The sequence below is a fragment of the Ensifer sp. ENS03 genome (assembly GCF_014852035.1).
In the GTDB taxonomy this organism is placed as follows: domain Bacteria; phylum Pseudomonadota; class Alphaproteobacteria; order Rhizobiales; family Rhizobiaceae; genus Ensifer; species Ensifer adhaerens.
In genome coordinates this window covers 1-56306 of record NZ_JACVAV010000006.1, presented here as the reverse complement: position 1 = coordinate 56306, position 56306 = coordinate 1, and the positions used below count along the sequence as shown (strand labels likewise).

Sequence of the window (56306 nt, the reverse complement as noted above, 5' to 3'; positions counted from 1 at the left end):
TCCGAACCATAGCGACTGCGATAGGATCGACCGTCGTCGATCAGCGGGCGTCGATAGATCTGCCCGCCAGCGCGCAGACCTTCGTCAAGCACGATCGGCCTGAGACCTGCGCGCACGAGGCGCTCGGCGGCGCGTATGCCCGCCGGTCCGGCGCCAACGATGACGGGCTGCAACGGCTCAATCATGGGCCGTCTCCGACACCGCGCCGAGATCGGTGATGAAAGCCATGCCCGCGAGCAAGGCGGTGCTGCAGGCGCGGACGCGGCTGCCTTGCGCCGTCATCACATAACAATCCTGACAGGCGCCGATCAGGCAGAAGCCGGCCCGGTTCTCCCCGGTGAATTCGCTCTGTCTCAGGCGACCGCTGACCGAGAGTATCGCCGTCAGTACCGTGTCGCCGCGGCGCCCGGTTTGGGCCGTCCCGTTCAATGTGAAGGGCACGAGTGTCTCGTCCAGGCGGTAGCGCCGCCGGAGTAACGGGTTCATCGACATCGGATATCAGCCCTTGCCCACAAGCAGCCGGTCGAGACCGAACAGGCGATCGAGGATGATCATCGTAACGGTGGCAAGTGCGATCATGAGCGTCGAAACGGCCGCCATCATCGGATCGATGGATTCGCTCGCGTACATGTACATGCGGACCGGCAGCGTTACCGTCGACGGCGAGGTCACGAAGATCGACATGGTCAGCTCGTCAAAACTATTGATGAAGGCGAGCAACCAGCCGCCGCTGACACCTGGCAGCATGAGCGGCATGGTGATCCGGCGAAACACCGTCCACTCCGCAGCCCCCAGCGTGCGCGCCGCATTTTCGGCGTTGCGGTCCATGCTGGTGAGTGACGCCAGGATCAGCCGCAGCGTATAGGGGGTGACGACGATCGCATGGGTGGCGACAAGCCAACCGAAGGACCCGCCCATGCCCATCAGCGAGAAGAGACGCAGGAAAGCGACGCCGAGGACCAGGTGCGGAATGATCAGTGGCGACAGGAAAAGCGCGTTCAGCGCCTCACGGCCGCGGAAATCGTAGCGGGTAATCGCCAGCGCCGCCGGAACCGCAAAAACGGTGGAGATGGTGGCTGATAGCAGGGCGAGCCTTACGCTGTTGCCGAAGGACGACATAAAGTCGGCATGATGGAAAACCGCCTTGAACCACCGTAGCGACAGCCCATTCCAGGGCATCGCCAGGGTGTTTTCCGGCGTGAAGGCCACGAGGCAGACGACCACCATCGGCGCCAGCATGAAGACGACGACAAGGCTATGGAATGCGAGAGCGATGGGTCCGTTTCTCTGCATGGCTTCAACCCAGCTTGCGCTTCGCCTGCCGCTCGATGAGGCGGTTATAGGCGAGCATGATGACGAGATTGGCGACAAGCACGATGATCGCGATGGTCGCACCGAGCGGCCAGTTCAGCTCGATCAGGAACTCGTCGTAGACAAGTGTTGCCGCCATTTTCAGCCGCCGGCCGCCAAGCAGGCCGGGGATGGCAAACGAGCTTGCCGAGAGTGCAAAGACGATGAGGCTGCCGGAGAGGATGCCGAGAGCCGCCTGCGGAAAGACGACGCGACGAAGGGCGGTGAAGCGCGAGGCGCCGAGGGTGAGCGCTGCCGCCTCGACCGTCGGGTCGAGTTTCTGCAGAACGGTCCAGACGGGGATGACCATGAACGGCAGCATGATATGGACGAGACCGATGACGATCGCCGTCTCGGTGTAGAGAAGCTGCACCGGGTCAAGGCCGACAATGGCAAGCGCGCTGTTTACAAAGCCGTTCTTGCCGAGCAGCATGCTCCAGCCGAAGGTGCGCACCACCACAGAAACAAGCAGCGGGCCGATGATCACGAGCAAGAAGATCGACCGCCAGGGCTTGCGCATGTTCGAGAGCACGTAGGCCTCCGGCACACCGATCGCCACCGTGATGACCGTCGTCAGAAGCGCAAGCCGCAATGTCCGCCAGAAGGTCGAGAGATAATATTCGTCCTGCAACACCGTGAGGTAGTTGGCGAAGGTGAAGTCGCTCTGGATCCCGCCGGTATAGTCATAGCTGTTGAAGGAGAGGATCACCGTCAACAGAAGCGGCAAGAGCACGAGGCCGATGAAGAACAGGGTGGTCGGCCCGGAAAGAGCCAAGGGCGCGAGCTGGCGCGGCTTGATGGCGGAGGTAGCGGCGCTCATCACTTGGCCGCTCCCGCCAGCACACGACAATCGGCACTCTGCCAGGCAAGCCCAACGGTTTCGCCTTCCATCGGCGGCGGCGCACCGAGATTGGGAACCGCAACGGCAAGAACGCCCGCCGGTGTCTCGGCGCTGACCAGCCATTGGCTCCCCATGAAATAGCGTGTCGTCACTTTGCCCTGGATCTGGCCCTCGCCCGGCTCGGTCAATCGGAGCTTTTCTGGGCGGATGAAGATCGAGACTTTGCCATCCGGCTCGCGGCGGTCGGTGTTGAAGCGGATCGGCGTGTTGTCGATGCAGATCGACGCACCCTTGCCGTTGAAGGACGAGGTCGCACACATGAAGTTGGACTTGCCGACGAAGGACGAGATGAAGTCGTTGCGGGGATGCTCATAGAGTTCGTAAGGCGTATCGACCTGGGTGATGCGCCCCTTCTCCATGACGACGACGCGATCGCTGATCGACAGCGCTTCAGCCTGATCATGGGTCACCATGATCGTCGTGATGCCGACGGTCTGCTGGATGCGGCGCAATTCGAACTGCATCTCTTCGCGAAGCTGCGCATCGAGGTTCGATAGCGGCTCGTCAAGCAAAAGCACCGGCGGATTGATGACAAGCGCCCGGGCAATCGCCACGCGCTGGCGCTGCCCGCCCGACATCTCGCGCGGGTAGCGATCGGCAAGCGCCGAGAGATGGACCAGCGACAGGATCTCCTTGATCCGTTTGTCGCGCTCCGGTTTTGCGACCTTGCGCATTTCGAGGCCGAAGGAGACATTCTGCGCCACGGTCATATGGGGGAAGAGCGCATAGCTCTGGAAGACTACGCCCAGTTCGCGTTGCGGCGGCGGCAAATGAGTGATGTCGCGCCCGCCCATGGTTATCGTGCCCGAGGAGGGACGCACGAGCCCGGTGATCATCTGCAGGGTCGTCGTCTTGCCGCAGCCCGAGGGCCCGAGCAGCGAGATAAACTCGCCCTTTTCGACCGCCAGATCGAAATCATGAACGGCCGCGACCGATCCATAAAACTTGGAGACCTTCTCAAGGTTCAGGAAACTCATGCTCATTCTCCCGTGGGTCGCTACCCCTGGGATCGCCTGCCCCATTTTTCTTGTCGGCGATCCCGGCGGCTGCGACACGTCGTCAACCATCGAACCTTCCTTCAGGCGTTGAGATCTCCGGCGTACGCGAGTGCACCGATAAAGGCACGGTTTCGCGCTCGGAATAGCCTCTCGGCTATTCACGTCTGGCACATCCACCCCTTGAAGAAGGCTTGCGTGAATTAACTCCAGGAAATTGACGAAAAACACAAATGCAATTTTCTATTTCGGAATTTTTTGTTAGAAAAATCCGATATACGGAATTACGCCACGCAGATTTTGAAAGATTTTCGCAAATGTCGGAATCAGAGAACGCCGGAAGCTCCAGCCTCACCAAGGCGATCCACATCCTGAAAGACCTCGCAGATAACGCGAGCGAGGGTGTGCGGGTCATCGATCTCGCGCGGAGGCTGAATCTCAGCCAGCCATCGGCGCATCGGCTATTGAAGACCCTGATTGCCGAAGGCCTCGTGGAGCAAATGCCAGAGGGGAAATCCTACCGCCTGTCGCTGGAGTTCTTCTCGATCGCCTCGCAGGCGCGCAGGCGAGAAGGCATCCTCGACATCGCCCGGCCGTCACTCTTGAGGCTGTCCGCCACCTTCAACGACACGGTCTTTCTGCTGGTGCGCAGCAATTTTGACGCAATCTGCCTCGACCGCGTCGAGGGTCCCTTCCCGATCCGCTCCTTTACCGGCGACATCGGTGGCAAGGTGCCGCTCGGCATCGGCCAGGGCAGCATCGCCATCCTCGCCCACCTGCCAGAGGAAGAACGCGAGGCGATCATCAAGTTTAATATGCCTCGCATCATGGACCGGGCGGCGATCGACGAGGTGGACCTGCGCATCAAGATCGAGGAGGTCAGGCGGATCGGCGCAGCCCAGATGAATTTCGAGATGATCGAGGGCATGGCTGGGCTCGGCGTGCCGGTTCTTGACCGCAACGGCATCGCCGTCGCCTCCTTGAGCATCGGCACGCTGGCATCGCGCCTGACGGAAACGCGAAGCGGCACGATCACCGATCTCTTGAAGGCAGAGGCGCAAGCGATCAGCAGTAAGCTCAATCCCTTCGACCCGACCCTACGTTATCCGGCCTCCGCCTTGCGGGCCGCGCAGAAGGGCTGAACCTTTAGGAACATGCGACTGAACTACGGGCGGTACCTGCTTTCCGGGGGCTCGCTGACTGTGATGGAAATTGCAAATATCACAGGCTTCGCGGACACAGCGCACTTCTCGCGTGAGTTTCGCAAAGCGTTCGGAGACACGCCGAGCGCGTTCCGCGCATCAGAACGCACCAACGAGCATCAACTGGTAGCTGAAACGGTTGGGCGCCGAGCTAATGCTTCAGGATCTGACCGAGAAACAGCTTGGTCCGCTCGTGTTTTGGATTGTCGAAGAAATCATCGGGCCTAGCCTCCTCGAGAATCTGTCCCGAGTTCATGAAGATTACGCGATCTGCGACGGCCCTGGCGAACCCCATCTCGTGCGTGACGCAGACCATCGTCATGCCGTCCTTTGCCAGGCTCGTCATGGTATCAAGGACTTCGGACACCATCTCGGGGTCGAGCGCGGATGTCGGTTCGTCAAACAGCATCACGGCCGGCTGCATGCAGAGCGAGCGCGCGATCGCGACGCGCTGCTGTTGGCCGCCGGAAAGCTGGATTGGAAACTTGTGGGCCTGTTCCGGGATGCGTACCCGATCGAGGAATGTGAGCGCCCTTGCCCGCGCCTCCGCTTCCGGCACGCCGTTGATCCACATCGGTCCGACCATGCAGTTCATCAGTACGGTCATGTGCGGGAAAAGGTTGAAGTGCTGGAACACCATGCCGACGTTGCGGCGCACATCCGAGACATTGCGCATCTTCGGATGCAGGTTGATCCCGTTGACGACGATCTCACCTTCCTGGTGCGCTTCCAAGCGGTTGAAGCACCGGATCAAGGTAGATTTGCCGGATCCGGACGGACCGCAAATCACGATGCGTTCGCCCTTGCGGACCGTCAGGTTGATGTCGGTCAGCACCTGGAAGGCGCCGTACCACTTGGAAACATTTTTGACGTCGATGATGGTCTCGGCGCTCATCTGACCTTGCTCCTGGCATAGTGACGTTCGATGCGGGACTGGATCAGCTCGAGAACGATAGACATCGTCCAATAGAGCATGGCGGCTGATATGAGCATTTCCATATGCTGGAAGGTCTTCTGGCCAAGAGTTCGTGCGAGAAACATGAGTTCCCAGACACCGATGACGGAGACCAGCGAGCTGTCCTTCAGCATGGAAATGAACTGGTTACCGGTCGGAGGGATGATGACCGGCAGCGCCTGAGGCAGGATGACCTTGCGCATCGTCAGCCCGAAGCCGAAGCCGATAGAGCGCGACGCCTCCCACTGGCCACGGTCGATGCTCTGGATGCCGGAGCGGAAGATTTCCGTCATGTATGCGCCGTAGCAGAGCGAAAGTGCCAGAATACCGGCCGGCACCGCGTCGATGATGAAGCCGAGCTGCGGCAGCCCGAGATAGATCAGATAAACCTGCATCAACAGCGGCAGGCCGCGAAAGAAGGACGTGTAGAAGCTCGCAATCGCATAGGCGAAGCCGTTGGTCGAGAGCTTGGCCACGGCGCCGAGGATGGCGATCGCCGAGGCAATCACAATCGAGATCGCCGAAACATAGACCGTCGTCACCAGCCCTTGCGTGATGAGGAACGGCAACTTTTCCTCTATGAAGGGCAGGCTGAGATCGAAGGTCTGGAAGAAGGCGAGGAACAGCGCCAGCAATTCGAGCCAGACGACGACGATCTGGACCCTGAGGCTCGCAAAGCCGATCAGGACGATGTTGAGGCAGAAGAGCACCGCCACGACGAAGGCGGTCGCAAAGCGGCCGTAGAATCCGCTTTCGAGCGGCTCGCCGATCACTGGCCGCATCAGTTCGCCCATCGTTGTGCCGGTCAGACCGAAGGCCGTGAAGGCAATGAGGACGGCAGCGAACATGCTGGCCACGAACCATGGCTTGTGGACGAGTATTTCGGACTCGACAGTATCCGGATAAAGCATCTTTGGTCCCTTTGGACAACGTGCGGTCCGGCTGCCCGGACCGCCAGACATGGCTGCCTTACTTCACGACGGTGTAGTCGACGCCGTACCATTTCTCCGACAGCTTGCTCAGCGTGCCATCGTCCTGCATCGCCTTGATCGCTTCGGCGATCTTGTCGCTCAGCTCCTTGTCGCCGTGTTCGACAGCGACTGCGAGCGGTTCGTAAAAGACCGGGTCGCCAACCTGCTTGATCGGATAGCCGGCCTTGATTGCGTCGCGAATGCTGGGCAGCGACGATACGACTGCGTCGAGCCGCACACCGTCACCGAGGCGCAAATCATCGAATGCGGTCGTCGAATTGGCGTAGGACTTCACCTCCTTCGGCTTGAAGGTGTATTCGAAGGCAGGTGCGCCAGCAGCGTCGAGGGTCAGATCCTGTTTGGCATAGGCTTCGAAGGTGGACGTCGCCGTCGCACCAACGACCTTGTCGTCCAGATCGATCAGGCCGACCACAGGGCTGTCCTTGTGCACGGCCACGGCGGCCGGGGTGTAGTAGTAGACGGCCGGGAAATCGAAGACCTTGGCACGCTCCTTTGTCGGCGTCATCGAGCCGACATGCATGTCCCAGCGCCCCTGCCAGTTGCCGGCCGTGATGATGTCCCAGCCGGGAGTTACGAACTCGACACCGACACCCAACCGCTTGGCGAGTTCCTTGGCGACATCGACATCGAAGCCGTCCATCTCGTTCTTTTCGTTCATGAAGGACTGCGGCGCCCAGTTGGCGTCGGTCGCTACCTTCAGTGTCTTTGCATCGAGCGCGTGGTCGAGTACGGCACCGGCGTGGGCCGGAACGATCGCGAGCGACAAGGCAAACGATGCCGCCGCGGTGAGTTTTGCGAATGTGTTCATGTTGTCGTTCCCTTTGTCGTTCTGGTTTTTGACAGGGTCCTCTTCCTGCCATCGGGTTGATCTTGAGTTCTGAGCCCGCCATCCGTCTTCCGGCGATACGAGGTAGCGCGGCGCTGCCCCTTCCTAGAAAACGTGGAAGTCAGCGCTCTCCTTTTTCAGCCATCTCGTCGCGGACGCGCCGGGCCACGCGGAACGCTTCGACGCCTGCGGGAATGCCGCAGTAGATCGCGATCTGCACGAGTGCTGCGCGAAGCTCTTCGTCGGTCAAACCGTTGCGGATCGCCCCGCGAAAGTGGATGCCGAATTCGTGCATGCGGTTGAGCGCCGCAAGCATTCCGAGGTTCAGTAGGCTGCGGCTCCTCAGGTCGAGGCTTTCGTCCGTCCAGACGGTGCCCCAGCAATGTTCGTTCAACAGATCCTGAAACGGCCGCGAGAAGGCATCGCTGCTGCCGATTGCCCCATCGACATAGTCATCGCCAAGCACCTGGCGCCGGATGGCCTCTCCCCTTGCTCGCAGTGCTTCATCCATCGACCGTCTCCCCCTGGCTCATGAACTCGCCCATCAGCGTTGCCACGACGTCGGGCGCCTCGATCAAGATGGAATGGCGAAGGCCCGGCAGGATACGAAGCTCGGACCCGGGAATGCGCTCGTGCATGTAGCGCGCCATGCGCGGGTTGGAGCCGGCATCGTCTTCGCCGGTAGCAATCAGCGTTGGGCATCGGATCTGATCGAGAAAGCCGCCGAAATCCGTTTCCGCCAACACACGATAGGCTGCCGCGTAGCAGTCGGGATCGTTTTCGGCATCCCGCGCCCTTAGCCGTTGGATCACCTGCGGGTTGTTCTCCTGGAACTCTTCCGTCAGCCAGCGCGACAGCGAGGCATTGTGATGGTCGGCAGGCGTTCCGTCTCTGAGGGCGGCGAGGCGGTCGAGAACCCGCTCACGCTCGGCCGGCGTGCGGCCGGCGACGGTCGACAAGAGCGCCAGCCTGCGCAGACGTCCAAGGTGGGTCAGAGCGAGACGCTGGGCGATCAGGCCGCCCAGCGAAAAGCCTGCAAGATTGAAGGTCGGGAAGCCCGCTGCGTCGGCAAGCCCCAGCGTCTCGTTGACGAAGTCGTCGATCTCGTAGCGGCCCTTGACCCGGCTGGAGCGGCCATGACCACGAAGGTCGAATGTCAGGATCGTGAACCGGTCCTTCAAACGTTCGACCACGCCCGACCACGCTTCGAGATAGGAGCCGACGCCGTGGATGCAGACGAGCGGTTCGCCTTCTCCCTCGATGCGGTAGTTGAGCGTCACCTCTCCGACGGTATGGCGCTGAGCTCCTGCCATGTTCAGGCACCCACCGCGATACGCTTCTGTTCCTTCTCACGGGCCGCGAAGAAGGGCATGATTTCGCTGGCAAATAGCTCCAGCGTCCGCTTCTGCAGCTCGAACGGCAGATTGAAGGTCAGGCCCAAGCAATACTGGTCCACACCGGCGGCCTCATAGACCAACAGCTTCTCGATCGCTTCGTCCGGCGTGCCGAACATCAGGTTCTTGCGGATGTTGTCCGGATTGTAGTTGTCCTTGCCCTTGACCGCTTCGTAGGGCACTGCCTCGGGGAAGCCGTTGTGCACCGTGCCGATATTCTGCATGAGGTTTTCGAAGGCGCGGCCGTAGTCCATGCTGTGCTTGACGGCACGTTCCCACCCATCCGGCCGGTCATAGACGCAGGTGCGGCGCTGCATCATAAAGCGCGGGCGCGGCACCTCCGGATGATCGGCGACCGCCTTGCGAAATTTCTCGGAGAGCACGTGGATTTCGGCTTCCGGCGCGGAGAGCGGCGTCGATAGGATACTGGCGCCGTTTGCGATCGCCCAGTCGAAGGTTCCGGGATCGCGCGCCGCCACCCAGATGGGCGGGTGGGGTTGCTGCAGCGGCTTCGGCACTGCCGCCGTGACCGGAAACTTCCAGTATTGTCCCTCATGGGCATAGTCGCCGGACCAGAGCTTCTTCACGGCCGGCACGATCTCCTTCATGTAGGCCACCCCCTCCTGCTGCGGAATACCACCCGCCATACGGTCGAACTCGTACTGGTAGGAACCGCGCGCGATCCCGAACTCCAGGCGGCCATTGGTCAGGTGATCGCAGAGCGCCGACTCGCCGGCGAGCCGGATGGGATTCCAATAGGGCGCGACCAGAGTGGAGGTGCCGAGCCGGATGCGATCCGTGTGCTGCGCGAGCCAGACCAGCGTCTGGAACGGATTGGGGGAGATCGTGCATTCCAGCGTATGGTGTTCTGCAGTCCACAGCGTTTCGAAGCCGCCTTCGTCGGCAAGCCGTGCGAGTTGCAGCAAGTTGCTCTTGACCTGCTCCATCGGAATATCGGGGGAGAAGCGTTCCATCGTGAGGGAGACTGCGAACTTCATGTTTTCTGCCTTTCCTGTGCCCGTGCTTTTGCTGTCACTTCAGACGGATGACGAAGGGGTCCTGCATCGCGCCGGAGTAGTCGACGATGACGTTCTTCAACCGCGAGAACTCGTGCATGACCTCGAACCCGCCGCGCCGGCCGTAGCCGCTTTCTTTGAAGCCGCCGTTGGCAGACATGAAAGACGCGGAGCGGTAGGTGTTAATCCAGACGGTCCCGGCATCGATCCGGTTGGCGAACCGCAGCGCCCGGTCGATGTCCTTTGTCCAGATGCCGGAAGCCAAGCCGTATCGCGTATCGTTGGCGAGCCGGATCATCTCTTCCTCGTCGCGGAACGGCATGACGCCGACCACCGGACCGAAGAGTTCGTCGCGCATGAAGGTCATGTCGTTTTGCGCATCAACCATCACTGTCGGCTCGAAATACCAGCCCCCTGACGAAAGCCCTTGCCGCTGCGGACGCCGCCCGCCGGCGGCAACGCGCGCCCCTTCCTTGACGCCGGAGGCCACGTAGGATTCAACCTTGGAGAGCTGATCGGCGAGCGCGAGCGGACCGATGTCGGTGTCCTCGACCGCCGGGAGACCGACCCGTATGCGTTGCGTTCGGGCGACGAGCGCCTCAACGAAGCGATCGTAGATGCGCTCCTCGACGAAGCAGCGGGAGCCGGCAACGCAAGTCTGGCCAGCGGCTGCGAAGACCCCGGAGACGACGCCGTTGACCGCATGTTCGATGTCGACATCACCAAAGACGACGTGAGGCGACTTGCCGCCAAGCTCCATCGAGCACGGAACAAGGTTCTGCGCGGCGTTGCCGGCGATGCGCCGGCCGGTGGCCGTGCTGCCTGTGAAGACGTATTTCGCAACGCCAGGATGACGCGTCAGCGCCTCACCGGCGCTCTGGCCCGTACCCGTCACGACATTGACGACGCCGGCGGGAAAGCCCGCCTCGTGGATCAGTTCCGCAAGCGCCAAGGTCGAGGCGGTCGCGTGTTCCGAGGGCTTGATGACGACCGTATTGCCGATTGCAAGGCACGGTGCCAGCGTGCCGGTCAGAAGCATCAACGGCGAATTCCACGGCGTGATCATGCCGACGACGCCCAAGGGCTCGCGCAGGTTGAAGTTCAGCGTATCGAGACGATTGATTGGAATGGTCTCGCCCTGCAGCTTGTCGGCCATGCCCGCGAAATAGTGATAGCTGTCTGGCATCGAGCGCATCTGCGCCCGGGTTTCCTTGAGAAGCTTGCCGTTGTCGCGCGTCTCGATCTCCGCCAGCCTATCGGCATTGGCGCGAACAAGTTCGGCGAGACGGCGCATCAGCGCGCCGCGATCGGTCTGCGTCATCCGGCGCCAGGCCGGGTCGCGGAAGGCGGCGGCGGCAGCAACGACGGCTGCCCCGACATCGTCCGCACCTGCTTCAGCAAAATGATACCAGGGCTCGCCCGTCGTCGGGTCAAAACTGGCGATGTAGTTGCCGTTCTTCGGTGCCACGAACTGCCCGCCGATGAACAGCAACTGGCGCGAACCCTCGATGGAACTGACCGTCGTCTTCATTTCAATGTCCTTGGTCTTGGGAGGTCTGAAGCCAGGTGCGAGCTTCGCCGTCGATCATCGCCACACGGCCGCCGTCGTCGGAATCCATGTAGATGCCGAAGCGGCCGGCTTGCCGCTCGCGCACGTAGCGGCGCAACATGGATCGCAGTTCGTGCGTCGCGATCGCATCATCAGGAAGATCGTGGAGCGGGAAGAAGCGCAGATCGGATGGCAGGCTCGTGCCGGCGCCGCCCTCACCCGCCAGCCGGGCGCGATAGACCAGGTAGCCCGGGTCGCTGTCGGCGACATCGAAGACGGAGTAAAGGAAGGTCTCGTCCGGGACGAGGCTGAGCGCGTCGCCACCGTCGATGACGAGCTGGCTGTCGGCTTTGCGGCGCCGTGCTGACGGCAGAACCCAGCCGCCCTTGCCATCCGAACGCAGCAGCAAGCCTTCACCGGCCTCGATCAGATAGCCGATGATCATCCCATGCGACGCAAGCCAGCCGTTTGGCAGCGGGTCCTTCACACTGGCATAGCGGCCGCGGCAAAAGCCGAGCGGTGCGGTGGGACTGGTGCCGAATGCGCGAACCTGGCCGATCAGGATTGCATGGTCGCCGGCGTCCACGGTGTTGTAAGTCGTGCAATCGAACCAGGTCAGGCTGTCAGTCAGGACCGGCGCGCCCGTATGGATATGATCGTGGGTCACCGACTGGAATTTGTCGGGGGATTTCGAGGCAAAGTTTCCCGAGACGTCGACCTGTCCTTCATGGAGGATATTGACCGCAAAACATCCCGCATTCGTGAAGGCAGGATAGCTCGACGCGGATTTCGCGACGCAGACCAATAGCAGCGGCGGATCGAGCGAAACCGACGTGAAGGAATTCGCCGTCATTCCACGCGGCGTGCCGTCTTCGTCGCGGGTGGTGATGACGGTGACACCGGTTACAAACGTGCCGAAGGCGCGACGAAGCGCAATCGGATCAATCGGCACGTCCGTCGATGCTGCTGTCTCAACCATGCGCTTCTCGCCTCCTCACCATCAAGTTGGTTGGAGGCTAACGCCGTGATGGCGACCATGCTTCCATGGCTTCAAAGGAGGAGCGAAGGAACTTCTCCATCGATCCCGAGGAGACGATCAAGGGCGCAGAAGATCGGTGGCGACGAGGTCACAAGGCGATACTTGGCCGATGAAGATAAGCTAACTGCTGACGGTAGAGCGGTTGTCGATGACGCCGTGCAGGCGGATCGCGAGCTCGACGGCAAAGCGCTTTTCCGGCGTCTCGACATCGACGCCGAACAGTTCCTGGATGCGCGCCAGCCGATAGCGCAGCGTCGTCACATGCAGGCCCATAGCATCGGCACAGGCCTGATTTCGGCAACCTTCCTGCAGATACACCGACAGGGTTTCGAGGTAAGGAGTACCGTTGTCACGGTCGTGATCGGCAATGGCGCCCACGCTCTCCTGCACGAAGCCGCGCACGTCGCCCGCCTCGCAGGCGGCGACCAGCATCGGCAGCGGGCCAAAATCCTGGGCGGAGACCGCCCCGGTCAGGCCGAATGAACGCCCGATGCGGATCATCCGGGCGCAGCGCTCCCAGGCTGGCGGATAGTCCGAAAGGGCCGCACATCGATTGCTGGCGACGACGATAGGTGCCTCGTCGAAATAGCGGCCGAGTTCCTCGGCGATACGCCGCGCGAGCTTTGTCGTGCGCTCTTGCCGCTTACCCGTATCATGAGGGACGAGGCAGACGACACCGCCCTCGACCGCGATCAGGTTTGCCTGGACGGATGCCTGCTGCATGACACGCGAGAGCGTGTGCTCCACATCGACAGAAGCGCCGCCAAATGCCTTCGTCTTATCCGGAAAATCGACGACGATCATCTGCTGAGGCGTTGAGAAGCTGAGCCCGAGCCGTTGAGCCCGCTGGGCGACATCACCGGCATTACGCCACCGCGCCTCCACGATCTCGAAAAAGAGTTCGGTCTGCGTCCGCGTCTCGAAGCGAAACCGGATGAAGCTTCGCATCATCTGCACGCTCAATGCAAACTTGGCGCTGTCGAGCATCAGGAGATCGAGATCGCTGAATTCGCGGGTCGTCGGGAAAATGATGAGCGCCCCAACCAGTTGATTGTCGACCATCAGCGCTTCGATGCGGGCCGTTATTTTGAACCGTTGCGTGCCGTCGTCGAGGTAGAGGCTCACGGCGTCGGCCGTCCCGCGCTCGACGGCATCACGGGCCGCCTTCATCATCGGCCGGCTAAGAACGGTAGCGGCCGCCTGCTGCCAACCAGCCTCGTCGTAAAGCGCATTCGGCGACCGGCCAGCAACGACCTGATTGGCCGTGAAATCAACGACGACGGCCGGGTTCGGCAACATCTTCCCAACCATGCTGGAAAGCGATGCGACCGACCCGTCGCTCAACACATGTTCGAGCAGCGACGTATGCGCCTCCAGCGCGCGTTCCAGCCGCTGGGCGGATCGCTTCTCGGCTTCGAGACGGTGTTCCCGTTGGACGGCGATGGCGCCGAGGTGGATGATCGTGCCGAGAAAAGCAAGGTCGTCCTCCGACACTTCAGTCACCTCGCGGGCGATGACGCTGAGCACCATCGGGCGGCCCTCAGCATCCCTGCAGTTCATCGGCATGACGAGCACCGTTCGATAGTCGCGCTCGAAGGCCTCTTTTCTGTAGCCCGGAAACTCGCCCGACGCACGCGCGTCCCTGATATAGACGGGCTCATTGCGCTGCAAGGCGATCAGGGAGGGGCTGGTCGCCAGCTCCCACTTGTCGGGCAGCTGCCGCTCGATCAGCGTTGGATCATGGCGCACGATGACATAGGCGTACCCATGCGCAGCGTCGATCCCCATGATTGAGCCTAGGGCCCAGTTCGCATGGCGGCATGCAGCGGCGATGAGCTGCTGCAATGCCGTCTGAAGATCGCTACCGCTGTTAATCTGGCTCGCGATGTCGCGGAGCGACAATATCCGGGACTTCTGATCCAACTGCCTCGCCTCTTGATTTCTATCAATCAACATGCGCGCCGGTAGTGGACAAGTCTACTTCGTTCCGATGGATATCTTCGGCCAAACTTTCTATGAAAGGTAGTATCTTCAACGCCGAGTTCGCGGGCATCGAACTGGCGATGACCTCGAAGCCGCTATCCCATTAGGCTTCAGTCAACGCCGGCTTTTTCGAGCACTGAGATCGCCAGAACCTTCGCCCCCGTCTTGATGGAAGTCTCCGGGGCCGGAGCGAAAAATGGCGAATGATTGGAGGGAACGGGCCTGTTCTCTTGGCGGGCTTTTTCAACCTGTTCGGGTGAGGTCCCGCCAACCCAATAGAAAATGGAAGGCACGCCCGCTTCTATGAACTCGGGATAGGTCTCGACGCCCAACGTCGGCTGGACCGCGGTCGGGACGTAGACGACGCCGTCAAAGGACGCATCCAATGCCGGCCTGACGTCGCCGATCAGCTCTGACGAGTTCGTGCCGGCCACAGCGCCGCCGCCGATGCGCAGCAGTTCCGGTTCCGGCGCCATGGCGATTGCGCCGTCGTTTTGGCGACGCGCTGCATCGCCTCCAGCAGCAGCTTGCGCGTCTCCGGCGTGGTCGAACGCATGGTCAACTTCAGCTTGGCCTGATCGGGGATGATGTTGCCCGCAGGGCCCGCCTGAAAACTTCCGACCGTAATCACGCCCGGTCCGCGCGGATCCTTCTCACGGCTCACAACAGCCTGGATATCGGTGACGAAACGCGCGCCCTGGACAATCGGATCGATCGAGAGATGCGGAGCGCTGCCATGCGCCCCGCGACCCTTGAAGGTCAGGTCGAACGTATCGGAGTTTCCGCTGAAGGCACCGTCCTTCACGGTTATTTTGCCGGCGGGATCACCGTTCACGTGCATGGCGAAGCCAAAATCTGGCTTCGGAAACTTCTCGAACAGGCCGGCCTTGAGCATGGCCGTTGCGCCGCCCCCGATTTCTTCGGCCGGCTCACCGACGAGGAGCAGCGTTCCATGCCAATTATCCTTCATCTCGACCAGCAATTGGGCCGCCCCAAGCCATGACGCCATATGGATATCATGGCCGCAGCTATGGGCGACAAAGACCTTTGCCGTCTCATCTGTGTTTCCAGGCCATTGGGTTGCCGGAACCTGTACGCGGCTGGCGCAATCGAGCCCGGTCTTTTCCTCCATCGGCAGCGCATCGAGTTCTGTTCGCAGCATGATCGTCGGGCCGTCGCCATTCCTAAAGACACCGACGAGAGCGGTACCCGCACCGAAGCCGACGGTCACCTCGAAGCCAAGCTTCTCCAATTCTGCCGCCAGACGCTTTGCCGTCCGTGTCTCATGAAAGCCGAGTTCAGGATTGGCATGGAGTTCCTTGTAGACCTTCTCGAGTTCCGGATACTTCTGGTCGATGAGCCTATCGAGCCGTGCGCTCGCAGCGTAAGCTGTGCCCGCGGAAAGCTGCAGGACAGCATCAAAGCGGTCGGGTTCGCCAGTAACGTCTTCATTTGGTTCCCTTCCATCTGGTGGTCGCCTGTTGGCGGAGCCATGATGGGCGGGCGCAGAGACGGGCGCATTCTCACGGACGGAGGAAGACCGATGCCATTTTTTCTCCACTCGGAACAAAGGGCCGAAATTTCCTCCAAAAAGAAGACGATCTAGATTTCGCTCATTGAGCGGAGTCGTTCAACGCGGGGATCTCCTTGTCTTTGCAGCAACGACCGGTGCCCACTTCCTCGAAACAGAGGAAGAAATGCCCAGGCGAGCCGGTAAGTTGTCGCAAGTTTCCACTATCAGCGGCGTCCCAATGACACTCGGCATCCGAAAAATTTGCACCTTCCTGGAAGAAACCCTTATCGAAGGCGGCAAGATAGCGCCGCGCCCGGTCAACGTCGTCTTGGTGGCTGCAGTGATCCAGAACCCCTGGGCAGGGCGAGGCTTTGTCGAAGATCTGCGGCCGGAAATCACTCGCATCGCCGGTGAACTTAGCCAGGAGATGACGGGCCGGCTGCTCCGCCAGATGCCTGCGGATAAGGTCGAGGCTTGCGGCAAGGCCGCGGCCGTCGGCATCGCCGGTGAGATCGAACATGCCTCGGCGATGATCCACACGCTGCGCTTCGGCAACCCCTTCCGCGAAGCGATCGGCGGCACGAACTACCTCGAATTTGCCAACACTCGTAATGCGCCGGGCGCTCTGTTGTCGCTGCCGATGATGCACAAGAGTGAAAACGGCAAACGATCGCACTTCCTTACCGCCAACTTCCAGATCGCCGACGCCCCCGGCCCCGACGAGATCATCGTTGCTATCGGCGCTGCCGATAGCGGTCGCGCGCACGCGCGCATCGCCGACCGTTTTCAAGACATCGCGGAAATGGAAGCAGAAAAGGCGGCATTGCTCGGAAGCGCTTGACGCAGACCAGAGCGCGATACCGCCTCAGGAGTTTGCCATGAGACTTGACGCGATCGACCTACGCATCCTCGACGCCATCCAACGGGATGGCCGCATCACCAAGCTTGCACTCGCAGAAAAGGCGGGCCTTTCTGCCACGCCCTGCTGGATGCGGCTACGCAGATTGGAAAAGGCCGGCATCATCAGCGGATATCACGCGCGCCTATCTCTTCGACGGGTAGCCCCCGTCGCAAGCGCCATGGTCGAATTGACACTTGCCAGCCACCGCCAAGTCGACTTCGACAGATTCGAGCGGGTTGTTCGCGACATTCCCGAAATCGTCTGCTGCTGGTCAGTCGGCGGTGGCGTTGACTATGTCCTGAAGATCGTCGCTGCCGACATCGACGCCTACCAGCGCCTGATCGACACGCTTCTCGACTGGGAACTCGGAATCGCCCGCTACTTCACCTACGTCGTCACGAGGACCGTCAAGGAAGACCCAGTTGTGCCAGTGTCGCTTCTCGTGGCGACTTGACCCTTTTGCGAATTGACTTCGCCTTTGCGCCGGCGCCTTCACCTTTTCGGAACAAGACGTTTCCTGCACCTCGCTCGAGGCCATCTTTTCTTGCTGAGATCCCGGAACGATTTCGCGATGCGGGCGTTTCCACGTTGTCTTGATTCTGTTTCCCCAATCAGGGTCAGGCACAAGGCTTCACCAATGTCCCCCAGTGAAGTCTCTTCGATAAGAGCCTCTGGCCTCGTCGTGCCCCCGACGGGGCCATACTTTTTAAGACAGCTCTTTATCGGAAAGCGCTTTGATAGGGCGAGTGCGGCTTCCAGGCTTTGCGACGAAAATTGCAGAAAACGCGCATGGAAACGTAGGGTGCGGGAAAATGTTCCGCCATGGGACTTCAGTCTGATAATCCCTCCGCAATGGTCCTAATACCGTAGCTGCCAGCGCCAGCCGCCCTAGATTTTCTTTTAGCCCATGGCCAGCTCCCCTGCGCGCTGCGGGCGAACAACGACACCAGGGCGGCCTATCGTCCCTTCGGTTCGCCCTGGTGTCGCTGATGATCGAAGGAACTCAGGATGTACGAGCAATACCGCTATAACCAACCAGAGCGAAAATTCTCGACAGGGCTTCCGATCGGAGTGATGCTCCTGGCGATGGTCGTCATCGGCGGCTACCTGTTCGTGGGCAGCGCGCTCTCGAACACCCCTCGCCAGCAAGTCGCCACTGTCCTTCCAACGTCGGTCGCACCCTCGAATTAGGCTCTGGCGGAAACGGGGGACCAGCCATGAGACTCATGCACCTGGGACGAGCCCGCCTGGAGATGGCTTTACCCCGCCATCGCCCCCAGCTGCGCCTTGCGAAAGACCCTGATCTGCTCGATCTCTTCGAGGCTTACGCGCTCGCCGCCTCGGCTCTCGACGATCTTTTGCAGGAGTACCCGGCTCGCATCCAGCTGATCACCGAATATCAACAGATCTGCGCCGACTTGCAGACAGAGGTCGTGGTCCTGCTCACTCTCACGGATGAGCGACTGTTTCCATGATCGACCGCGGCCCAAGCCCATGCCTTTACGAAGGGACAGGGTTCTCCCTGTCGCACAAAGGGATCGAACCCTGACAAACGAGTACAGCGGAGGGTCGAGCCATGACCGAACGACGCCAGATGGACGCCAGCGAAATACCGGCATTTGTGTTCGACGTCCTCGAAGTAGGCTGCGACATTTGCGCTGTCGGCCACGACAGCTACGTAATTGGCGAAATCGACGAGCAGACCCAAGCGAGCAGAACCCTTGATCGGATACTAGAGAAATACGGAAACCGCGACCCTCTGAGATGGCAAATTGTTGCCTATCTTTGGTCAATCGGCCGCTTCGTGGAGCTTACGTCGGAGCCCACACGGCATTGATTGCACGTAGAGCCAACCACGCTGCCGGCATGTCCCAATGAAAACATGTATCGCCGCGGTCGGCTGGTCCGACCACAGCCCGGGGATAGCCGAGAGGGCGGCGTCCAAGCCGTATCCGTCAGGCAATCTCTTAGAACCACGTGCCGACAGCCGGTTCTTGCGCGAGAAGCTTCTCTTCGAATGGTTACCGCCGACGGATGCCGTCAATTGCTTCGCACCGACAAGAGTTCCGCTGTCGGGTAAATGAGCCGTTGGAGCAATTGTTCAACTCGCTGGGAACAGGCGCCATGAAAGCTCGTTATATCGGTGAGATACAGAGGAGTCTTTCATGTCCGGTTTCGCAGACCTGCCTCCCCTTGCTGATGACATCGAAGCCGGGCTCGCGGCCTACATGACCGACCCGGAGCTTTCACCGTCCCCTGCCGGTCGAGCCGCCGCAATTGAGACTATTTTGCGCGACTGGCTTGTCGCACATAGTTACATGGGCGCCCCCCCGGATCCCGCCCCCATTCGGTTAGATTCCGAAGGTGTGAATCGAGAAGAAGTCCAGTATCCAGGTTTTATCAAATAGCACCCTGACGCAGGTTCGCCTCCCGCCGGCCCAAGTCAAGCAATCGAGCCTAGTCCCGAGCAGGTCCAACTCGCTGGATGCATGCTCCTTACCAGGCGCTATCGAGGCGTTTGCGCACGCGCCAGCGATCGGGCAATGTCGACGATGTCTTTTCCACCACGCGAGGCGTCACATCCGGATCGCCCTTCTCGATAAGCGCGCCGATCTCATCAAGCACTGCAGAGCCCTGACCAGCGGATAGGCTCCCCACTCATGATTGACGGGCAGACTTGACTTCCTTCCGACAACGTCGCCACATCTTCGTCGCTGGCAAACTTGCCTCGGTCGGCCTCGCGCAATGTAGCACTGATATCGTTGATGTCTCGACCGCGGGTGGTGTGGCTGTCATATTTCGCGCGTCGGACAAATGCTTTCGATCCGCAGAGAGGAAATAGACTTATGGCAGATGAGGTCAAATTGGACGACAACCAGGTTACTGCGACCGCTCCGGCGGAAGTGGCAGCGCCTAAGAAGCGCGGACCACGAGCAAAAAAAGTGGACGCTGCCACGGCAGAGTCAAGCCCCGCACCGAGCGCCGGGAAAGGCCGGAAGCGCAAGGAAACTTCGGCCGAGGCGAAAACTGCAAGTCAACCGAAGCGCGCCGCAAGGGCAAACGCCGCAAGGAAGAACGACGACAAGAGGACGGCCGCGCAATCGCAAGTACATGACGAGATCGCGGATCTTCTTCAGCTGGAGAAAGAGAATTCGCGGCTTCGCCGGGAGCTCGGCGATAAGTTGCGGGCCGAGAATGCTGAGTTGCGCAAGCGGCTCGGGCTCAGCTGAGTGTTAATGAAAGACCGATCGTCTACGCGATCGGTCTTCGTCAAAGCATCCTTCGGAGATGGCATGGCGCAATCCTGGATGACGAGATATCATGAAATCACCATGGAAGTTCTTACTTGATCTGACCTCAAGAGGCAGAGCTGTCGAGCCCCGGGAATCTATATCGGAGCCCGTGAGCGAAAGCTCGGATGCGCCCTTGGCAGGAATGGATCCTCCTGCAAGTACTCAAACGACGGATGCGGTCACAAACGCTGCCGACCCGGAGCCGAGCGAAGTCAAAAACAATGTCCGGACCGGCGGAGCAAATGCGGTTGATTTCGAGACCGCCAGCCACAGCACAAACCTTTTGGGCGGTCAGGCGCCCGAGCAGGCGGATCGACCCGCACGCAAACCACACCGACGGCAAACAAGAGACAAGAGATCAAGCGCCTCCGTTGCGGTGGATCCTCGGGTCGAGTATGGCTCACCGAGCCTCCGTGCTCCCAAGCAGCCGATCTCTTTAGCCGATGACGTGGCCGCCCTGGATGAGGAAATAAGAATGCTAAGGCGTCAGCTTTCGGAGAAGCTGGTGCTACAGAACGCCCAACTCAAGAAGATGCTAGAGCGATTTTGACGCTTTACGCGCTGAACCAGCTTTGGTCCCTGGATATCGATGAAGCCACAACAGCGAAAGTTCATTGTCGAAGTGAAATCGGCGCGCCGACGTTCGACAGGTCGACCAGCCTCTATTTGGGGCGACACCGATCTGAAGGCATTTGTGCGTGAGGCGGAGGCCGAAGTCCCACATCTGTTTCTTGCTGAAGCTCGAATTGGTGACCAGCCACCGGAGGTTACGGAACCGCTCAATTCAGTGGCTGCGGCGGTCGATGATGCCCCAACAACCGCTAGTCAACCAGAAGTGCCAGAAGAGAGTGTCGTCCCCAAGACAAGCTCGGCAGATGCGTCAGCCAACGCCACCTTCCCGGTAAAGCCGCCCGAGCGTTCGAAGCGTCCTCGTTCGACGGGTTTGGCGCGGCGCGTGCCAACAAAGTCAGTGCACATTGCAATTGCAGTCACTGTTGACGAGCTGGCGTCACTCCAGGATGCAAACCTCCGGCTGAAAAAGCGTCTGGTTCGGAAGCTTCGACAGGAAAATGCGGTACTTCAGAGTATGCTGGATCGGTTTGAGGCGCATTAAATGCGAGCTGGATCGCCCCCATCTTGGTCCCGCTTTAAGGAGCGTCGCGATCGACATCTTGCGTCGGTTTAACGGCTTCCTATCTCTGTGGCGTCTTCGACATGGAGCCCCGAGATGAATCGACAGACAACCCGTGCCAGTTCTGACCGACAGATCGAAATTCTTCCGCCTGAACGCGAGCCACGAAACACGTCCGATACCGTAGTGTGCCTCTGTTGCCAACAGAAGCACCTCGCCTCACTGATGGATGTCGACGGTTGCGGCATTTGTGAGGACTGCCTCGCACCTCGTTAATCCTGAACCCCACTCGGCGACCTTCTGTGCAAGTGGCTGGGAGGCAGGAAGTACTTCGCAGCGCTATTGGACGCGGCCCGTCAGAGGGCGACGTCCGCGGGCAGACTGCTCCAACTTCGATGTTGCAGTAATCCGGTGGAACGATGACGGCTTGCGAAGGGTCCAAAAGCTGATGGCGCCGATGCACCCTCAGCAACTGTTCCCGCGAAATGGCCGATGGGAAGCCATCGGCTCCTACTGCTGCTTGGCGAGCGCGTCGATCAACCCGATCTGAGAACGAACGCCTCTTCGATACTCGTTGATGAGGATTTTCGCTTCCGCTGTGGCGTCTTTTCGGCTGATCTTTTGATGACGGCACCATGCGTCAAGCACGCTCTGGAGCAGCGCAACGTCGTTCGGTGCGATGCTCGAATTCTCCAGGTTCATTTGTTGCTCTCCCAAGACGACAAATTGCCCCGAATGACGCCGCCCCCGGCATCAAGGCGATGATACTCATGGAGCAGCCGTTAGGAAGTAAACGATTGGTGAGGAGCAAACTAAATTCAGTGGCATCGGATCGCGGGTTTCCCGCAAGTCGATTTCCTGTGACTGAGCAGTGCTGCAGGTGCCCGCATGCGTTGTGTTCCGCCATACCGAGACCTAGCTGCGATCCAAATTGAACGACGTTGACCATGGATCCTGAAATGGTCAACGTCGCACCTTGGAACCACAGAAGGGCGCCAGCTAAAAGCAGCCAGCAAACCTGGCAAACTTGCCAGGCCCGTATTTCTACCTGCTTTGACGGCCGGGCGGCTCAGAACTCCTGCCAGTCGCTGCTGACATCGAGTGCTGCATTGCCGTGGTAGGCTGCCGTCCTACGCGTCGACCGATGCGGCTGAGAGCTGTCGTTTCTTGTGGTCGTTCGCCCGTTCGCCAAGGGACTCTGAGTTGCGCCTTGGAGTTTGAATTGGCTGACAAGTCCTCTGAGGCGCACCGCCTCATTCGCAAGTGTGTTGGAAGCCGCATTGGACTGCTCCACCATTGCCGCATTCTGCTGCGTCGTCTGATCCATCGCGTTAACTGCGGTGTTGACTTCGGCAAGCCCGGCGGACTGCTCTTTCGCAGATGTGGCGATCGATTCCATGTGGGTGTTGATTTCAACAATGAAGCCACTGATCGTTTTCAACGCAGAGCCTGCGTCACGGACGAGTTTCACACCGTTGTCCACCTCTGCGGAAGAGTTGTCGATCAGGCCTTTGATTTCCTTGGCAGCCTGTGCAGAACGCTGGGCGAGTTCTCGAACTTCCTGGGCAACGACCGCAAAGCCCTTGCCGGCTTCTCCCGCCCGGGCCGCCTCAACGCCGGCGTTGAGAGCGAGGAGGTTCGTCTGAAAAGCGATCTCGTCGATAACGCCGATGATGTTGGAAATCTGCTGTGAGCTTTCCTCGATCTTTCGCATGGCCTCTTCGGCGTGGGATACGACCTGGGCGGATTCGGCTGCCGAACGGTTGGCGCGGCTTGCAACCCCCTTTGCCTCCTCAGTTCGCTTAGAGGAATTGGCGACGTTGACTGTAATCTGGTCAAGCGCCGCCGCGGTCTCTTCGAGCGACGCAGCCTGTTGCTCGGTCCGTTTCGAAAGGTCGTCGGTTCCGACCGCGATCTCGCGCGTGCCGGTATCGAGGGTCGAAATTGACCCGGAAATCTGCACAAGGGTCGTGCCGAGTTGAGCAACGGACTGATTGAAATCGTGGCGAAGTGTCTCAAAATCCTGCGCGAAGGCATCGTTAATCTGGAAGGCCAGATCGCCTGATGCCAGTCTCTTGAGGCCGGCTGCAAGGCCCGACGTTGCGACGCGCAAGCGTTCAGCGGCATCATTTTCGGCCTTTTCCTGCATCGCAATGCGCTCGACTTCGGCGCGTTTGCGGCTTTCCTGAGCTTCCTGCTCAAGCCGCCGGTTGGTGATCGCGCCCTGGCGGAAGACTTCGAGGGCCTTGCCCATGTCGCCGATTTCGTCGGCATTGCGAGCAAGTTCGATCTGCGCGTCCAGTTGACCCTCAGCAACGAGGCCCATGGAAGTCCCAAGCTTGTACATGCCCCCGATAATTCGTTTGAAGGTGACGAATCCGACGATGAAAAGCATGAGCGCCAAAGCGGACATGGCGATGGTGATGAGCATCCAATAGAACGATGCCTTGACACTGGCCTCGTCGACGGCCGCTTGCGTGCGATGCTCCAGTTTCACATAGAAGGCATCCACCGGCTTCATGATCTCGGCCTTGAATCGGTGATAGTCCGGCGAGTTCAGCATTTTCGTCGCCTTGCTCTTGGCTTCGGGGCCAAGTTTGGCGGCGTTGTCAACGAGCGCCATCGCCTCGGTTTCAAGCTTGATCAGCGCATCAGAGCGCTTTCCCGCCTCGCCGAGGAGGGCGAATTCCTCTTTGGTGAAACCAGCCTGCTGCATCAGATCTTGCATAGAAACAGCCGTTGCGTCAGGACGCGGCTTTGCGTCCCCGCCTGCGACGAAATCCCAATAGATGCGGTGATAGTCTTCGGGCCGCGGTCGCGTTCCATTGCGGATTTCAACGACCGCATTGTATTGGTCCTTGAAGGAAGGGTCCCCCGTCTCGGCGTAGGTACGCACGAGGCGAGTCAAATCATCCGACGATTGCCGGAAGTTGTCAGCCAGCATGTACGAGTGATATTTCTGGTCGTAAGCCCGCGTAACATCAGCTGCTGCACCCGCGTAGCCCCAAAGACTGGTGATGAGGCCAGCCATGGTCATACCGGTGACCGATGCCAGAACGATAAATTGGCTCTTAATTCTCATGAAGACGATTCCTGATGTGGATATCGCTGCTGGCGTGCCGAACTCATTTCTATCGCCAGTGGCCATACCTCACATGAAAGCAGGTGGACCGGGCTGCATTGCCCGAAGCAAGTATCCTATAGAATAAATTGGCTATTGAACGGATAATGGGGTCACTGATACGAGACGGCATCAGCATAGTCAGCAACCTCACCTTTGAGTTGCAATAATTATCAAGTGAGTTTGTAGTTTATTCGATTGTGTTAACCGGGACAATTTCCACCCACAAACGGCGAGGAACGCAGATTTTGGTTTCACCGATGGAAAATACAATTTTCGGGCGAGACCTTGTTCTTATGCCCCCCGCAAATATAAACTTGCGCAGCACCGCTCCCCTGGGGCGCCCGCAGGTCGTGGCGCCCATCTTCAAATCGCTCAATTCGAGCGCAAGCGAAGCCGAACGCTTACGCAACCGGCGGCACGCTCATTGCGAGGATAGGAACTGGCGGCGGTTCCAACTGTTTAGTGGAGCGAGCGAGAAACGTTCGCCTTTCGAAGACTGCGTCGTTCTCCCCCTCCCCTAGATTTGATACCGACCCTGCCGCCTTCGTGTAGAGATGAAGTGGGCGTCGCGCCAAACACTCGCCTACCTCGCTATGAGGATCGATGGTCGATGTTGCGCCCGTTGAAGAAAGGAGGTTCCATAACAACCGTGAAAGGTGGCAGGCACAAAGCGCGCTCGCGGATGAGGCACCGCTGGGAGAGCAAGCGCATCATTGAGGAGGTTGGCTGTACATGAAGGCCGCAACGCGAGATCTGAAGGTGTTGGCGGTGTGCATTGGCAAACCCGAAGAAAGACCCGGCAAGAAGATGAAAACCGGGATCAACAAGCACCCAACAGGCGAAACGGTCTTCGTTGGGTTCGAGGGTCTTGCAGACGACGCCGTTTGTAATGGAAAATACCACGGCGGTCCCGAGCAGGCGGTTTACGTTGAAGGAAACCTAACCCGCCTTTGGTGGCAAAGGGCGCTCAACAAGCCTATCAATCACGGGCTATTTGGCGAAAATCTGTGTATTGCAGGTTTGGACAACCAGATCGTGTCGGTCGGCGACCGTCTCCTAATAGGCGATCTCGTGATGGAAGTAACAGCGCCCCGGATGCCGTGCCGAGTACTTGCGGATAGAATGGGAGATCATGGCTTTCCCAAACTATACAAAAAGGTCGCTCGCCCCGGCTTTTACTGCCGTGTTATTCACCCCGGCTACGTCACCGCAGGAGCGCTCGTGCGGTACGTGCCTTACGCCGGAGAGCGCGTCTCGATGACAGAGATGGCAAGACACCATGGCAAGAGGGGGTCGCCAGAACTAATTGCCCTCTATCAGTCCGTGCCGGTGCACGCCAAGCTGCGGGCCTTTCTTTCGAACGGCCTGATCAAGTTTTAGGATGGTACGCAGTGTGGCCTGGTATCCGTCTCTTGGTCGCCCATAGTGCCGCCGGAGGCTCATCCACACTTGCCTCCGACCCCATCCCCCTCCGCTTAACGAGCGCCGGCGCGGTTGAGTCGTTCAGACGGAGCACTTGCTGATCGCGGTCGTCACACCGAACGATCGAGGACGTGGGCGACTTTTGACTACTTCTGGGCCTGAACGCGAAGCTCATTCATGTATGCGTCGAGCTTCGTCCGTGAGGGGCCTATGCGTTCCAGGATCTCGCGGGCTTCCAAAGGTTGTAACTTGTAGATGGCAATAAATTCCGTGAGATCGTAGTGGCCGTTGTAGACTGTCTCGAAAGGTTCGACTGAGCGCGCGCGAGTGGGTTTTGGAGTGACGCATGTTTTCCCAGCGATTGCCTCTTGATTGCCGTGTGTCATCGTTAACTACCGTCCTGCATGTGCTGGTCGCCTCACGCGTCCTATAAGGCCGTGGAAGCCGACGAATGTCGCTCAACGTCGAACAGGCAGCACTTGTTCCGAGAAAATGGCAACGTTGATCCGACAGATTTTTGAACACACCTGCCGCAGTCACGGCGTCTATCGATCCCGTGTTTATTTGGTCGTATTTCCACGGGTGGGGCAATGCGTGAGATGGAAACGGCCACCATCCGATCGCCTGACGAAAGGGGTGATCTGGTGCGGGCTCGCCGACGCAGAAAGACTGGCCGCCCATGTCCATCTGGCACTGTACAAGGGTCGTCGACCCTCATAATGCCGACGCGGGCGTTTTTTTTACAGCGCTGAACGTGCTGAAGATTGCGCCCCAGTCCGGACGAGTACAGGAAAAAGAGTGGGGTACGCTGAGCCGCTGGAAGGGCCCAAGCAAATCCAGCTGTCGTACTACCTTTTGGACGGCTTCGGACATGGTTTGCCCGTGCGGTGGGACAGACCAAAAGGAACTCGGCCGACCCATCCGTCCGCAACGCCGGCATTTCAGGGCCGAATGAACTCATGCGTATCTGGGGGCTCAAGCGGGCGGCCAACTGACAGTGATGTCTCCGTGGAGGCCCCAGACGCCATAACTCTTTGTCCATCGATTTTGAGACGACGAAGGTGGCGCTTTGAAGGGCCCTTGGCCGGTAGCTGATACCTCCAGAACGGAGTTCTCGCCACCCCGTACGGCGAACGTACTAGGTTGCCGCCCGAGATGACTAGTGCATGGACGTTGAAGAACGAAGCCCCTACCTGTATAGTGTCATCTATAGTTTATTTCTATTTTATCAAACTGTTAGGATACGGAAGGGGGACATCATGCGCCTTCCTGAGGTACTTTGGGCGGTTCCATTATCTGTTCGCTTACAGTCAGGAACGAACCGCCTATTCGCATCAGTTTACGACGCGCTGGATTTTCTAGAGCATGAATGGCCGATAAGGCACGGACAGGGCTATGAACGAGCCGTGACGACATGCCGGGGCGCGCTGAACCGTTCGGTTCCCTCTGCAGTCGCGCGCGAGGCCTTCATTGGTGCGTGCATGGAGGCTAATATGCAAACGTCAGGCGTCGCTGCCCACTATCATGCGCGTTCGGGACCTCACGGCAAGCCACTGGCCTGACCAGGAGTACCGCTTCGGAACTAGTTCCGCGAATCTCCGTAGGCGAGGTCCCGGACGATATCCCAGGTGAAAATCCCGGAGTCCACGGCATCCGTACCGGCGAGATCGACCACGAACGTGCGCTCTCCGCTTGCTTCATTGTGGGTCTTCGCCTCTACCCCTTGCAATCGCCCTCCCGAACTTGTCGCTCGTTTTTCTTCTCCGCGCAACTGTCGCTGAACGGGCCGACGCGGCCATTTGTTCGCCGGCTTGTCGCAAGAACACGCGATCAATAGGTGCAGCACATCCCTCCTCTGCGTCTTTGTCACGTGTTGCGGCTTGAAGAAGCCGGGCACGTCAGCATGCGCCTGTCGTGCCGATTGCAACAGGCGTATGCTTCCAAACGGGGCCATCGTGGCCGAAAATCTCAGGCCGCAAAGATAACCGCGTTGCACTTTGCAACTAGTGAGGAACCTTCTGCTCAATGGCCGAAAAACACATTCATCGCCGCCTCGCCGCTATCGTCGTCGCGGACGTTGTTGGCTACTCCCGATTGATGGAGGAGGATGAAATCGCCACGCTCGCAGCGCTGAAGGAGCGTCGGACGACAATCCTCCAGCCTATCGTAGGTGCGCATGGCGGCCGCATCGTCAAATTGATGGGTGACGGTGTTCTCATTGAGTTTCCAAGCGCGGTCAATGCCTTGGCCGGAGCGATTGAGTTGCAGCGGAAGATGCAGGCCGCCAATGCTGCCTTGCCCGAGACGCGCCATGTCGTCTTGCGCATCGGAATCAATCTCGGCGATGTCCTGATAGATGGCAGCGACCTTTATGGCGATGGCGTCAACATCGCCGCCCGGCTACAAAGCCTTGCCGACCCAGGCGCCATCTACCTGTCCGCGGCGATCCACGACCAAGTCAAGCGGAAGCTCGCGCTCAGCTTCGATGATCTCGGCCCGAAATCCCTGAAAAATATCGCCGAGGAAGTTCATGTATATCGTGTGCTCTACGACCCCGCAGCCTTGAAGGTCTACGGACAAGATACAGAGTTGTCTCTGCCTGCGCGGCCGTCCCTCGCCGTGCTACCGTTCACCAACTTCAGCGGTCAGCCCGAACAGGACGTATTCACGGATGGTTTGACAGAAGACCTGATCACCGACCTTTCCAGAAATCCCGGCTTGTTCGTCATTGCCCGGCATTCGACGTTTGCTTACAAGGGAAAATCACCTGACGTTCGAGCAGTCGCACGCGAACTGGGTGTTCGCTACATCTTGGAAGGCAGCGCTCGTCGCGCCGGCGGTCGCGTGCGCATCAACGTCCAACTCATCGATGCCGCTTGCGGCGATCACATCTGGGCCGAACGTTTCGACCGAAATCTCGAAGACATTTTCGGTCTCCAGGACGAAGTCACAGACAAGATTGTCGAGGCCCTCGTTGGACGCTTGGCGCGACCACCGTCACGCAAACGTCCGAAGAGCTTGGAAGCATATGATCTTTGTGTCAGGGGGCGAATTCTGATCTCAGCGTTCAACAGTTCCCCAGAAGCGCTGCGCGAGGCCAAGATACTCTTGAACCACGCAGTCTCCATCGATGCCGAGTATGGAGAGGCATTTCGTTGTCTGGCTTTTGTTTATTGGCAATTATGGGCGCAAGGCATCGAACCCACCCAAGAGAACCGCTCAAGGGCCTTTGAGCTAGCTCACAAAGCAGTTGCGTTGGACGAAGGCGATGCTGCCAGTCACTGGTTCGTCGGATATCTATGGGCTTACGAAAAACGCTGGTCCGAATCTGATCAAGCCTTCGCAACCACCTTTACGCTGGAACCAAACAATGCAGATGCCCTAGCCATCCGTTCAGAACTTGTGGCCTTCGCTGGGCGCGGATCGGAAGCGGTCGAACTGGCCCAAAGGGCGCTTCGGCTCAACCCGCACCCGCCAGGCTGGTACTATTGGCAACTTGGATTCGCCCATTACGCTGCTTGCCAATATGAAGAAGCCGTCAAGATCTTGCGCATGGAGGCGATTTACCGCAGCCCCTCACGCCGCATACTGGCGGCCAGCCTTGCCCAACTCGGTCGCACAGACGAGGCAATGCGGGAAGCAGCACTTTTCATGGCAATGGCTCCGAAATTCACCATCTCCCACTGGGCCGCGGCCCAACCTGCTCGCGATCCACAAACAGTCCAGCGCTTTATCGAAGGCTATCGCATGGCCGGATTGCCAGAGTGAAGAAAGCCGAGGTTTCGCGGCGGATCGAGCGGCAAACACCGAACGTCGAGCATTACCAGGAGGAAGACCGGTGCGCGCGAGATTTGCGGTCGCCTGATCGAACGTGCGCCGCCTAGGCACAACGCTCTCGAGCCATGAGAGCGCGTCCGCAGCAGGTAACGTTAGTCAGACTATCTTGGCCGGTGCCAATAGCTTGGCTTGCTCCGGCCGCGCTGAGGTGGTCCAGCATTGCTTGCACGAGAGGTTGGGACGCGGGACGGTTGGATCGACCGTCCTAAACGCTTGCTCGTAGCCGCAGGAAATTCAGCCTCGCGCCGGTGGTAAGCTGGGAATCCGGACATGCGATGATTAGGGCTGGATCTCTCGTGCCATATGACAATGGCGCTAACTCAATCCTTTTCCCGCGGTGCCAGGGCTTCGTTTCTCGGTGACTTGAAATTTGTCATAACTTTCAACGTTGCGAACGTGACGATCGATAGAACGATGGCGGTATCGTAGGATCCGAGCCCCACGGCGACGCCGATTGCGCCGGTCGCCCAGATGCTCGCCGCCGTGGCGGTCCCGCGAGTGCCGAGCTTGCCGACAAGGATTGCGCCGCCACCGATGAAACCGACACCGTTGATCAGACCTTCAACCACGCGCGCGGTGGCCTCGGCGTTGCCAAGTATGACCGTCTCTGCAGCCTGTATAAACCCACATGCGGCGATGGCGACCAACGGAAATGTGCGAAGACCAGCGCTTCGTTCGTTTTGTTCGCGATCCCAGCCGATCGGCAGAGCAAGGATGTAGGCCACCATCAAAGCTGCCAGATGCGGAAAAATGTCGAGTTTCACACCAACAGATAAAAGCCAATCCGTCACACGTACTTCCCCTTAAATGTCGCAGCCGATCAATTGAAGCGCCGACGAGAATGGCCTGCGCAACGGCTGTTTTCGCCAGGTCTCGACCTGAGGTTCAATTGCCGTGGCGGCGGATAACGCCAGCAGCGCGTCTGGAATTATGAGGCGATCAGCGGAAAGACGTTTTCCTGCCCGTTGAAAAGATGAGCGATCGCGCCAAGCCGCCGCATCACCGATTTCATGAGGTAATCTCAGGCGACAAAGATGACAGGCCACGTCGGCCCGCCAATACCTACATCCGCACTTTGGCGTTTTCGCCCATGTCCGGTTTGGCGCTGGTGACGGCTGCCGCTACCATCTTGATGTAGCTGATCACAGTGCCGGGACTGTCCCAGTATTCTGCCGAGCTTGGCGTAACTTTGAGAATGCGAATGGAGGGATCGTCGGGGCTGTCCCACCATGCCTTGGCAGGAGTTGACCAGAGATCCCGGATCTTCTCGCGGTCATTCTGTACCTCGGCTACGCCCGAAATCGACACATACTTTTGCTTCTTCGTGTCGGCGAAAGCCAGGCAGACATTTGGATGGCGCGCGACCTCGTCATCTTTGTGGCTCTTGACGTCGGTCAAGAAATACAGGGCGTTCTCAACCCGCTCGATGTAGGCCGACATTGGCCTGGCCTTAAGGTCCGCGCCGGATTGAGTGGTGAGCATGCAGAACCCGATCTTTTCGGCAAGGTCCCAGACCTCGCCGTTGTCGTCCTCGATGTAAGTCATACGCTTTTCTCCTTTGAGCCAAAGAAAACGACGGCTCTGGAATGACAATCCACGAAACCGGCTCACCTTGCCGGAGCGACAACTGCAGAGGTTGCGCCGCGGCCAGCCGCGCCATTTTAAAGGGCGCGGCCGCCCCTTGGCGATTAGGCCGCCTTGGATCGCTTCGATGTTTTGTTGATCGACGTCACGGCGAGGTTGGTGAGCTTGTTGTTCGTAGCCTTCTCCTGGTCGAGAATCTCGCTCAGAAGTTTGTGCGCCTCATCATGACCAAGATCCTTGGCCCACTCACGAAGAGAGCCATAGCGCGCGATCTCGTAGTGCTCGACAGCTTGGCAAGCGGCCAGTAGTCCGGCATCGAGAGCTGTTCCTTCGGCCTCTTTCATCAAACCGTCGGCCTCCTTGATCAGCCCTTCGATGGCATCGCATTTTTCACCAGACGCCGTCTTGCCGATCGACTTGAAAACCTGCTCCAATTTCTTGATTTGGTCTTTGGTTTCCGAGAGGTGTTCTTCGGCCGCTTTTTTCAGTTCAGCGCTGTTGGCTGCCTTAGCAACCTTTGGAAGTGCCTTGGTGATGGCGTTCTCAGCGAAATAGATATCCTGCAGTGTATGCTCGAAAATTTCAGCCAGCGATTTCAATGGTTCTCTCCTTGGCAGGTGAATGCAGGAGAGAAAGCATTTTACGGAGGAATCGTTCCACTTCTCGTCGCCAAACCATACCATCCGTACGATCGGCACATTTAATCGCGGCGGGCGATCAGACGCCTCAACACCTACAAACTTGAAAAGAAGCACTGATGATGAGGGCTCACGCACGACCCTTTCAGAGCGCAAACCGCCGGGATCGTTCATGAGACGATGGGGTAGCGCAATTCGCTCACCTGGTCGGTAGGATAAATTCATGCCTTGGAGAACACTACGAACTCGGCGTGAAGAGTTCAGTTGTTCGCACCCGCAAAGACCAGAACACTGGAAGCAATTAAGAACATCTCAAATCTTCGCAGCATCGGGAACAAGCATGGCTGTGCCCCGTTTTGTCGTAAACCCGCTGTAGGCCAACGACATCGCACGCAGGCCTGACCATGGATCGTTTCTTTGCAAGGTTCGCCACCGCAACCGCACACGCAACAGGCAGCCCGCTTGCCTTCATCGTCTGTGTGATCACGGTTCTTGCTTGGGCACTGTCGGGCCCCTTCTTTGGCTTCTCCGAGACGTGGCAACTAGTGATAAACACGGGAACAACGATCGTCACGTTCCTCATGGTGTTTCTCATTCAAAATACCCAAAATCGAGATGGGGCGGCGCTGCAGGCCAAACTCGACGAAATCATATTGTTTACGGATGCCGAAAACGAATTCGTCGGTATCGAGAAACTGACGGACAAGGAGCTACAGGAGCTGCATGCTCGATGCGAGAAGGCTGCCCAGCGCTCGCATGCAATGCTTCAGAGCGCCCATGCCGAACGAAACGCAAGAGAAAATCGGTCGAAGCCGGCCTTCAATCGAGAGGATATCGAGAATCCGTCTCAAGCAAGCACCTCGGGTCGTTGATAAATGTGGCCCAGTGTCGGACGCCGACAGGCGCGAGTTGTTCTCCATGATCCATGGCGGTCGTAGATGTTCATCCAAGCGACCATTGCGAACGCGATAGCTATCGTGCGGAGGGCAGTAAATTCGGCTTGTTGATCATTATCCCGAAGCCGCCATCATCGTCTGAAAGGAACTCTAAGGAATACCGATCACGACTATCTCGTTCGTTGTCAAAGGGGCAGAGGACGGCTTCTCAGTCCCGCAATATGCAGCCGTCTTCAGCTGCGAGCTAGACGGCCTCAAGGCCACCGAACCGGAACGAACGAAAATCTACTACCTGAATTGAGCAATCAGATGAAAACGTTAGCGATCACCACGGCCGCCATCCTGATGAGCGCTGCATCCAGCTTTGCGCAGTGCAAAGCGAAAGTCGGCACCACAGTCAGCATCGTCAGTGCTCGAAACAGAACACAACGTGCATCACTCTAACCCCGGTCTTCCGGGGTTTTTTCGTAGCAGCCAACCCGTTATAAGGTTTTGGCAAAGACTTATAAAATTGACAAGGCCGCGCATCGTTATAAGGTCTTGGCAGCGACTTATAACAGCGGTGAGATGAGCCAAGATGACTTGATCAGCAGAAGGAAACGGAGCTTCGACCAAGTGATGGCCGAACTTGTCGCCGAGAGGGCCGGCGCACTCGATAAGGAAACACCAATGATGAAAGAGATCGACATCAGCTATCGGACGATGTTCGCGGAGCTGGCGCAACGGACGCTCGATGCTCAATTCGTGGCGGACTTCCCCTTGGAGGGATGGTTCGTGAGCGTGACCGTCAAAGATCGCAATTACTGGTATTTTGATCTCCCTACCCCCGAGGGCAAAGACAAGCGAAGCTACGTCGGTCCCGCGAGCGACGAAGCGATCACGGAGCGGGTGAAGGCCCACAAGGAAATCAAGGACAAAATCCGGGAGCGGAGGCGCATGGTGAGCACGCTGCGCCGCGCTGGCCTCCCCGGCCCCGATCAGTTTGCGGGCGACGTCACGAAAGCCCTAGCCGACGCCGGATTGTTTCGGTTGCGGGCCGTGCTTATCGGGTCAGTCGCATTCAGCACCTATGCGGGGATGCTAGGCGTCCGCCTTCCCTCGGCGGTTATGCAGACAGGCGACGCGGACTTCGCGCAGGACTTCGCAATCTCGGCTGGGGTCCAAGACAGCCTGCCGCCTATCCTCGAAATCCTCAAGTCGGTCGATCCCGACTTCCGAGCGGTTCCGCACCAGGCTGACAAAGCCAAGGTGGTGGCCTTCCAGAACGCCAAGGGTTATCGGGTGGAGTTCCCGACTGGAAACCGAGGATCGGACGAATATACTGGCAAGCCGTCGCCCATGCCCGCCCTCGGCGGCGCGTCGGCGGAAAACCTCCGGTTCTTGGACTATCTCATCTACGAGCCCGTCCGGACGGTGCTTCTCTTCCGCGAGGGCGTGAACGTCCTTGTCCCCGCTCCCGAGAGGTATGCCGTCCACAAGCTGATCGTGTCTTCGCGTAGGCTGACGGACACGCTAGGACGCGTGAAGGCGGACAAAGACCTGTCGCAGGCCGCCTTGCTCTTCGAAGCGCTTGTGGAGACGCGCCACGGGGACGAACTGGCCGATGCGTGGGAGGAAGCATGGGAACGTGGAGATGCGTGGAAAGAGGGCATTGTCAGCGGCCTATCGAGACTGCCCAAGAACGGAGTGAAAGCCCTCGAAAAGGTTCTCGGTCCCGAGGTGGTGGAAAGCCTGCTGAAAAGGTGATCGACAGATGAACGCGAACCTTAGCCCTTACGACCCCGGCCCTCGCCAGCGTTGCGGCAAGCCGTCGGAAGTCGTCCTGAAGGTCAGCCAGCAAGTCGTGAACGGCGAGGACAAGCATCTGCCGGATCGCCGGCTGTGCCTCGGTCTGCTGCGAGATCGAGAGGAAAGAGCTTTGGGAAGCGGGAGTAGGGCCTCGAGAACCTCTCAAGGCCGCCGACGCATGCGGGCGCGGTTTCGTACGACAGACAAAAGCACGGTCGATTGCCGGCGATGGTTCAGACCGCCTCATCATCCCTTGCCGTCAGAGTTTATCCCTTTTCAAGCAAGCGAGCTGTGCGGTTACGAGCAAAGACATTAGCGATCGGATGTGAGTTATCGGGATGGGCGAGAGTTGCTTGAGTTGCGAGATTACGTCGGGAAGACGAACAGTCCCTGGAGGCGCGGTCCAAGAAACACGCTTTTTCCATGCTCACCAGGACGTCGCCTATCCAATCCCCGGGCAAATCGTCGTCACCGCAAAGAGGCATTTTTGCTTTTTGACGGAAATGAGCCAAGCCGAAACATCGGAATTTCTGCCACTGGTCCAACGCATTAGACGTGAGCAGGAGCGCCAACTGGGTATCGAGCACGTGTATTACATCTACAATGAAGACACGACACACCACTTCCATCTTTGGATGGTGCCGCGCTACCCATGGATGGCACGTTTTGGAAAATCGATCGAGGCGGTGCGACCCGCCTTGCGCCACGCGCGTGAGCAAATGAGTTCTGAACACCACTTGGCCGCAGTAGCAGAAGCGGCCGCAAAGCTGAGGGAAAGCTTGGCCCGAGAGGTGGAAGGTGACTGACAAAGCGAACGACGCGCAGTTAGCCCCAACCGACGTGCGCCGTCCTTGGGCGGTCGTCAAGTTAGTCCCTTGGGATCAGAAACAGACGCCGACCTCACTCAACCAATCCCGATGGACACTGTGACCGGTATTTAAGGCCTGAAACGACCGCTTCGGTCGCACGCGAAGCCCTTCCGCCACGTCATCGCTCCCAACCAAAATCCCGCACGTTTCCTAGATCGTCCGCAATCCAAGGATGTTTCTAATTCAGATATAGACAACCCCAGGTGCAGATGATTATATCTTTGAAGGTTGTATTCTTCGTTTTCTCTACTAATAGGAGCATTCTTTGGAACATGCAAGTTTAATCATCAAGATCATATTGGGGTTCAGCGTGATAATAGCGGCGGTTCTGGTTCTCTTGATGCTAGCCCCTGCTTAAGCCCCTTCCCCAACGAATAGCGGCGTCGAAACCAAAATCCGACAACTTAAAAGCCGAGTTTCAGGTCAGGGTCCGCCGTTCCGCGGATTTTGCGAAAGGCAGACCCGAAATCGTCGTCGAGTGCGGAGACCTCGCATCGCGCTGCAGACAACGCGAACAACCGATTGACGCCTAGGTGAAGATATCGATAAAACGCCCCATCGAATTTGCTCGCTAGCTTTGGTTATAGCGCAATTGGCTTCGCGCTCTGAACGAACCTTCCTTTCAAAATCGCTATCAGGCCTCAAGTTTCGCGCGGAGGCTCCCAGTATCCTACGGAAGGGCTCGTCATGATTGCCGGCACAGTCAAATGCTCCAGATAAGGCCTTGGCGTCATCCAACATGCAACGGTGGCGTCGGCCGGTCTGCCGCTATTCCGCCGGCGAACGCGCTGCTATGAGCGATCACGTCGAAGGCCGAAACATGATTTCGAAGGCGAGCGAGATCTCGGCCCAAAATCCCAGTTTGCCTGTTGCGTCCATAGCAATGTCTCAAGGCGACTATGTCACACAATCAACTAGGAAGACGCCTTGAAGAATACCAGAGTCAGCCCGCTTTCCGGCCACGGCGCGGCAGCAACCGTCGACCGTGAAAAAGCCTGGCTAAAGATCCTGTCCACCTATCGACAGCCGCATATCGGCCGCAGCACCTTCGAGCTGACGGCGACCCTTGTGCCATTTGTTCTGCTGTGGGCAGGAGCTTGGGCCTGTTTGCACTTCGGGTACTGGCTCGGCGTGGTCCTTATCGTCCCTGTTGCGGCGGGATTTCTCCTGCGCTTGTTCATGCTGCAACATGACTGCGGACATGGTTCGTTTTTCGGGCGGCGCAGCCTGGATGACTGGACGGGCCGAATGATCAGCGTTTTGACACTAACGCCTTATGACTACTGGCGCCGCGCCCATGCCGTACACCATGCTTCGGCAGGCAACCTCGACGAGCGAGGTGTCGGTGACATCACCACGCTTACCGTTGCCGAATACGACGCCCTCACGCCAGGAGGACGGCTTCGTTACCGCCTCTACCGGCATCCGCTCGTGATGTTCGGCATCGGTCCCGCCTGGCTCTTTCTGTTCAAGCAAAGGTTGCCGTTCGGAATGATGCGCTCTGGCGCTCTTCCGTGGGTTTCCACCATGGCAACGAATGTGGCGATTGCCGCACTCTCGGGCATTCTTATCTGGGCAGTGGGTGTCGCACCGTTCCTCCTGATCCATCTGCCGATCGTCCTTCTTGCTGGGGCTGCAGGTGTCTGGTTGTTTTATGTCCAGCACCAGTTCGAAGACACGCACTGGTCAAGGCCACCCGAGTGGACGTTCCAATACGCGGCCATGCATGGCGCCTCGCACTACGATCTGCCGCAGCCCTTGCGCTGGATCACCGGCAATATCGGCATGCACCATCTCCATCACCTGTCGAGCCGCGTTCCCTTCTACAGGCTTCCTGAGGTCATACGTGATCATCCTGAACTGGGAGATATGGGCCGCATCACCATCAGGCAAAGCCTGGGCTTGGTGAAGCTCGTCCTTTGGGACGAGGCCTCCCACCGACTGATATCATTTCGAGAAGCAGACGCGCGCGAAACTGTGGCACGATCGGCTTTGCCGACACCTGCTTGAGCGCACCAGGCGCCGGCCGCGGCACGCGGCCAGCCCCCGTTCTCCCCCGGCTTGACCCGTCAAAAGAGCCGCTCGCCAAGAGGTTCAGCGTAGCGCCCGCCAGCGTCCAGGAACGTTATCCAACTAGCCGCTCCGGTCGCTTTCATCGCACCATCGTCGCGCCCAGGCTCCATCGCCTGCTTGCAACGGGTCGACCTCACGGTTTTTTTGCTGATCGACAAAGCAAGACCGCTCGAAATGTTAATTTGGACAGCTCCGTCTAGCTGCACAGCGTATTGCGGCAGCACGCCTGCAGTTTGGAGAAGCGTTTTCACCGAGCGCGGATCACTTTAACAATCGCACAATGCTCCTCGGCGCCGTACCCCGCGTCTGTAGCGTTGCGAAAGAGATCAGAGGCAAAGGCGGGAAACGCGGTGTTGATGTTCAAATCATCCGCTATCTCGACGAGCCTCGTGATATCCACGCCGACCGACCTGATGGTGCTTTGGGGATCAGCAAATCGGTTTCCTTCGATGGCTCGACCCATGTGGCGCAGGTCGTCCGCAAACATCGGTGACAGGCTAGCTATTGTTTCGCCAAATTCCGCGACATCCATTCCTTCCGCAGCACACATCGCCGCCCCGTGGCTGAAGCCAATCCAGTGCCCGGCAAAATAGGCAAGAGCCGCATTAAAGAGAACCTTTGCGCGGCTTATATCGTTTCCGACGTGAGTAAGATTTGGAGCGAGCAGCCTTAAGCTCGCTTCGAGCGAGGTGAAGACACTTTCTCGTCCGGCGATAACGATCGAGGCCTCAGGTCCACCGATCTGACTTGGCCAGGCAGAAATCGCGCCGTCAAGATAGCTTCCTCCGCGGTTCGCCACCCATTCTTCAAGCTGACGCGCTTGCTTCGGCGTGCCCGACGTGAGTTGCACGACGGTCTTTCTTTGGAGCAAGTCTGTCGCGGATGCGTCATCGAGGACCATCGAGGTTGCCGCGTAGTCTGACAGGCAGACGATGAGTGTGCTGCTGGCGGCAATAGCAGCGGACGGCGTTTCCGCCCTCGACGCGCCGAGGTGCTCCAAGGCCTCTGCCTTGCCTGGAGTTCGGTTCCAGACTGTAACGCTCCTTCCCGAAGTTATAAGCGCTTTGGCGAGCGCGCTGCCCATGCGCCCCAGCCCGATGACAGCTACTTCACTCATCACTTCACCCTTGACCGGTTAGTTACACTATGTAACTTACATATTGTAACTTTAGGTGCAAGGGGAAACCGTGAAGCTCAAGAAAGATATGCGTCGCGAACAAATGCTTGATGTCGCGATGCAAATTGTCCGGGGTCAGGGCGCGGATGAACTGACGCTCCGGACCTTGGCTGCAAAAGCAGGGGTCAGTCGTCCGATCGCTTACGGACACTTTTCTACCCGGTCCGGACTTTTGCTGGCACTGTTCAAGCGGCTGGAGGAAAACTATGTCCACCGACTCCGCTCCGCGCTTTGCGAAGCGCCAAAGGAGCTCACCGCCGTAGCTGACATTATCAGCAAAGCATACTTCAATTGCCTTGCCGATTTTGGCCCAGAAGGTCTCGCAATATCCGCGGCGCTCAAAGGGACAGAAGAGATGGCCGCGCAGCAACGGCTCATGATTCGCGCATACATAGATTTGATGTGTAATGCCCTTCGGCCATTCTCAGAGCTGGAAGTTGGCCATATCCATCCTGTGTGCGTCGGTCTGTTAGGTGCAGCGGAGGCGCTTGCTTCCGAAACGCAAACCGGCGCGATATCTGAGCGGGTCGCCACGGCCGTTCTGGCGGCGCTCATCATCAAAGGGGTCGCAAGTGAGCCGAGCAAGGTTGGGTGAATTTTACCCATGAGGCTTGAAGCCTCAATATCCTAAACCGGCTGGCCGACGCAGGATGCATCGTCAGGCGTCAGCAGTCTTTCGCAGCCGCTACGGTCATACGGCCGATTGATGCACGACGGCTCGTATCATCCACCGAACCACCCGCGATTGCCCTCTACAGAAACGCTGCTTCGTCTATCAGCGAGCGGGTGCTGCGGCACAACAATCGACGCGGAAAGGCCAGCGTCAATAACGACTAAGCGAAGCCCCGCGCGACAGGTCGGCTGTGCACTTTTACGATGGAGCGCATGGCCCGTTGTGCATTTCCAAGGAAACCGCCCTCGCGACAGTACCCACCTTGTCCCTTGGTGTTTCCTTGGCCGTTGGTCCGAGGAGCATATTTCAGGTTTCACGCCAAGCACCCGGGAGTATGCTGACAACAGACAATTCGTACTTGCCAATCAGCAAGCAACCTCTCGGCGTTTTCGAAGGGCTGCCTCCAAGGAGGTGCACAATGAGAGCCGCGCCATCATCCATTTATCTGATTATTCTTGCGACAATCTCAGTCGGAGTCGTCCGAACGGACGCTCACCAGGCAAAGACCGGCTGGACCTATCCTCTGGCGTGCTGCAAGGCCCATGAGGCAGGTGGCGATTGTGCTGCCATCCCCGCGCCCGACATTTTGCGAGGGGCTCGTGGTTTTTCCGTTTTCTTGCATGCTGGCGACCACCACATGGCAAGACGACCGCACGTGTTCTTTATCCCCTATGGCGATGAGATCCCCTCGGGCGATGGGCAGTATCATATTTGCCTTCATCCGACGGAAGACGACGTGAACTGTTTCTTTGCCCCACCTGACAGCAGCTAATGCGAATACGCCACCCCGGAGTTCAACCGCTCGAGGTCGCCCGCGTCCGTCATTCGCGGGCGCGATATCGAGGCGGTCCTCGCTGCCGTGACCGTAACCGAAACATCGATCCGAGGTTTCGGCAAATAAAGCGCGAGTCTCGCAACCTCATAGCTCGTGCGACGATCAAGGTAGCTGCTGAAGTTGACTTCGTACCAGCAAGACCCAGGCTCATCACACGACGCGAACAATTCCACCTGAAGTCACGCAACGGGATCTTTGATTGCGGTCCTTGCTAGTGATTCTTGATTAATTGCACCCCATCGCAGAACGCAATATTTTATTGCGTCGATGAGACGGGACGTCCACGGCCAGCGCTGCCGAACAGTTTCGGGTTCCGCACCAATCCCAGATGCCGTTCGACGACACGATCCACGAGGAGACGAGCGATGGGCACAACGACACCGAACAACATCATGCAGGTCGGCATGGGGTTCTGGGCGTCCAAGGCCCTGCTCAGTGCGGTTGAACTCGGCGTCTTCACCGAGCTTGCGACTGGCCCGGCCGAACTGCCGGATCTGCAGGCCAGGCTGAAACTGCATCCCCGCTCGGCCCGCGACTTTCTCGACACCCTGGTCGCGCTGAAGCTGCTCGAACGCGAGGACGGCCGCTATCGTAATGCCCCTGACACGGACCTCTTCCTCGATAAGGCGAAGCCATCCTATATCGGCGGCATCCTCGAAATGGCCAATGCCCGGCTCTACGGTTTCTGGGGTTCGCTGACCGAAGCCCTGCACACCGGAGAACCACAGAACGAAGCCAAGCACAGCGAAGATTTCTTCGCCGCGATCTATGCGGAACCGGCACGGCTGCGCGGGTTCCTCGAGGCGATGAGCGGGATCAGCGCCGGCGCGGCGCAGGCGATCGCCGCCAGGTTCGACTGGTCGAAATACACGACCTTCGCCGATGTGGGCGCGGCGCAGGGGATGGTGCCGGTGGTGATCGCGCGAGCGCATCCGCATCTCAAGGCCATCGGCTTCGATCTGCCCGCCGTGCAGCCGATATTCGACGACTTCGTCGCCCGGCAGGGCCTTACCGACCGCATCACCTTCCAAAGCGGCAACTTCTTCGACGGCCCAATGCCCAATGCGGACGTGATCGTGATGGGGCACATCCTGCACGACTGGGATCTTGCCGAAAAAAGGAAGCTCTTGGAAAAAGCGTTCGCTGCGCTGCCGAAAGGCGGAGCCGTGATCGTCTACGACGCCGTCATTGACGACGAGCGCCGCTTGAACGCCTTCGGCCTGTTGATGAGCCTGAACATGCTGATCGAGACCCGCGGCGGTTTCGATTATACCGGCGCCGACTGCCAAGCCTGGATGCGCGACGCCGGTTTTGTGTCCACGCGCGTCGAGCCGTTGCTGGGGCCGGACTCGATGGTGATCGGCTTCAAGCCCGGTTGATCGGAAACCAAACCCCGACCGTTGTTCCGCAAGACCGACCACTGGAGCAATTTCGATTGCCGGCAGCTGACAACGCCGTTGCTCAATCTGACTTTTGAACAGTCGCCGCAAAAGCGCCGCTACCAGCAGCCGACGTTTCTTGAAGTGCCGTCGGGAAAACCGAACCGCCTGCGCAATTCCCCAAGCAGCTAAACATGCAAACCCTCACCCGAGGGGGCCGCTTGACTCCCTCAGGCCGCGCCAGTATCAAGTTGTAGGCCTAACCCTACAATTGGATGCCATGCACCAGTCTCAGTCAAAACCAAGTCCCGCACTGTCGTTGTCGGATCTTCCCGCTCCCGATGTCGTCATTCGCCGGCTGAAACACCCCGGACGCTGGATCAGCGGCGGTCTCGTCATCCTGCTTCTGGCGGTGATCGGACGCGCCTTCGCCGTCGGGCAGATCCAGTGGACGGTGGTCGGCGAGTTTCTGACGGCCGGTGTCATCATCACCGGTTTCGGCTGGACGCTGCTCATTTCGGCCTGCGCGCTGGTGCTCGGCGTGCTGCTCGGCTTTGCCTTCGGCATCATGCGGCTCTCGGAAAACCCGATCCTGCGTTTTGCCGCCTGGCTCTATGTCTGGATCTTCCGCGGTACACCGGTGCTGCTCCAGCTTCTCATCTGGTTCAACATCGCGCTGATCTTTCCGAAGCTCTACATCCCAGGTCTTATTGACGCCCGCATGGTCGATGTGGTGACACCCTTCGTCGCCGCGGTTCTCGGTCTCGGCGTCAATGAAGGGTCGTACCTCACGGAAGTCGTGCGCGGCGGTATCGGTTCGGTCGACAAGGGTCAGAAGGAGGCGGCCCACACTCTCGGCATGACGCCCGGGCAGACGATGCGGCGCATCATCCTGCCGCAGACCCTTCGGCTGATCCTGCCCGTGCTCGGCAACAGCGCGATCGGCATGCTGAAGTTCTCTTCGCTCGCCGCCACCATCGCCATGGGCGAGATGCTGAACGCGGCCCAGCGCATCTACTTCATCAACGGCGCCGTCATCGAACTGCTGTTTGTCTGCGCCGTCTGGTATCTGGCCGGAACCACGGTTCTGTCCATCGGCCAGTATTATCTCGAACGCCACTTCGGCCGCGATGCCGCAACGACAACCACCGAACGCCGCTGGTTCAAAGCCTGGGCGCGTCGTCCGGCCGTCACGGGTGAAGCATGACACTTGCAGTTAAAGCGGTCGGTATCCGCAAGAGTTTTGGCAATCACGAGGTGCTGAAGGGTCTCGACCTGGACGTCGCCTATGGCGAGGTTCTCTGCATCCTCGGACCCTCGGGCAGCGGCAAGAGCACGTTCCTGCGCTGCATCAATCACCTCGAAACACCGAATGGCGGCTACGTGTGGGTGGACGGCGCGATCATGGGCTACGAGCTCAACCGCGGCGCGCTGCAGGAATTGCCGGTCAAGCGACTGCGCGCCCAGCAGAGCCAGCTCGGCATGGTGTTCCAGCACTTCAATCTGTTTGCGCACCGCACCGTGCTCGGCAACGTCACCGAGGGACCGATGGTGGTGCGCGGTCTCAGCCGCGCCGAGGCCGAAGCCCGCGCCATGGCCCTGCTCGAGCAGGTCGGCATGGCGGCCAAGGCATCGAGCTACCCGTCGCAGCTTTCCGGTGGCCAAAAACAGCGCGTGGCAATCGCGCGGGCGCTCGCCATGGAACCGCGCGTCATGCTCTTCGACGAGCCGACCAGCGCGCTCGATCCGGAGCTCGTCGGTGAGGTGCTGGAGGTGATGCGCAATCTGGCGCGCGGCGGCACGACGATGATCGTCGTCACCCACGAAATCGGCTTCGCAAGAGAAGTCGCCGACCGCGTCGTGGTGATGATCGACGGCGAAATCCGCGAGAACGGCGCACCTCAACAGGTCCTTAGCAACCCCGGTGATGCGCGTGTGCGCAGTTTTCTGAGCCGCGTGCTTGCCTGACGACAAGAGTTCAAAAAAGGGAGAACAGGAAATGAAACGATTGCTGCCGATGGCTCTGGCGCTTGCCTCCGCCACCTTCATCAGCCTTGCCGCAGGGGCTGCTGCCCATGCCGCCGACGAGAAGCTGGCCGCCGCCCTGCCGGATGCCGTGCGCGACACCGGCAAGCTGAACGTCACGATCAGCCTTGCCTATCCGCCGATGGAATACAGCGACGCCGGCTCGACCGAACTGAAAGGCTTCGACATCGATCTTGCCAAGGCGATCGCCGAGCGCCTCGGCCTGACGGCGGAATTCCAAAACGTCGAGTTCCCGCAATTGATCCCGCAGGTGGTCACCGGCCGCTCCGACCTGATTATGACCGCCTTCTCCGACAAGGTGGAACGCCAGACGCAACTGGACTTCATCGACTACTTCAAGACCGGCAACGTCTTCTATTCGACCGCCGACCACCAGGGTGAGATCAAGGCCGAGGCCGACCTCTGCGGCAAGACGGTTGCGGTCGCGACCGGAACCAGCTGGGTCACCTGGGCGGAAAACCTTGGCAAATCCATCTGCCCGGCCGACAAGCTGATCACCGTCATTCAGATCCCGACCCAGGCCGAGCACATCATGCAGATCCGCCAGGGGCGTGCCCAGGCTTCCGTCATCGGCCTTGAAGGACTGCTCGACCTGATGAAGCAGGAGCCGGACAAATTCTACCAGATCGGTGAGGTTGGCGAGATCAACCACTACGGCATTGCCCTTGCAAAGGCCAACACGCAACTGCGCGATGCAATCAAGGGCGCGCTCGACGCCATGAAAGCCGACGGCACTTATGCACAGATCCTCGACCGCTACGGCTTGAAACAGGCGGGTGTCGAGGAGTTCAAGATAAACGGAGCCACGAAGTAACAGAACCGCGCCGGAGCCTGCCTTGACCCATCCCCCCATGCCAGACGCCTCAACCGCAACGGGCGAACGCCCTGACGATCGACTGTCGCGGCTGCGCCTCGATCTCTATTCGAGCGAGCAGCTTTACCGGCAGCTCTATCGGGCGCTGCGCGCCGCGATCCTGAGCGGCGACTTTTCCGAAGGTGAAGCCATTCCCTCGGAGAACCAGTTGCGCGACCAGTTCGGCATTGCCCGCACGACCGTGCGCAATGCGATGGCGCTTCTGGTTTCGGAGGGCCTCGTCCAGCAGGTTCGCGGCCGCGGCACAATCGTCTCGCACCGACCGATCAGCCACAACATCTGGAACTTCGGCAGCTTCACGGAGCTTGCCCGAAAACAGGGCCAGCGCCCGGTGACGCAGGTGCTGGAGCACCGGGCAGACAACGGCCAACTCGTGCTGGTGCGCGCCCGCGGGCTTGCCAACGGCGACAGCGTGACATGGCTGAACGTCGACACGTCCGAGCTCGATCTCGCCCTTTATCCCGGGCTTGATCGATACGACTTCGCGTCGCAATCCCTCTACGAGGTGTTGCGCCGCGACTATGACCGTCACCCCCTGCGTTCGGAACTGCTGTTGACCGTCGTGCCGGCTTCCGATCGCCTGCGGGAGGTCTTTGCCCCGGCGCAGGACGTGCCGGGCTACCTTTGCGCCAGCGGGGATGTGCTCGACGCGGACGACCGGTTGGTCGAGCGCACGTCGATCGTCTACTCGCCGGCAGTCCAGATGAAATTTGCAACGCGCTGGGGCCGCGAGACCGCGCCGCACGGCGTGCAGGAGACATGACATGAGCCGCTTCGGCGACACCTTTACCATCCAAAAACCGATCCTCGGCATGCTGCACCTTGCCGGTGACGGCGCTCAGGCCAAGCTTGCCCAGGCCGAAGAGGAAGCCCGCATCATGGCCGGCGAAGGCGTCGATGGGCTGGTGGTCGAGAACTATTTCGGCGATGCCGAGGATGTCGAACGGGTGCTAGAGCGGATCTTCCACCTCGACCTCGGAACGCGCATCGGTGTCAACGTCTTGCGCGACGACTCCCGCGCCTTCGCGCTCGCGCGGACCTATCCGGTCTCGTTCATCCAGGTGGATTCCGTCGCTGGCCACCTGCCGCCCGAAGCAGACGTCCCCTTTGCGACCGAACTTCAGACCCGCCGCGACGGTGTGACGGCCCTGCTCCTCGGTGGTGTCCGGTTCAAGTACCAGCCGGTCCTATCAGGCCGGCTGGAGGAGGAAGACGTGCGCATCGGTGCGTCGCGCTGCGACGGGCTGGTCGTCACCTCGGACGCGACCGGCCAGCCGACCGACTTGGAGAAGGTGGCGCGATTCCGCGCTGCGACCGGTGGCGAGACGCCGCTCCTGATCGGCGCCGGCCTCACCGAAGCCAACGCCACCGAGCAATTGGCTCAGGCCGACGGCGCCGTCGTCGGCAGCTGGTTCAAGCACGATCACAAGGACACCGGCCGGGTCGAAGCCGCCCATGTCGCAGGCTTGATGCGTGTCGTGCGCGCGATCAGGAGTGCGGCATGAACGTCGTCCACGCCCGGCCGGTGACCCCGGACAATTTTTCCCGCTACGGCCGGGTGTACGACCTGACCGGTGACACGGACGGCAAGGTCGTCTGGACTGTCGGCGACGGCTGGAACGACGGCTTTACGAAAACGCCGTTGATCGACGGCCGCGGTCATCTCGGCATCACCCGTGGCGGACAAGCGCCCTGGGACTGCCGCGCGATGGAGCGGCACCAGCTGACCGAAGAGGCGATCTTCTGTCTCGCTGAACCGGTTGTCCTTGCGGTTGCGCCGGCGTCGGATGGCGAAGCACCTGATCGCGACGAGATCGAAGCCTTCGTCATCGCGCCCGGGCAGGCTGTCGTCATGGATCGCAATGTCTGGCACGATGCCTGCCGCGGCGTTTCCGGCCCCGCACCCTATTACTGGATGGCCGTCTGCGGCCTCGGCGAAAGCCCATGGGTAGCAGTTTCGGGCGGTCCGATAAAGGTGTCGGCGGCAGCGGGCACGGGACTAACCTTATGACTGCATTCTTCATTGGCGATGTCGCCCTCGACGAATACTACACCGCCGACCGCTGGCCCGGCCGCGCCGACAAGGGCATGGTCAAGGAGCTTCCGGCCGAAGCCGGCGGCTCCATCGCCAACGCCGCCGTCGTGCACGCCGGTCTTGGCGGCGATACGCAGTTCATATCGCTGCTCAACGACAGCCCATTGTCCGAGCGCCTGATCGCCGATCTCAGGCAAAATGGCGTCGGCGTCGATCACATGCTGATCGATCCGGCCATTCCGGAATCGCGCAACTTCATCTTCCTCGTCGAGGGCGAGCACATCGTGCTCACCGTCGAGATGGGCGAGCAGCCGATGTGGCTTTCAGGCGCCAGTCTGAAAGCGTTGCGCCAGCCGGGTTACCTCTACACCACGCTCTATCGCGTCCGCCGTCTGCACGCCAAGGCGCAAAACGGCGTTCTGAAGCAAGCCGATCTCCTCAGGGACCTGCATTCCAACGGGCGCCGGGCGATCTTCGATCTCGACGTCGGCGGCTGCACGCCCGAAGACATGCCCTATCTGACCGGCGCGGCTGTCGTCATCTTCAACCAGATCGGTTTCCACACCGCTTTCGGCCACGACGACATCAACCTCATCGGCGACTGGATGCGAGAGCACCAAATCGACCGAGTGGTGCGGACGCTGGCCGCCGACGGCGCGGAGGCTCGCAACCATGAAACGGTCTTGCGCGTGCCCGGCTTTACTTTGAAAGTCGTCGACGTGACTGGTGCCGGCGACACCTTTGGTGGAACGCTCACCTGGTGCCTGTCGCAGGACCAGAGCTTCGAGGAGGCGCTCGACTTCGCAGTCGCGGCCGCTTCGCGCGCCGTCACCATCCATGGCCCGCGCGCAGGCAAGGCGACACCCGAAGATGTCCTTGCCTGGCGCCGGCGGCACCGCCACCAGGATCGCTGAACTGGCCTCATGGAGCGCACACGAACCGCAGGCCCTGCGCTTCTCCCGAACCATGACAAACACAAGCGTTTGGCCGATCACGGGTCGCACCTACCCGGATTTCCCGTCGCCGTTTGCATCGATCACGACGCGTACCGGCCCACCGTCTGGTCGTGCGGCATCGGCGGGAGGCCGGGCGCAGAAGGCAATCGAAGGTAGCACGCGGCGATCGAGCCGCAGGACACTCCTCGAGCCCGTTGGTGTGTCAGCTTTGCGATATCAGTTTGCTCGAAGGGCTGCGGCGATGGTCGCATATATCGTTTCGACCTCTTCCTTGCCGATCGTCAGAGGCGGCGACAAGACGATCGTGTTTGCGACCGGACGAATGAGCACGCCGCGTTCGAAGCAGAATTCATAGACCTTCTTGGCGAGTGTCTTGCCGACGGCGGCGTTTTCGCCAAGCTCGATGCCCGCAAGCAGACCGAGGTTGCGGATGTCGACGACACCGGGCAGCCCCTTCAGGCTGTGCGCACATTGCTCCCAGTGCGGTTCGAGCCCCGCTGCCCGCTCGAAAATCCCCTCGGAAACATAAACGTCCAACGCCGCCAATCCGGCGGCGGCCGCCAGCGGATGGCCGGAATAGGTATAACCGTGGGAGAGTTCGACCGTACCTGGTGCCGCCTTTGAGGTAATCGCATCGTAGATGCGATCGCTGGCAATGACGCCGCCCATCGGAACCGCGCCATTGGTCATGCCCTTTGCCACCATCAGTAGATCGGGCTTTACCGAAAAGCGGTCGGCCGCGAAAGCATGGCCGAGCCGACCGAAACCGGTGACGACCTCGTCGAAGATCAACAGGATGCCGTGGCGCGTGCAGAGTTCGCGCAGCCGCTCGAGATAGCCGACCGGCGGAACGAGAACACCGGTCGATCCCGCGACCGGCTCAACGATGACGGCAGCAATCGTCGATGCATCGTAGGTCGCGATCATCTGCTCAAGCGCATCGGCCAGCTCTGCCCCGTGCGGCGGCTGACCGCGGCTGAAGGCGTTCTTCGCCGGATCATGCGTGTGCGGCAAATGCACCGTGCCGGGCAAGAGCATGCCGAACTGCTTCTTGTGCGGGCCCATGCCCGCAGCCGACAGGCCGCCGAAACCGACGCCGTGATAACCGCGCTGACGCCCGACGATGCGCTGGCGCTGCCCTTCACCCCTCGCATGATGGTAGGCAAGCGCGATCTTGAGCGCGGTATCGGCCGCTTCCGAGCCGGAATTGGTGAAGAACACGCGGTTCATGCCTTCTGGCGCAATCGACGTTAGCCGGTTGGCATATTCGAAGACCAGCGGATGCCCGAGGCCGAACGAGGATGCGAAGTCCAGCCGCGCCGCCTGTTTCTGGATCGCCTCCACGATGCGCGGATGGCCATGGCCAACGTTGACGCACCAAAGCCCGGCGATAGCGTCCAGCAGGCGGTGGCCGCCGCTGGTGAAGTAGTAGAGCCCTTCGGCACGGGAGATGAATTCAGCATTCGCCTTGAAGTCCCGGTTGGCCGTAAATGGCATCCAGTAGGCATCAAGGTTGTTCGGGCCGGGCGTGGTGAGCGTATCCATGGCATGTGGACCTTCTGTGAATGGGCAGGGCGCGCGCGAGGCGACGGCGACCAAGGTTCAAGCGGCAATTTCGTCGCGATAGGTCGGGTAGCTCTTGAAGCTCGGATTGTCGGCCGGCAGCACCGCGAGTTCCATTTCACCTGCCGCCGGCCGCATCACGATGGTCGCGACTGTCGCCGAGACATGGCCGCGGGACGAACGATGCGGCGGACGGCAGACGGCGTAGGGATAACCAAACTTGTCAGAAAGCGCGGCTTTGACCTCGGCGACGCCGATCTTGTCGGACTTTTCGAGAATGCGGCGAACGCGCCAGTCGCGGTAAAAACTGTCCGACCAGCTTGAATGAGCCTGCTCACGCAATTTCAGAAGCGCCGTTTGGCTCTGCCAATGGTTGGCATGCACGATGAGATCGTTTTCCGGATAGATGTTGAACGCTTCGTCCGGTGCGCATTCGAAGCTGACGGCAAAGCCATCCTTGTGGCTCACGATGATGTTGTTCGACGCCGACTTCCTCGTTCCGGCCACGGCACGCATGGCCATCGCCAGATGTTCCTGTTGCAGGACCATGCGCCGGATGAGTGCTAGCGGCACGCCGTCGCCGGCAAAGTCGCGGTCGCTCTCGAGATAATTTGCCGTGACGGCGATGCCCTTGTCGTTCATGCCGCTGCGTGCAAGGCCACCGGCCTCCGTGAACGTCTGATAGGACGGACCTTCATCCGGCTTGACGCGCAAGACGATCGCCGTCTCCGCGCATTCTGCCATCCAGTCCCAGTTCTGCGCGTGCACGAGCTCTCCCGTGGCGCTGCGCTCAGGCAGGACAACGACACCGGTGCAGCCGTCGCCGGAATGCTCAGCCCTCGCAGCCTGGGTCCTTCGTGCCCGCGCAAGGATCTCAGTACGGGCATTGATGAGGACGACGTGCTCGAACGGCAAGTTCGCACCTTCGGAGATACCCTTCATCTCCACCACGAAGTTTGGGTCGAATGCCTCGATGAGCGGTACATAGCCGGCAACGATCGACTTCAGGTCGTCGGCCAAGACCCCGAGCGTCGCAAGCCGACCAGCATACAGTTCGACGCTGCGACGCACACGGTCCTTCGCCTGCTGCCCATACTGACGCCCGCGCTCGAGCGGAGTTCCTGAGATCGAAACGAACGGAAACGGTGCGGCGGTCATCTGTCTTCTCTTTCACTCTATGTTGCGTTTTGTATCGTTAAAATGCACTATCACAAGGAATTGTCCAGAGGAAATCGAACAGCTATGTCAGAAGCGCACCCCAAAGACCGACCAGACCCTGGAGCCAGTTGATGAGCACGGAAAGCAGCCCGAGCGCGTTGCAGATCGACATTGCCCGGCAGATCCTGCTTCAGGCACAAAAAGAAGGCTGGCGGGCAGGTCATCCGATTGTCGAGAAGACCCTGGCAACAATGTTTGGCGTATCGCGCACACCGATGCGGGCCGCTCTCGAAATCCTTGCGACCAAGGATCTCGTGCGCCTCATTCCCAACAAAGGCTTTGTCGCCGCCACCGATCTCGGCAACGGCACCTACATCGAGACATTCAGTGAGAGCGAAACGGAGCGCCTCAAGCAGCAGATCCTGCGCGACCGCTCTGTCGGCACCATTCCGCAGGAAGTGTCGGAAAATGAGCTGACGGAACGCTACGGCATTGCGCGCGGGACGATCCGCAAGGCGTTGACGCAATTATCCTCCCAGGGCCTCATTCACCGCCAGCGCGGCCACGGATGGGCGTTTGTCGATTCGCTCGACAGCCCAGAAAGCCTGGCCGAAAGCTATCGTTTTCGCATCGCGATCGAGCTTGCAGGCCTTGCCGAGCCGAACTACCGCGCCGATCCGGATGCGCTCAAGGCCCTCATTGCCGAACATGAAAGCATGTTCGACCAGATCAATGCCGCCGGCAGCATCAGCCGCGACAGCTGGTTAAAACTGAACGCCTCCTTCCACGAGACACTCGCCACCTGGTCCGGCAACCGCTTCATCCTGCAATCCGTGCGCATGCAGAACGACCTCAGACTGCTGCGCGAGTCCTCGGTATTCGATCGGCTCCGGCCCGAGCGCATGGAGAGGTCGCTGAAGGAGCACATCCAGATCCTCCGGTATATTGGCTCCGGCGAGATCGAATTCGCCCAGCTTGCGCTGCGGCGCCACCTTGAATCGACGCTGCAGAAAGTCGAGGACCGGGTCCGCAGCGAAAGATAACGCCTGCCGAGAGCGCATTTACCCCCCTTTTGGGGAGGCCGAGAAGGTTTGCGATTTTTCGTATTGCATTATGATCAAACAAAAGGCACAGTTCGCTCAACCGGAAAACCGGGCAGACCACAAAGAGGAGAACTGAGGTGAACCGTAGACAGAGACTGGCCGCGTCGGCCGCAGCACTAGCGCTGACCTTGGCCTGCGGCCCGGCCGCAGCAGAAACGCTGAAAATCGCACTCAATGCCGACATCCGCAGCCTTGATCCGGGCGTCAACCGAGACGCCAACAGCGACGCCGTCGTGTTGCACATAGTCGAGGGTCTCGTTGCATATAGCGAGGACGCCTCGGTAAAGCCGCTGCTTGCCAAGGAGGTCGCTGTCTCGGACGACGACCTGACCTACACGTTTAAGCTCAGGGATGGCGTCAAGTTCCATAATGGCAACGTGCTGACTTCGGCCGACGTCGTCTGGAACTGGAACCGCTACATGGACGAAGCCACAAAATGGCGATGCCGCAACGACTTTGCCGCGGGCGGCGCCGCCCATGTCGTATCGGTCACGGCACCCGACGACAAAACCGTCGTCTTCAAGCTCGAAAAGCCGAACGCCCTCTTTCAGGCAACGCTTGCCAGAACCGACTGCGGCATGACCGGCATACTCGACAAATCATCGTTTAACGCCGACGGCTCGTTCAACGTGCCTGTCGGCACCGGTCCCTTCCGGTACAAAGAATGGCGTAAGGGCGAATTCATCGACCTCGAAGCCTTTGCCGACTACGCGGTACGCAGCGAAGAAAAGCGGGACGGCTACACCGGCGCCAAGCGTCCGCTTGTCGAGGCCGTCCGCTTCGCCGTCATTCCCGACCGCTCCTCCGCCAAGGCTGCGTTGCTCAATGGCGACATCGATATCGTACCGGACGTTCCCTATGCCGATGTCGAGGAGTTCAAGCAGAACGCCGATACCGCCGTTTCGCTGGCGACCAATCCCGGCATCGTCGCGCTCCTGTTGCAGACGCGCGATCCGCTGCTCAAGGACATGCGCATCCGAAAGGCCATCGCCATGGCTCTTGACACCAAGACCATGGTCGAGGGAATTACGCTCGGTCTCGGCAAGGCCAACAACTCGCTGATACCGCCGACCTCAAAATACCACTCCCCAGCCCAGACCCAGGGCTACAGCTACGATCCCGAGGCGGCAAAGGCGCTGCTGCAAGAAGCCGGTTACAACGGCCAGCCGATCAAACTCATCGCCAATACGCGCTACTCCAACACCTACGATGCGGCAATCGTGGCACAGGCAATGCTGCAGCAGGTCGGAATAACCGCTGAACTCGAAGTGCTGGAGTGGGCGGCACAGCTCGACCGATATCAGAGCGGCAACTATACGGCGATGGTGTTTCCCTATTCGGGACGCTACGACCCCGCACTGACCATGGACTCCGTCATGGGCAACAAGGACAAGGAGCCGCGCAAGGTCTGGGACGATCCGGACGCGCAGGCCATGCTCGCCGACGCCGTGCGTTATTCCGACCCGGCCAAGCGCCAGGAGCTTTTCGACAAGCTACATACGCGCTTCCTGGAAACCGTGCCCTTCATCATGCTCTATAACGGGCTCGAGGCTTCGGCCTACCAGAAACACGTCCAGAACTACGCGGCCTCGATCTTCTCCATGCCAAGGGCGTGGGAAGTCACGATCGCCGAGTAAGAGAGTTCGCTCGAGATGCTGCGCTTCATCCTTTCGCGGATAGGAATGGCCGTTCCGACGGTTTTCCTCGTCGCCGTCGTCGTCTTCTTCCTGATACGCCTTGTTCCGGGCGACCCGGCAGCATTGCTGCTCGGCGACATGGCGTCGCCGGAAAGTGTCGCTGCCTTGCGCTCGGACCTTGGACTCGACAAGAACATCCTGACGCAGTTTGCGATCTGGCTGACCAGCGTCCTGCAGGGCGATTTCGGGACGTCGATCACTACGAAGGAGCCGGTGGCCCATCTCATCATCGAGCGTTTCAAGGTCAGCGCCGGCATCGTCCTCGTTGCCGTCGCCCTTGCCTCGCTGGTCGCCGTTCCGGCCGGCTTCATCGCCGCCCTCCGCCAGAACTCCAGACTTGATTTCACCCTTGTGTCGATCGCCGCGTTGCTTCTGTCGATCCCGACCTTCTGGCTCGGTCTCGTCATTCTGCTCATCTTCGGCCTCAAGCTCGGATGGTTGCCGGTGGTCGGCTACGTCTCCGTCGCCGAAGACCCGAGCCGCGGGCTGCTCTATGTGCTGATGCCGATCCTCACGCTCTTCCTGCACGAGATCGGCGTGCTTCTGCGCATGGCCCGCGCCTCGGCGCTCGAAGTTCTCAGGCTCGACTACATCACTCATGCGCGCGCCAAGGGCCTGCCCGAGCGAACGGTGCTGTGGCGCCATGTGTTCCCCAACGCCTTTGCGCCGACGCTGACGCTGATCGGCCTGGTGCTTGGCAACATGCTCGGCGGTATCGCCGTCGTCGAAACCGTGTTCACGATCCCGGGTCTCGGGCGGCTCCTCGTCGATGCGATCTTCGGCCGCGACTATCCGGTCATTCAGGGATGCCTGCTCTTCATCGCGGTCATCTACGTGCTGGTCAACCTGATCGTCGACCTGTGCTACCCGCTCTTTGATCCGCGAGTGAAAATCACATGAAGACCCTTTCTGCCAATGCGCTGGTTGGCGGCCTGTTCGTCGGCGCCTTCGTGATCGTCGCCTGCCTGGGCTCCGTCTGGACGCCCTATGATCCGATGGCGCTCGACATGAAGGCACGCCTCGCCGGCCCCTCGGCCCGGCATCTGCTCGGCGCCGACGAATTCGGACGCGACGTGCTTTCCCGCTTGATGCTCGGCGCGTCGGCGAGCGGCATCGTCAGCCTTGCCACGGTCGCGATCGCAACTGTGCTCGGCACCGCGCTTGGCGCCATCTCAGGCTATGTCGGCGGTTGGACCGATCGGGTGCTCGTCGCCGTCACCAATGCCCTGCTCGCCTTTCCCGGCATCCTGCTTGCGCTTGGGCTGCTTGCGATCTTCGGCGCCAACAAATTCGGCATCGTGCTGGCGCTTGGCATTGCCTACACGCCGTCCGTAGCAAGGATCGTTCGGGGCACAGTGCTTTCGTTGCGGGAGAAGGAATTCATTGACGCCTCCCGGATTGCAGGCGATTCCGAAATCTACACGCTGCTGCGCCATATCCTGCCGAATTGCATCGCGCCGCTGACGGTCCTGACAACGTCGATGTTCGGGTGGACACTTTTATCTGAAAGCGCGCTTTCCTTCCTCGGCCTCGGCGTGCCGCCACCGGCCCCGACGTGGGGCAACATGCTGGCCGCTGCCCGCCCCTACCTCGCCCAGGCGACCTGGCTTGCAATCTTTCCGGGCCTTTGCATCTCCGTTGCGTTGCTCGGGATCAATCTGCTTGGCGATGCGCTGCGGGATAGGCTCGACCCGAAAATGAGAGGCACGCAATGACCCAGCTACCACTCCTGACCGTCGAGCAACTCGTGCTCGGCACCTCGGCTGCGATGGCACCACCCGTCGTCGATTGCGTCAGCCTCACTCTTCGCGCTGGCGAACGCATTGGCATCGTCGGCGAATCCGGTTCGGGCAAGTCGATGTTGATGCGCGCTGTCATCGGCCTTCTGCCGCCCGGGATCGTCAGGCGCGGGGGCTCCGTCCGGTTTGCCGGCCGCGATATGAGCGGGCTTGCGCCGGACGACCTGCGTAAGCTGCGCGGCAAGAGCATCGGGCTCATCTTCCAGGAGCCGATGACCTCGCTCAATCCGGCGCTCACCATCGGCCGCCAGATGGAGGAAGGTCTGGCGCTGCACACGACAATGGACGCGTCAGCGCGTCAAAGCGCAATCCTGGCGATGCTGAAACGTGTCGGCATTGCCGATCCGGACGCAGCCGTCCGTGCCTTCCCGCATGAGTTTTCCGGTGGCATGCGGCAGCGCATCATGATTGCCTCCGTCATGCTGCTCGAACCGGCGCTCTTGATCGCGGACGAGCCGACGACCGCACTCGACGCCGTCGTGCAACGTGACGTGCTGGAATTGCTGCATGCGCTGGTCGAAGAGAAAGGCACCGCAATGGTGCTGATCAGCCACGACATGGCGATGGTGGCGCAATATACCGATCGCGTGCTGGTCATGCAGAAGGGTGTCTGCGTCGAGGAAGGAACAACGGCCGAACTCCTCCGCATGCCGCGGCACGACTACACCCGGAAACTTCTTTCGGCCCTGCCGCGCCGCGCGCCGGCGCGTGCAGTCGCACCGAATGCTCCGCTCGCCAGCGTCAGAAATATGAAGCTTGCCTACGGCAGCGGCACGGGCGCAAAGCCTGTCTTGCATGGCATCGATCTCGATATCCATCCTGGCGAGATCGTCGCGCTGGTCGGGGGGTCCGGCTCCGGGAAGACGACGCTTGGCCGCATCATCGCCGGGCTGCTGCAACCGGATGAGGGCACGCTTACCTTCCGCGGACAGGTGGTCAATCGCAAAAGCAGCGGCTTCGCCGACTACCGCGCCAATTGCCAGATGGTTTTTCAGGATCCCTACTCTTCGCTCGATCCGCGCATGCGGATCCGCGACATCGTGGCAGCGCCGCTCCGGCACGAAAAATCGATGCGCGCCGCAGACCGCCGTGCGCGGGTCGATGAGGTGCTCGCCGAAGTGGGTCTCGCTCCGCAATTCGCCGAGCGGTTTCCGCATCAACTCTCCGGTGGGCAAAGGCAACGTGCCGCCATCGCCCGCGCGCTTGCTCGCCGGCCCGACCTTGTCATCGCCGACGAGGCGGTCTCAGCGCTCGACCTGACCGTAAAGGCCCAGATCCTCACCCTTTTGAGCAAACTGCAGCGAGAACAAGGTTTTGCATGCCTCTTCATCTCCCATGACCTGGGCGTCGTAGAGCAGATCGCCGATAGAGTTGTGGTCATGCACAAGGGCGTTATCGAAGAACAGGGCAGCCGCGACGAGATCTTCGACCGCCCATCCTCGGCCTATACGCGCAAGCTCCTGTCTGCCGTACCGATGCTGACCCCGGCGGCCGGCGGAGGCATCGATCTCGTCTGGCGCGCCGCTTGACGCGAGCTGCTCGCGCCACAAAAACTTAAGTCGTCGCGCCTGGCGCCTTCGGCTTGGGACCCGGTGGCCGCATCGCTTTCCAGTCAAGGTCGCCTGGCCAGGCGACCTGTTCCCCATTGACCTGATCCTACGGCATCGCGCTCAAAGCGGCGAACTTCATTCAGTAAAGGGTTTCCCATGGCTCACTATCCAGACATCCTGCTTCATATC

Annotated in this window: 58 protein-coding genes (1 of these 58 running past the window's edge); 33 read left to right on the top strand and 25 right to left on the bottom strand. The window is 59.9% G+C overall.

Annotated elements, in window-relative coordinates; all coding sequences use genetic code 11:
* The 5 genes in view from IB263_RS20730 to IB263_RS20710 are tightly spaced (at most 12 nt apart) and all read right to left on the bottom strand, a layout consistent with a single transcriptional unit that may run on beyond the window.
* On the bottom strand, positions 1 to 185 hold the start of the coding sequence (locus IB263_RS20730) for an NAD(P)/FAD-dependent oxidoreductase (RefSeq protein WP_060519056.1). Its footprint begins 1219 nt before the window's first position; 185 of the gene's 1404 nt are visible here — the first part of the coding sequence; the start codon lies at positions 183 to 185; its stop codon lies off the left edge, out of view.
* The gene (locus IB263_RS20725; RefSeq protein WP_246802208.1) at positions 178 to 486 is read right to left on the bottom strand and encodes a (2Fe-2S)-binding protein; all 309 of its coding nucleotides are present in this window, start codon (positions 484 to 486) and stop codon (positions 178 to 180) included. The genes IB263_RS20730 and IB263_RS20725 overlap by 8 nt, the downstream gene beginning before the upstream one ends.
* A gap of 12 nt (positions 487 to 498) precedes the next feature.
* Complete coding sequence (locus IB263_RS20720) at positions 499 to 1293, bottom strand: ABC transporter permease (protein WP_060519051.1); 795 nt, start codon at positions 1291 to 1293, stop codon at positions 499 to 501.
* Between the two features lie 4 nt (positions 1294 to 1297).
* The gene (locus tag IB263_RS20715) at positions 1298 to 2170 is read right to left on the bottom strand and encodes an ABC transporter permease (RefSeq protein WP_060519049.1); all 873 of its coding nucleotides are present in this window, start codon (positions 2168 to 2170) and stop codon (positions 1298 to 1300) included.
* Positions 2170 to 3228 carry an ABC transporter ATP-binding protein gene (locus tag IB263_RS20710; protein ID WP_060519047.1) on the bottom strand — a complete coding sequence of 353 codons (1059 nt, stop codon included), beginning with the start codon at positions 3226 to 3228 and terminating at the stop codon, positions 2170 to 2172. The genes IB263_RS20715 and IB263_RS20710 overlap by 1 nt, the downstream gene beginning before the upstream one ends.
* A 335-nt stretch (positions 3229 to 3563) precedes the next feature.
* Between IB263_RS20710 and IB263_RS20705 the strand changes: the two genes are divergently transcribed.
* Both IB263_RS20705 and IB263_RS34730 read left to right on the top strand, forming a co-directional pair.
* Positions 3564 to 4388 carry an IclR family transcriptional regulator gene (locus IB263_RS20705; protein WP_060519046.1) on the top strand — a complete coding sequence of 275 codons (825 nt, stop codon included), beginning with the start codon at positions 3564 to 3566 and terminating at the stop codon, positions 4386 to 4388.
* A 12-nt stretch (positions 4389 to 4400) separates the two neighbouring features.
* Positions 4401 to 4676 carry a helix-turn-helix domain-containing protein gene (locus IB263_RS34730; RefSeq protein WP_082566333.1) on the top strand — a complete coding sequence of 92 codons (276 nt, stop codon included), beginning with the start codon at positions 4401 to 4403 and terminating at the stop codon, positions 4674 to 4676.
* On the opposite strand, the gene IB263_RS20695 is transcribed toward IB263_RS34730, so the two are convergent.
* From IB263_RS20695 to IB263_RS20650, 11 genes are all read right to left on the bottom strand, one after another.
* Positions 4600 to 5343: an amino acid ABC transporter ATP-binding protein gene (locus IB263_RS20695; RefSeq protein ID WP_034799947.1), complete on the bottom strand. Its 744-nt coding sequence runs from the start codon at positions 5341 to 5343 to the stop codon at positions 4600 to 4602. The genes IB263_RS34730 and IB263_RS20695 overlap by 77 nt on opposite strands.
* Positions 5340 to 6314, bottom strand: coding sequence for an amino acid ABC transporter permease (locus tag IB263_RS20690; protein ID WP_034799945.1), 975 nt, complete (start codon positions 6312 to 6314; stop codon positions 5340 to 5342). The genes IB263_RS20695 and IB263_RS20690 overlap by 4 nt, the downstream gene beginning before the upstream one ends.
* Positions 6315 to 6372: 58 nt before the next feature.
* Positions 6373 to 7203 (bottom strand): transporter substrate-binding domain-containing protein, encoded by an 831-nt coding sequence (locus IB263_RS20685; protein ID WP_110819684.1) that lies wholly within the window; start codon positions 7201 to 7203, stop codon positions 6373 to 6375.
* A gap of 139 nt (positions 7204 to 7342) precedes the next feature.
* Complete coding sequence (locus IB263_RS20680; RefSeq protein ID WP_110819685.1) at positions 7343 to 7732, bottom strand: carboxymuconolactone decarboxylase family protein; 390 nt, start codon at positions 7730 to 7732, stop codon at positions 7343 to 7345.
* On the bottom strand, positions 7725 to 8534 hold the full coding sequence (locus IB263_RS20675) for an alpha/beta fold hydrolase (RefSeq protein WP_034799940.1): 810 nt from the start codon (positions 8532 to 8534) through the stop codon (positions 7725 to 7727). The genes IB263_RS20680 and IB263_RS20675 overlap by 8 nt, the downstream gene beginning before the upstream one ends.
* Positions 8535 to 8536: 2 nt before the next feature.
* Positions 8537 to 9613 carry an LLM class flavin-dependent oxidoreductase gene (locus IB263_RS20670; RefSeq protein WP_060519041.1) on the bottom strand — a complete coding sequence of 359 codons (1077 nt, stop codon included), beginning with the start codon at positions 9611 to 9613 and terminating at the stop codon, positions 8537 to 8539.
* 34 nt (positions 9614 to 9647) lie between these two features.
* On the bottom strand, positions 9648 to 11162 hold the full coding sequence (locus IB263_RS20665; protein WP_060607908.1) for an aldehyde dehydrogenase: 1515 nt from the start codon (positions 11160 to 11162) through the stop codon (positions 9648 to 9650).
* A gap of 1 nt (position 11163) precedes the next feature.
* A complete protein-coding gene (locus IB263_RS20660) occupies positions 11164 to 12159 on the bottom strand; it encodes a flavin reductase (RefSeq protein WP_034799936.1) in 996 nt (331 codons plus the stop codon).
* Between the two features lie 180 nt (positions 12160 to 12339).
* Positions 12340 to 14142 carry a helix-turn-helix domain-containing protein gene (locus tag IB263_RS20655; RefSeq protein WP_192438945.1) on the bottom strand — a complete coding sequence of 601 codons (1803 nt, stop codon included), beginning with the start codon at positions 14140 to 14142 and terminating at the stop codon, positions 12340 to 12342.
* 170 nt (positions 14143 to 14312) lie between these two features.
* Positions 14313 to 14678 (bottom strand): hypothetical protein, encoded by a 366-nt coding sequence (locus tag IB263_RS33960; RefSeq protein WP_210207587.1) that lies wholly within the window; start codon positions 14676 to 14678, stop codon positions 14313 to 14315.
* Positions 14609 to 15763: an amidohydrolase gene (locus tag IB263_RS20650; RefSeq protein ID WP_371814176.1), complete on the bottom strand. Its 1155-nt coding sequence runs from the start codon at positions 15761 to 15763 to the stop codon at positions 14609 to 14611. The genes IB263_RS33960 and IB263_RS20650 overlap by 70 nt, the downstream gene beginning before the upstream one ends.
* Before the next feature lie 190 nt (positions 15764 to 15953).
* Between IB263_RS20650 and IB263_RS20645 the strand changes: the two genes are divergently transcribed.
* From IB263_RS20645 to IB263_RS20620, 6 genes are all read left to right on the top strand, one after another.
* Positions 15954 to 16556 (top strand): amino acid synthesis family protein, encoded by a 603-nt coding sequence (locus IB263_RS20645; RefSeq protein ID WP_060519031.1) that lies wholly within the window; start codon positions 15954 to 15956, stop codon positions 16554 to 16556.
* Positions 16557 to 16593: 37 nt separating this feature from the next.
* Positions 16594 to 17070 (top strand): Lrp/AsnC family transcriptional regulator, encoded by a 477-nt coding sequence (locus IB263_RS20640; protein ID WP_060607921.1) that lies wholly within the window; start codon positions 16594 to 16596, stop codon positions 17068 to 17070.
* Between the two features lie 554 nt (positions 17071 to 17624).
* Positions 17625 to 17807 carry a hypothetical protein gene (locus IB263_RS20635; RefSeq protein WP_034799928.1) on the top strand — a complete coding sequence of 61 codons (183 nt, stop codon included), beginning with the start codon at positions 17625 to 17627 and terminating at the stop codon, positions 17805 to 17807.
* A gap of 26 nt (positions 17808 to 17833) precedes the next feature.
* On the top strand, positions 17834 to 18091 hold the full coding sequence (locus IB263_RS20630) for a hypothetical protein (protein ID WP_034799927.1): 258 nt from the start codon (positions 17834 to 17836) through the stop codon (positions 18089 to 18091).
* A gap of 101 nt (positions 18092 to 18192) precedes the next feature.
* Positions 18193 to 18453 carry a hypothetical protein gene (locus IB263_RS20625; protein WP_234798879.1) on the top strand — a complete coding sequence of 87 codons (261 nt, stop codon included), beginning with the start codon at positions 18193 to 18195 and terminating at the stop codon, positions 18451 to 18453.
* A gap of 328 nt (positions 18454 to 18781) precedes the next feature.
* Positions 18782 to 19024, top strand: coding sequence for a hypothetical protein (locus IB263_RS20620; protein WP_034799922.1), 243 nt, complete (start codon positions 18782 to 18784; stop codon positions 19022 to 19024).
* Positions 19025 to 19112: 88 nt separating this feature from the next.
* Here the strand turns inward: IB263_RS20620 and IB263_RS34485 are convergent, their stop codons facing one another.
* Positions 19113 to 19241, bottom strand: a complete 129-nt coding sequence (locus IB263_RS34485; RefSeq protein WP_255382115.1) for a hypothetical protein — start codon at positions 19239 to 19241, stop codon at positions 19113 to 19115.
* A gap of 221 nt (positions 19242 to 19462) precedes the next feature.
* Between IB263_RS34485 and IB263_RS20615 the strand changes: the two genes are divergently transcribed.
* From IB263_RS20615 to IB263_RS20605, 3 genes are all read left to right on the top strand, one after another.
* Positions 19463 to 19846: a hypothetical protein gene (locus IB263_RS20615; RefSeq protein ID WP_060519029.1), complete on the top strand. Its 384-nt coding sequence runs from the start codon at positions 19463 to 19465 to the stop codon at positions 19844 to 19846.
* A gap of 91 nt (positions 19847 to 19937) precedes the next feature.
* Positions 19938 to 20459 (top strand): hypothetical protein, encoded by a 522-nt coding sequence (locus IB263_RS20610; protein WP_127890335.1) that lies wholly within the window; start codon positions 19938 to 19940, stop codon positions 20457 to 20459.
* A 39-nt stretch (positions 20460 to 20498) separates the two neighbouring features.
* Positions 20499 to 21023, top strand: coding sequence for a hypothetical protein (locus tag IB263_RS20605; RefSeq protein WP_127890334.1), 525 nt, complete (start codon positions 20499 to 20501; stop codon positions 21021 to 21023).
* A 528-nt stretch (positions 21024 to 21551) separates the two neighbouring features.
* Here IB263_RS20605 and IB263_RS20600 read toward each other — a convergent pair.
* Together IB263_RS20600 and IB263_RS20595 are read right to left on the bottom strand one after the other, a co-directional pair.
* The gene (locus tag IB263_RS20600; protein WP_034799920.1) at positions 21552 to 21743 is read right to left on the bottom strand and encodes a hypothetical protein; all 192 of its coding nucleotides are present in this window, start codon (positions 21741 to 21743) and stop codon (positions 21552 to 21554) included.
* Positions 21744 to 22110: 367 nt separating this feature from the next.
* Complete coding sequence (locus IB263_RS20595) at positions 22111 to 24123, bottom strand: methyl-accepting chemotaxis protein (protein WP_234824545.1); 2013 nt, start codon at positions 24121 to 24123, stop codon at positions 22111 to 22113.
* 774 nt (positions 24124 to 24897) lie between these two features.
* Between IB263_RS20595 and IB263_RS20590 the strand changes: the two genes are divergently transcribed.
* The 3 genes from IB263_RS20590 to IB263_RS20580 all read left to right on the top strand — a co-directional run bounded on the left by IB263_RS20590 (position 24898) and on the right by IB263_RS20580 (position 29355).
* On the top strand, positions 24898 to 25545 hold the full coding sequence (locus IB263_RS20590; protein WP_060519025.1) for an MOSC domain-containing protein: 648 nt from the start codon (positions 24898 to 24900) through the stop codon (positions 25543 to 25545).
* 1301 nt (positions 25546 to 26846) lie between these two features.
* On the top strand, positions 26847 to 27149 hold the full coding sequence (locus tag IB263_RS20585; protein WP_082566340.1) for a DUF982 domain-containing protein: 303 nt from the start codon (positions 26847 to 26849) through the stop codon (positions 27147 to 27149).
* 463 nt (positions 27150 to 27612) lie between these two features.
* Positions 27613 to 29355, top strand: a complete 1743-nt coding sequence (locus tag IB263_RS20580; RefSeq protein WP_060519021.1) for an adenylate/guanylate cyclase domain-containing protein — start codon at positions 27613 to 27615, stop codon at positions 29353 to 29355.
* A gap of 389 nt (positions 29356 to 29744) precedes the next feature.
* On the opposite strand, the gene IB263_RS20575 is transcribed toward IB263_RS20580, so the two are convergent.
* The 3 genes from IB263_RS20575 to IB263_RS20565 form a co-directional block, all read right to left on the bottom strand.
* Complete coding sequence (locus IB263_RS20575; protein ID WP_210333294.1) at positions 29745 to 30152, bottom strand: MgtC/SapB family protein; 408 nt, start codon at positions 30150 to 30152, stop codon at positions 29745 to 29747.
* A 334-nt stretch (positions 30153 to 30486) separates the two neighbouring features.
* Entirely contained in the window at positions 30487 to 30969 is a 483-nt protein-coding gene (locus tag IB263_RS20570) for a pyridoxamine 5'-phosphate oxidase family protein (protein WP_060519017.1), read from the bottom strand.
* Positions 30970 to 31112: 143 nt separating this feature from the next.
* Entirely contained in the window at positions 31113 to 31607 is a 495-nt protein-coding gene (locus IB263_RS20565; protein ID WP_034799916.1) for a ferritin-like domain-containing protein, read from the bottom strand.
* A gap of 443 nt (positions 31608 to 32050) precedes the next feature.
* Between IB263_RS20565 and IB263_RS20560 the strand changes: the two genes are divergently transcribed.
* The 4 genes from IB263_RS20560 (at position 32051) to IB263_RS20545 (ending at position 37209) form a co-directional block, all read left to right on the top strand.
* The gene (locus tag IB263_RS20560) at positions 32051 to 32518 is read left to right on the top strand and encodes a low affinity iron permease family protein (RefSeq protein ID WP_060519015.1); all 468 of its coding nucleotides are present in this window, start codon (positions 32051 to 32053) and stop codon (positions 32516 to 32518) included.
* A 693-nt stretch (positions 32519 to 33211) separates the two neighbouring features.
* Positions 33212 to 34288: a GSU2403 family nucleotidyltransferase fold protein gene (locus IB263_RS20555; protein ID WP_090427588.1), complete on the top strand. Its 1077-nt coding sequence runs from the start codon at positions 33212 to 33214 to the stop codon at positions 34286 to 34288.
* Between the two features lie 395 nt (positions 34289 to 34683).
* The gene (locus IB263_RS20550; protein WP_060607937.1) at positions 34684 to 35136 is read left to right on the top strand and encodes an HIT family protein; all 453 of its coding nucleotides are present in this window, start codon (positions 34684 to 34686) and stop codon (positions 35134 to 35136) included.
* 990 nt (positions 35137 to 36126) lie between these two features.
* A complete protein-coding gene (locus tag IB263_RS20545) occupies positions 36127 to 37209 on the top strand; it encodes a fatty acid desaturase (RefSeq protein WP_112985992.1) in 1083 nt (360 codons plus the stop codon).
* A 310-nt stretch (positions 37210 to 37519) separates the two neighbouring features.
* Here IB263_RS20545 and IB263_RS20540 read toward each other — a convergent pair whose 3' ends face one another.
* Positions 37520 to 38389: an NAD(P)-dependent oxidoreductase gene (locus IB263_RS20540; protein ID WP_192438944.1), complete on the bottom strand. Its 870-nt coding sequence runs from the start codon at positions 38387 to 38389 to the stop codon at positions 37520 to 37522.
* 70 nt (positions 38390 to 38459) lie between these two features.
* Between IB263_RS20540 and IB263_RS20535 the strand changes: the two genes are divergently transcribed.
* The 10 genes from IB263_RS20535 (at position 38460) to IB263_RS20490 (ending at position 47205) form a co-directional block, all read left to right on the top strand.
* The gene (locus tag IB263_RS20535) at positions 38460 to 39044 is read left to right on the top strand and encodes a TetR/AcrR family transcriptional regulator (protein ID WP_371814160.1); all 585 of its coding nucleotides are present in this window, start codon (positions 38460 to 38462) and stop codon (positions 39042 to 39044) included.
* A gap of 1278 nt (positions 39045 to 40322) precedes the next feature.
* Positions 40323 to 41336 (top strand): methyltransferase, encoded by a 1014-nt coding sequence (locus tag IB263_RS20530; RefSeq protein WP_034803348.1) that lies wholly within the window; start codon positions 40323 to 40325, stop codon positions 41334 to 41336.
* Between the two features lie 21 nt (positions 41337 to 41357).
* Positions 41358 to 41528: a hypothetical protein gene (locus IB263_RS20525; protein WP_162728724.1), complete on the top strand. Its 171-nt coding sequence runs from the start codon at positions 41358 to 41360 to the stop codon at positions 41526 to 41528.
* An 88-nt stretch (positions 41529 to 41616) separates the two neighbouring features.
* Entirely contained in the window at positions 41617 to 42543 is a 927-nt protein-coding gene (locus IB263_RS20520; RefSeq protein WP_034803346.1) for an amino acid ABC transporter permease, read from the top strand.
* Positions 42540 to 43304, top strand: a complete 765-nt coding sequence (locus IB263_RS20515; protein ID WP_060519003.1) for an amino acid ABC transporter ATP-binding protein — start codon at positions 42540 to 42542, stop codon at positions 43302 to 43304. Before IB263_RS20520 ends, IB263_RS20515 begins: the two co-directional genes overlap by 4 nt.
* A gap of 31 nt (positions 43305 to 43335) precedes the next feature.
* A complete protein-coding gene (locus IB263_RS20510; RefSeq protein WP_060519001.1) occupies positions 43336 to 44196 on the top strand; it encodes an ABC transporter substrate-binding protein in 861 nt (286 codons plus the stop codon).
* A 22-nt stretch (positions 44197 to 44218) separates the two neighbouring features.
* Positions 44219 to 45019, top strand: a complete 801-nt coding sequence (locus IB263_RS20505) for a GntR family transcriptional regulator (RefSeq protein WP_127890328.1) — start codon at positions 44219 to 44221, stop codon at positions 45017 to 45019.
* Position 45020: 1 nt separating this feature from the next.
* On the top strand, positions 45021 to 45761 hold the full coding sequence (locus tag IB263_RS20500; RefSeq protein WP_034803342.1) for a BtpA/SgcQ family protein: 741 nt from the start codon (positions 45021 to 45023) through the stop codon (positions 45759 to 45761).
* Positions 45758 to 46267 (top strand): ureidoglycolate lyase, encoded by a 510-nt coding sequence (locus IB263_RS20495; RefSeq protein WP_192438943.1) that lies wholly within the window; start codon positions 45758 to 45760, stop codon positions 46265 to 46267. Before IB263_RS20500 ends, IB263_RS20495 begins: the two co-directional genes overlap by 4 nt.
* Positions 46264 to 47205, top strand: coding sequence for a carbohydrate kinase family protein (locus IB263_RS20490; protein WP_168711269.1), 942 nt, complete (start codon positions 46264 to 46266; stop codon positions 47203 to 47205). Before IB263_RS20495 ends, IB263_RS20490 begins: the two co-directional genes overlap by 4 nt.
* Positions 47206 to 47463: 258 nt before the next feature.
* Here the strand turns inward: IB263_RS20490 and IB263_RS20485 are convergent, their stop codons facing one another.
* Together IB263_RS20485 and IB263_RS20480 are read right to left on the bottom strand one after the other, a co-directional pair.
* Positions 47464 to 48792 carry an aminotransferase class III-fold pyridoxal phosphate-dependent enzyme gene (locus tag IB263_RS20485; RefSeq protein ID WP_192438942.1) on the bottom strand — a complete coding sequence of 443 codons (1329 nt, stop codon included), beginning with the start codon at positions 48790 to 48792 and terminating at the stop codon, positions 47464 to 47466.
* 57 nt (positions 48793 to 48849) lie between these two features.
* The gene (locus tag IB263_RS20480) at positions 48850 to 49968 is read right to left on the bottom strand and encodes a C45 family peptidase (protein ID WP_192438941.1); all 1119 of its coding nucleotides are present in this window, start codon (positions 49966 to 49968) and stop codon (positions 48850 to 48852) included.
* 131 nt (positions 49969 to 50099) lie between these two features.
* On the opposite strand from IB263_RS20480, the gene IB263_RS20475 reads away from it, so the two are divergent.
* From IB263_RS20475 to IB263_RS20455, 5 genes are all read left to right on the top strand, one after another.
* Positions 50100 to 51011 (top strand): GntR family transcriptional regulator, encoded by a 912-nt coding sequence (locus IB263_RS20475; protein WP_110819692.1) that lies wholly within the window; start codon positions 50100 to 50102, stop codon positions 51009 to 51011.
* A gap of 137 nt (positions 51012 to 51148) precedes the next feature.
* Positions 51149 to 52708, top strand: a complete 1560-nt coding sequence (locus IB263_RS20470) for an ABC transporter substrate-binding protein (protein ID WP_110819693.1) — start codon at positions 51149 to 51151, stop codon at positions 52706 to 52708.
* A 15-nt stretch (positions 52709 to 52723) separates the two neighbouring features.
* Positions 52724 to 53668: an ABC transporter permease gene (locus tag IB263_RS20465; RefSeq protein ID WP_110819694.1), complete on the top strand. Its 945-nt coding sequence runs from the start codon at positions 52724 to 52726 to the stop codon at positions 53666 to 53668.
* Entirely contained in the window at positions 53665 to 54483 is an 819-nt protein-coding gene (locus tag IB263_RS20460; protein WP_060518987.1) for an ABC transporter permease, read from the top strand. The genes IB263_RS20465 and IB263_RS20460 overlap by 4 nt, the downstream gene beginning before the upstream one ends.
* Positions 54480 to 56096, top strand: a complete 1617-nt coding sequence (locus tag IB263_RS20455; RefSeq protein ID WP_110819695.1) for an ABC transporter ATP-binding protein — start codon at positions 54480 to 54482, stop codon at positions 56094 to 56096. The genes IB263_RS20460 and IB263_RS20455 overlap by 4 nt, the downstream gene beginning before the upstream one ends.
* Positions 56097 to 56306: the final 210 nt, after the last annotated feature.

Bases quoted from the DNA above. Each gene is read 5' to 3' on its own strand.
- IB263_RS20725 (WP_246802208.1), bottom strand. From the start codon at position 486: ATGAACCCGTTACTCCGGCGGCGCTACCGCCTGGACGAGACACTCGTG.
- IB263_RS20720 (WP_060519051.1), bottom strand. From the start codon at position 1,293: ATGCAGAGAAACGGACCCATCGCTCTCGCATTCCATAGCCTTGTCGTC.
- IB263_RS20715 (WP_060519049.1), bottom strand. From the start codon at position 2,170: ATGAGCGCCGCTACCTCCGCCATCAAGCCGCGCCAGCTCGCGCCCTTG.
- IB263_RS20710 (WP_060519047.1), bottom strand. From the start codon at position 3,228: ATGAGTTTCCTGAACCTTGAGAAGGTCTCCAAGTTTTATGGATCGGTC.
- IB263_RS20705 (WP_060519046.1), top strand. From the start codon at position 3,564: ATGTCGGAATCAGAGAACGCCGGAAGCTCCAGCCTCACCAAGGCGATC.
- IB263_RS34730 (WP_082566333.1), top strand. From the start codon at position 4,401: ATGCGACTGAACTACGGGCGGTACCTGCTTTCCGGGGGCTCGCTGACT.
- IB263_RS20695 (WP_034799947.1), bottom strand. From the start codon at position 5,343: ATGAGCGCCGAGACCATCATCGACGTCAAAAATGTTTCCAAGTGGTAC.
- IB263_RS20690 (WP_034799945.1), bottom strand. From the start codon at position 6,314: ATGCTTTATCCGGATACTGTCGAGTCCGAAATACTCGTCCACAAGCCA.
- IB263_RS20685 (WP_110819684.1), bottom strand. From the start codon at position 7,203: ATGAACACATTCGCAAAACTCACCGCGGCGGCATCGTTTGCCTTGTCG.
- IB263_RS20680 (WP_110819685.1), bottom strand. From the start codon at position 7,732: ATGGATGAAGCACTGCGAGCAAGGGGAGAGGCCATCCGGCGCCAGGTG.
- IB263_RS20675 (WP_034799940.1), bottom strand. From the start codon at position 8,534: ATGGCAGGAGCTCAGCGCCATACCGTCGGAGAGGTGACGCTCAACTAC.
- IB263_RS20670 (WP_060519041.1), bottom strand. From the start codon at position 9,613: ATGAAGTTCGCAGTCTCCCTCACGATGGAACGCTTCTCCCCCGATATT.
- IB263_RS20665 (WP_060607908.1), bottom strand. From the start codon at position 11,162: ATGAAGACGACGGTCAGTTCCATCGAGGGTTCGCGCCAGTTGCTGTTC.
- IB263_RS20660 (WP_034799936.1), bottom strand. From the start codon at position 12,159: ATGGTTGAGACAGCAGCATCGACGGACGTGCCGATTGATCCGATTGCG.
- IB263_RS33960 (WP_210207587.1), bottom strand. From the start codon at position 14,678: ATGGCGCCGGAACCGGAACTGCTGCGCATCGGCGGCGGCGCTGTGGCC.
- IB263_RS20645 (WP_060519031.1), top strand. From the start codon at position 15,954: ATGACACTCGGCATCCGAAAAATTTGCACCTTCCTGGAAGAAACCCTT.
- IB263_RS20640 (WP_060607921.1), top strand. From the start codon at position 16,594: ATGAGACTTGACGCGATCGACCTACGCATCCTCGACGCCATCCAACGG.
- IB263_RS20635 (WP_034799928.1), top strand. From the start codon at position 17,625: ATGTACGAGCAATACCGCTATAACCAACCAGAGCGAAAATTCTCGACA.
- IB263_RS20630 (WP_034799927.1), top strand. From the start codon at position 17,834: ATGAGACTCATGCACCTGGGACGAGCCCGCCTGGAGATGGCTTTACCC.
- IB263_RS20625 (WP_234798879.1), top strand. From the start codon at position 18,193: ATGACCGAACGACGCCAGATGGACGCCAGCGAAATACCGGCATTTGTG.
- IB263_RS20620 (WP_034799922.1), top strand. From the start codon at position 18,782: ATGTCCGGTTTCGCAGACCTGCCTCCCCTTGCTGATGACATCGAAGCC.
- IB263_RS20615 (WP_060519029.1), top strand. From the start codon at position 19,463: ATGGCAGATGAGGTCAAATTGGACGACAACCAGGTTACTGCGACCGCT.
- IB263_RS20610 (WP_127890335.1), top strand. From the start codon at position 19,938: ATGAAATCACCATGGAAGTTCTTACTTGATCTGACCTCAAGAGGCAGA.
- IB263_RS20605 (WP_127890334.1), top strand. From the start codon at position 20,499: ATGAAGCCACAACAGCGAAAGTTCATTGTCGAAGTGAAATCGGCGCGC.
- IB263_RS20600 (WP_034799920.1), bottom strand. From the start codon at position 21,743: ATGAACCTGGAGAATTCGAGCATCGCACCGAACGACGTTGCGCTGCTC.
- IB263_RS20595 (WP_234824545.1), bottom strand. From the start codon at position 24,123: ATGAGAATTAAGAGCCAATTTATCGTTCTGGCATCGGTCACCGGTATG.
- IB263_RS20590 (WP_060519025.1), top strand. From the start codon at position 24,898: ATGAAGGCCGCAACGCGAGATCTGAAGGTGTTGGCGGTGTGCATTGGC.
- IB263_RS20585 (WP_082566340.1), top strand. From the start codon at position 26,847: ATGCGCCTTCCTGAGGTACTTTGGGCGGTTCCATTATCTGTTCGCTTA.
- IB263_RS20580 (WP_060519021.1), top strand. From the start codon at position 27,613: ATGGCCGAAAAACACATTCATCGCCGCCTCGCCGCTATCGTCGTCGCG.
- IB263_RS20575 (WP_210333294.1), bottom strand. From the start codon at position 30,152: ATGGTGGCCTACATCCTTGCTCTGCCGATCGGCTGGGATCGCGAACAA.
- IB263_RS20570 (WP_060519017.1), bottom strand. From the start codon at position 30,969: ATGACTTACATCGAGGACGACAACGGCGAGGTCTGGGACCTTGCCGAA.
- IB263_RS20560 (WP_060519015.1), top strand. From the start codon at position 32,051: ATGGATCGTTTCTTTGCAAGGTTCGCCACCGCAACCGCACACGCAACA.
- IB263_RS20555 (WP_090427588.1), top strand. From the start codon at position 33,212: ATGATGAAAGAGATCGACATCAGCTATCGGACGATGTTCGCGGAGCTG.
- IB263_RS20540 (WP_192438944.1), bottom strand. From the start codon at position 38,389: ATGAGTGAAGTAGCTGTCATCGGGCTGGGGCGCATGGGCAGCGCGCTC.
- IB263_RS20530 (WP_034803348.1), top strand. From the start codon at position 40,323: ATGGGCACAACGACACCGAACAACATCATGCAGGTCGGCATGGGGTTC.
- IB263_RS20520 (WP_034803346.1), top strand. From the start codon at position 41,617: ATGCACCAGTCTCAGTCAAAACCAAGTCCCGCACTGTCGTTGTCGGAT.
- IB263_RS20515 (WP_060519003.1), top strand. From the start codon at position 42,540: ATGACACTTGCAGTTAAAGCGGTCGGTATCCGCAAGAGTTTTGGCAAT.
- IB263_RS20510 (WP_060519001.1), top strand. From the start codon at position 43,336: ATGAAACGATTGCTGCCGATGGCTCTGGCGCTTGCCTCCGCCACCTTC.
- IB263_RS20500 (WP_034803342.1), top strand. From the start codon at position 45,021: ATGAGCCGCTTCGGCGACACCTTTACCATCCAAAAACCGATCCTCGGC.
- IB263_RS20495 (WP_192438943.1), top strand. From the start codon at position 45,758: ATGAACGTCGTCCACGCCCGGCCGGTGACCCCGGACAATTTTTCCCGC.
- IB263_RS20490 (WP_168711269.1), top strand. From the start codon at position 46,264: ATGACTGCATTCTTCATTGGCGATGTCGCCCTCGACGAATACTACACC.
- IB263_RS20485 (WP_192438942.1), bottom strand. From the start codon at position 48,792: ATGGATACGCTCACCACGCCCGGCCCGAACAACCTTGATGCCTACTGG.
- IB263_RS20480 (WP_192438941.1), bottom strand. From the start codon at position 49,968: ATGACCGCCGCACCGTTTCCGTTCGTTTCGATCTCAGGAACTCCGCTC.
- IB263_RS20475 (WP_110819692.1), top strand. From the start codon at position 50,100: ATGAGCACGGAAAGCAGCCCGAGCGCGTTGCAGATCGACATTGCCCGG.
- IB263_RS20465 (WP_110819694.1), top strand. From the start codon at position 52,724: ATGCTGCGCTTCATCCTTTCGCGGATAGGAATGGCCGTTCCGACGGTT.
- IB263_RS20460 (WP_060518987.1), top strand. From the start codon at position 53,665: ATGAAGACCCTTTCTGCCAATGCGCTGGTTGGCGGCCTGTTCGTCGGC.
- IB263_RS20455 (WP_110819695.1), top strand. From the start codon at position 54,480: ATGACCCAGCTACCACTCCTGACCGTCGAGCAACTCGTGCTCGGCACC.